This window comes from Micromonospora sp. S-DT3-3-22, assembly GCF_015354745.1.
Taxonomy (GTDB): Bacteria; Actinomycetota; Actinomycetes; order Mycobacteriales; family Micromonosporaceae; genus Micromonospora; species Micromonospora wenchangensis.
Window position 1 is genome coordinate 1 of the sequence record NZ_JACGMO010000052.1, and the last position, 46,733, is coordinate 46,733.

Annotated in this window: 36 protein-coding genes and 3 pseudogenes; 25 read left to right on the plus strand and 14 right to left on the minus strand. The window is 73.0% G+C overall.

Annotation, left to right across the window (positions count from 1 at the left end; genetic code table 11):
* The 7 genes and pseudogenes from H1A17_RS16695 to H1A17_RS16725 form a co-directional block, all read left to right on the plus strand.
* Nucleotides 1–454, plus strand: a pseudogene (locus H1A17_RS16695) (copper resistance protein CopC); the annotation flags it as partial.
* A 125-nt stretch (nt 455–579) separates the two neighbouring features.
* Nucleotides 580–1,833: a kynureninase gene (gene kynU, locus H1A17_RS16700; RefSeq protein ID WP_194822290.1), complete on the plus strand. Its 1,254-nt coding sequence runs from the start codon at nt 580–582 to the stop codon at nt 1,831–1,833.
* A 75-nt stretch (nt 1,834–1,908) separates the two neighbouring features.
* Nucleotides 1,909–3,474 carry a Na+/H+ antiporter gene (locus H1A17_RS16705; protein WP_145920085.1) on the plus strand — a complete coding sequence of 522 codons (1,566 nt, stop codon included), beginning with the start codon at nt 1,909–1,911 and terminating at the stop codon, nt 3,472–3,474.
* A gap of 138 nt (nt 3,475–3,612) precedes the next feature.
* Complete coding sequence (locus tag H1A17_RS16710) at nt 3,613–4,851, plus strand: helix-turn-helix domain-containing protein (protein WP_194822291.1); 1,239 nt, start codon at nt 3,613–3,615, stop codon at nt 4,849–4,851.
* Nucleotides 4,852–5,040: 189 nt separating this feature from the next.
* Nucleotides 5,041–5,208, plus strand: coding sequence for a hypothetical protein (locus H1A17_RS16715; RefSeq protein ID WP_168222501.1), 168 nt, complete (start codon nt 5,041–5,043; stop codon nt 5,206–5,208).
* 266 nt (nt 5,209–5,474) lie between these two features.
* Complete coding sequence (locus H1A17_RS34475; RefSeq protein ID WP_205789036.1) at nt 5,475–7,154, plus strand: pectinesterase family protein; 1,680 nt, start codon at nt 5,475–5,477, stop codon at nt 7,152–7,154.
* Between the two features lie 123 nt (nt 7,155–7,277).
* Nucleotides 7,278–8,648, plus strand: coding sequence for a carbohydrate-binding protein (locus H1A17_RS16725; RefSeq protein ID WP_194822292.1), 1,371 nt, complete (start codon nt 7,278–7,280; stop codon nt 8,646–8,648).
* Nucleotides 8,649–8,699: 51 nt separating this feature from the next.
* On the opposite strand, the gene H1A17_RS16730 is transcribed toward H1A17_RS16725, so the two are convergent.
* The 3 genes from H1A17_RS16730 to H1A17_RS16740 all read right to left on the minus strand — a co-directional run bounded on the left by H1A17_RS16730 (nt 8,700) and on the right by H1A17_RS16740 (nt 14,662).
* On the minus strand, nt 8,700–10,541 hold the full coding sequence (locus H1A17_RS16730) for a family 16 glycoside hydrolase (protein ID WP_194822293.1): 1,842 nt from the start codon (nt 10,539–10,541) through the stop codon (nt 8,700–8,702).
* A 165-nt stretch (nt 10,542–10,706) separates the two neighbouring features.
* A complete protein-coding gene (locus tag H1A17_RS16735) occupies nt 10,707–12,899 on the minus strand; it encodes a carbohydrate-binding module family 20 domain-containing protein (RefSeq protein WP_194822294.1) in 2,193 nt (730 codons plus the stop codon).
* A gap of 302 nt (nt 12,900–13,201) precedes the next feature.
* Nucleotides 13,202–14,662: a pectinesterase family protein gene (locus H1A17_RS16740; RefSeq protein ID WP_240762128.1), complete on the minus strand. Its 1,461-nt coding sequence runs from the start codon at nt 14,660–14,662 to the stop codon at nt 13,202–13,204.
* A gap of 204 nt (nt 14,663–14,866) precedes the next feature.
* Between H1A17_RS16740 and H1A17_RS16745 the strand changes: the two genes are divergently transcribed.
* From H1A17_RS16745 to H1A17_RS16770, 6 genes are read left to right on the plus strand one after another with little or no spacing between them, the layout of a single operon-like run.
* Nucleotides 14,867–15,799, plus strand: coding sequence for an STM4015 family protein (locus H1A17_RS16745; RefSeq protein WP_205789037.1), 933 nt, complete (start codon nt 14,867–14,869; stop codon nt 15,797–15,799).
* Between the two features lie 6 nt (nt 15,800–15,805).
* Nucleotides 15,806–16,756, plus strand: coding sequence for an STM4015 family protein (locus H1A17_RS16750; protein ID WP_145920090.1), 951 nt, complete (start codon nt 15,806–15,808; stop codon nt 16,754–16,756).
* Nucleotide 16,757: 1 nt separating this feature from the next.
* Complete coding sequence (locus H1A17_RS16755; RefSeq protein WP_168222503.1) at nt 16,758–17,942, plus strand: STM4014 family protein; 1,185 nt, start codon at nt 16,758–16,760, stop codon at nt 17,940–17,942.
* The gene (locus H1A17_RS16760; RefSeq protein ID WP_145920091.1) at nt 17,930–18,733 is read left to right on the plus strand and encodes an STM4013/SEN3800 family hydrolase; all 804 of its coding nucleotides are present in this window, start codon (nt 17,930–17,932) and stop codon (nt 18,731–18,733) included. Before H1A17_RS16755 ends, H1A17_RS16760 begins: the two co-directional genes overlap by 13 nt.
* Nucleotides 18,730–20,055 (plus strand): STM4012 family radical SAM protein, encoded by a 1,326-nt coding sequence (locus H1A17_RS16765; protein WP_240762130.1) that lies wholly within the window; start codon nt 18,730–18,732, stop codon nt 20,053–20,055. The genes H1A17_RS16760 and H1A17_RS16765 overlap by 4 nt, the downstream gene beginning before the upstream one ends.
* Nucleotides 20,052–21,044 carry an STM4011 family radical SAM protein gene (locus tag H1A17_RS16770; RefSeq protein ID WP_309236786.1) on the plus strand — a complete coding sequence of 331 codons (993 nt, stop codon included), beginning with the start codon at nt 20,052–20,054 and terminating at the stop codon, nt 21,042–21,044. The genes H1A17_RS16765 and H1A17_RS16770 overlap by 4 nt, the downstream gene beginning before the upstream one ends.
* Before the next feature lie 13 nt (nt 21,045–21,057).
* On the opposite strand, the gene H1A17_RS16775 is transcribed toward H1A17_RS16770, so the two are convergent.
* The 7 genes from H1A17_RS16775 to H1A17_RS16805 all read right to left on the minus strand — a co-directional run bounded on the left by H1A17_RS16775 (nt 21,058) and on the right by H1A17_RS16805 (nt 29,864).
* The gene (locus tag H1A17_RS16775; RefSeq protein WP_145920093.1) at nt 21,058–22,551 is read right to left on the minus strand and encodes an MFS transporter; all 1,494 of its coding nucleotides are present in this window, start codon (nt 22,549–22,551) and stop codon (nt 21,058–21,060) included.
* The gene (locus H1A17_RS16780) at nt 22,548–24,332 is read right to left on the minus strand and encodes an IucA/IucC family siderophore biosynthesis protein (protein WP_145920094.1); all 1,785 of its coding nucleotides are present in this window, start codon (nt 24,330–24,332) and stop codon (nt 22,548–22,550) included. Before H1A17_RS16780 ends, H1A17_RS16775 begins: the two co-directional genes overlap by 4 nt.
* Nucleotides 24,329–24,904 carry a GNAT family N-acetyltransferase gene (locus tag H1A17_RS16785; protein WP_194822295.1) on the minus strand — a complete coding sequence of 192 codons (576 nt, stop codon included), beginning with the start codon at nt 24,902–24,904 and terminating at the stop codon, nt 24,329–24,331. The genes H1A17_RS16780 and H1A17_RS16785 overlap by 4 nt, the downstream gene beginning before the upstream one ends.
* On the minus strand, nt 24,901–26,193 hold the full coding sequence (locus H1A17_RS16790; RefSeq protein ID WP_145920095.1) for a lysine N(6)-hydroxylase/L-ornithine N(5)-oxygenase family protein: 1,293 nt from the start codon (nt 26,191–26,193) through the stop codon (nt 24,901–24,903). Before H1A17_RS16790 ends, H1A17_RS16785 begins: the two co-directional genes overlap by 4 nt.
* A gap of 25 nt (nt 26,194–26,218) precedes the next feature.
* On the minus strand, nt 26,219–27,769 hold the full coding sequence (locus H1A17_RS16795; protein WP_145920096.1) for an aspartate aminotransferase family protein: 1,551 nt from the start codon (nt 27,767–27,769) through the stop codon (nt 26,219–26,221).
* Between the two features lie 143 nt (nt 27,770–27,912).
* Nucleotides 27,913–29,157 (minus strand): MFS transporter, encoded by a 1,245-nt coding sequence (locus H1A17_RS16800; RefSeq protein WP_194822296.1) that lies wholly within the window; start codon nt 29,155–29,157, stop codon nt 27,913–27,915.
* Entirely contained in the window at nt 29,154–29,864 is a 711-nt protein-coding gene (locus H1A17_RS16805) for a siderophore-interacting protein (RefSeq protein WP_145920098.1), read from the minus strand. The genes H1A17_RS16800 and H1A17_RS16805 overlap by 4 nt, the downstream gene beginning before the upstream one ends.
* Nucleotides 29,865–29,970: 106 nt before the next feature.
* On the opposite strand from H1A17_RS16805, the pseudogene H1A17_RS16810 reads away from it, so the two are divergent.
* Nucleotides 29,971–32,013 (plus strand): annotated as a pseudogene (locus H1A17_RS16810) (penicillin acylase family protein); the annotation flags it as partial.
* Between the two features lie 9 nt (nt 32,014–32,022).
* Nucleotides 32,023–32,583: a GNAT family N-acetyltransferase gene (locus H1A17_RS34480; protein ID WP_309236787.1), complete on the plus strand. Its 561-nt coding sequence runs from the start codon at nt 32,023–32,025 to the stop codon at nt 32,581–32,583.
* Between the two features lie 138 nt (nt 32,584–32,721).
* Here the strand turns inward: H1A17_RS34480 and H1A17_RS35835 are convergent.
* Nucleotides 32,722–33,484, minus strand: a pseudogene (locus H1A17_RS35835) (SDR family NAD(P)-dependent oxidoreductase).
* A 54-nt stretch (nt 33,485–33,538) separates the two neighbouring features.
* Here H1A17_RS35835 and H1A17_RS16820 point away from each other — a divergent pair.
* From H1A17_RS16820 to H1A17_RS16835, 4 genes are all read left to right on the plus strand, one after another.
* Entirely contained in the window at nt 33,539–34,141 is a 603-nt protein-coding gene (locus tag H1A17_RS16820; protein ID WP_194822298.1) for a TetR/AcrR family transcriptional regulator, read from the plus strand.
* A 126-nt stretch (nt 34,142–34,267) separates the two neighbouring features.
* Complete coding sequence (locus H1A17_RS16825; RefSeq protein WP_194822299.1) at nt 34,268–34,543, plus strand: hypothetical protein; 276 nt, start codon at nt 34,268–34,270, stop codon at nt 34,541–34,543.
* A gap of 174 nt (nt 34,544–34,717) precedes the next feature.
* Nucleotides 34,718–35,866, plus strand: a complete 1,149-nt coding sequence (locus tag H1A17_RS16830) for a hypothetical protein (protein ID WP_194822300.1) — start codon at nt 34,718–34,720, stop codon at nt 35,864–35,866.
* Between the two features lie 217 nt (nt 35,867–36,083).
* The gene (locus tag H1A17_RS16835) at nt 36,084–36,311 is read left to right on the plus strand and encodes a hypothetical protein (protein ID WP_145920100.1); all 228 of its coding nucleotides are present in this window, start codon (nt 36,084–36,086) and stop codon (nt 36,309–36,311) included.
* A gap of 46 nt (nt 36,312–36,357) precedes the next feature.
* On the opposite strand, the gene H1A17_RS16840 is transcribed toward H1A17_RS16835, so the two are convergent.
* Complete coding sequence (locus H1A17_RS16840) at nt 36,358–36,855, minus strand: DinB family protein (RefSeq protein WP_194822301.1); 498 nt, start codon at nt 36,853–36,855, stop codon at nt 36,358–36,360.
* Nucleotides 36,856–37,043: 188 nt separating this feature from the next.
* On the opposite strand from H1A17_RS16840, the gene H1A17_RS16845 reads away from it, so the two are divergent.
* Nucleotides 37,044–37,742, plus strand: coding sequence for a GyrI-like domain-containing protein (locus tag H1A17_RS16845; protein WP_145920102.1), 699 nt, complete (start codon nt 37,044–37,046; stop codon nt 37,740–37,742).
* Here the strand turns inward: H1A17_RS16845 and H1A17_RS16850 are convergent.
* The gene (locus tag H1A17_RS16850) at nt 37,727–38,074 is read right to left on the minus strand and encodes a hypothetical protein (RefSeq protein WP_145920103.1); all 348 of its coding nucleotides are present in this window, start codon (nt 38,072–38,074) and stop codon (nt 37,727–37,729) included. The genes H1A17_RS16845 and H1A17_RS16850 overlap by 16 nt on opposite strands.
* Before the next feature lie 370 nt (nt 38,075–38,444).
* On the opposite strand from H1A17_RS16850, the gene H1A17_RS16855 reads away from it, so the two are divergent.
* The 5 genes from H1A17_RS16855 to H1A17_RS16875 all read left to right on the plus strand — a co-directional run bounded on the left by H1A17_RS16855 (nt 38,445) and on the right by H1A17_RS16875 (nt 45,721).
* Nucleotides 38,445–38,912, plus strand: coding sequence for a hypothetical protein (locus H1A17_RS16855; protein ID WP_145922857.1), 468 nt, complete (start codon nt 38,445–38,447; stop codon nt 38,910–38,912).
* On the plus strand, nt 38,912–40,309 hold the full coding sequence (locus tag H1A17_RS16860) for a hypothetical protein (RefSeq protein ID WP_145920104.1): 1,398 nt from the start codon (nt 38,912–38,914) through the stop codon (nt 40,307–40,309). Before H1A17_RS16855 ends, H1A17_RS16860 begins: the two co-directional genes overlap by 1 nt.
* A complete protein-coding gene (locus tag H1A17_RS16865) occupies nt 40,306–41,703 on the plus strand; it encodes a VWA domain-containing protein (protein ID WP_228543678.1) in 1,398 nt (465 codons plus the stop codon). Before H1A17_RS16860 ends, H1A17_RS16865 begins: the two co-directional genes overlap by 4 nt.
* Before the next feature lie 14 nt (nt 41,704–41,717).
* The gene (locus H1A17_RS16870; protein ID WP_194822302.1) at nt 41,718–42,830 is read left to right on the plus strand and encodes an AAA family ATPase; all 1,113 of its coding nucleotides are present in this window, start codon (nt 41,718–41,720) and stop codon (nt 42,828–42,830) included.
* Nucleotides 42,831–42,898: 68 nt separating this feature from the next.
* The gene (locus tag H1A17_RS16875) at nt 42,899–45,721 is read left to right on the plus strand and encodes a DUF5682 family protein (protein WP_194822307.1); all 2,823 of its coding nucleotides are present in this window, start codon (nt 42,899–42,901) and stop codon (nt 45,719–45,721) included.
* A gap of 137 nt (nt 45,722–45,858) precedes the next feature.
* Here the strand turns inward: H1A17_RS16875 and H1A17_RS16880 are convergent, their stop codons facing one another.
* A complete protein-coding gene (locus H1A17_RS16880; RefSeq protein ID WP_194822303.1) occupies nt 45,859–46,590 on the minus strand; it encodes a hypothetical protein in 732 nt (243 codons plus the stop codon).
* Between the last annotated feature and the right edge of the window lie 143 nt (nt 46,591–46,733).

Here is a 46,733-nt window from a genome sequence, read left to right on the forward strand (position 1 = left end):
GCCGGGCCGGGTCGCCCGGGCCGCCGGGGTGGAACTCGCCGCCACGGCGGTGGTGCTGGCGCTGACCGCCGTGCTGGTGCAGACCCCGCCCGGCCGGACCGCCGACACCGAGGCCGCCCGCGCCACCCGCGAGGGCGTCGCGCAGACCCTCACCAGCGGCACCTACACCCTCCAGTTCGACATCTACCCGGTACGGGTGGGGGTGCCGAACTCGCTGCACGCGTACGTCTACACCCCGCAGGGGCAGCCGCTGCCGGTGGTCCAGTGGACGGTCAGCCTCGCCCTGCCGGCGGCCGGGATCGAACCGATGACCGTGCCGGTGGACACCCCGGAGCCGCACCACGGCAGTGCCGAGATCAGCCTGCCGGCGCGCGGGGACTGGACGATCCGGTTCACCGTCCGCACCAGCGACATCGACCAGGCCACCGTCACCGCCACCGTCCCGGTCCGCTGACCGGCCGGGGCTCCCGGCGCGCCGGGAGCGTCGGCGGTCGGTGCCGGGCCCCGGCCGGGGCGGGCCGACCAGGCGATCCGCTAGCCTGCATCGGCCCGGGTGTCCCCGGGCGGAGGGAGGACACCATGAGCACACACCCGTCCCGGGACGTCGCGCAGGAGCGGGACGCCGCCGATCCGCTCGCCGGCCTGCGGGACCGGTTCGTGGTGGACGACCTGCTCTACCTCGACGGCAACTCGCTGGGCCGGCTGCCGGCCGCCACCGGAGACCACCTGGCCGGTCTGGTCCGCGACGGCTGGGGCACCGAACTGGTCCGCAGCTGGCCGACCTGGATCGAGTGGCCGCGCCGCCTCGGTGACCGGATCGCCGCCCACGCGCTGGGCGCCCGCGACGGCGAGGTGATCGTCTCCGACTCGACCTCGGTCAACCTCTACAAGCTGGCCGCCGCCGCCCTCGACGCCCGACCGGGCCGGCGGACGATCCTGGCCGACGCCGAGGAGTTCCCCACCGACCGGTACCTGCTGGAGGGGCTGGCCGCCCAGCGTGGGCACACCCTGCGGCTGCTCCCCTCCGACGTCGACGAGGGGCTGGACCAGGCCACCCTGGCGGCGGCGCTGACCGAGGACGTGGCGCTGGTGGTGCTGTCGGCGGTGTCGTACCGCTGCGGGGCCCTGCTGGACGTCGCGGCGGTGACCGAGGCGGCCCGCCGGGTCGGCGCGCTGGTGCTGTGGGACCTGTCGCACGCGGTCGGCTCGGTGCCGCTGGACCTGACCGCCGCCGGTGCCGACCTCGCCGTCGGCTGCACCTACAAGTACCTCAACGGCGGCCCCGGCGCGCCGGCCTTCCTCTACGTGCGGCGGGAGTTGCAGGAGGCGCTGCGGCAGCCGATCTGGGGCTGGTTCGGCCAGCGCGACCAGTTCCGGATGGGTGCCGGTTACGATCCCGCGCCCGGCCCGGAGCGGTTCCTGGTGGGCACCCCGCCGGTGCTCGGGATGGCCGCCCTCGACCCGGCCCTGGACGTGCTGGCCGACGCCGGGATGGACCGGGTCCGGGAGAAGTCGGTACGACTCGGCGAGCTGATCATCGAACTGGCCGACGCCTGGCTCGTCCCGCACGGCTTCCGGCTCGCCTCGCCCCGCGACCCGGACCGGCGCGGCGGGCACGTGTCGCTGTACCACCCGGAGGCGCTGCGGATCTCCCGCGCCCTGGTCGACGCCGGGGTGGTCGGCGACTACCGGGTGCCGGACCGGCTGCGGCTCGGCCCGGCGGCGCTCTACACCCGGCACGTCGACGTGTGGGACGCGATGGACCGGCTGCGGGACATCGCCGAGCGGCGGGCCTGGACCGAGGTGCCGGCGGAGCCGTCCCGGGTCACCTGAGCCGATCCGGGCAGATCCCGGATTCCCCCCGCGTCGCCGCCGACTTCGTACCAGCATGTCGGGCGGGGGTGTGCCGTGGAGGTCCTGGTCCTGATCGTGGTGCTGGCCGCCACCGTGCTGGTCGGCACCACCATCGGCGGCCGGTACCGGGTGGCGCCGCCGGTGCTGCTGATCACCATGGGCGGCCTGCTGGCGCTGCTGCCGCCGCTGTCGGACGTGGTGCTCGAACCCGAGGTGGTGCTGCTGCTCTTCCTGCCCGCCGTGCTCTACCGGGAGAGCCTGGTGATCAGCCTGCGGGAGATCCGGTCGAACCTGCTGGTGATCGCCTCACTGGCGGTGGCGCTGGTGGTGGTGACCATGGTGGCGGTGGCGCTGGTCGCCAAGGCACTGGGGATGAGCCCGCAGGCGGCCTGGGTGCTGGGCGCGGTGCTCGCCCCCACCGACGCGGCGGCGGTGGCCGGCCTGGCGAAACGGATGCCCCGCCGCATCCTGACCACGTTGCGGGCGGAGAGCCTGGTCAACGACGGCACCGCGCTGGTGCTGTTCTCGGTGACGGTCGGGTTGATCGTCGGCGGCACCGCGCCGGGGGTGCTCGGGTTCCTGGGCCGGTTCGTCGGCTCGGCCGGTGGTGGGATCGCCGCCGGGCTGGCGGTCGGGCTGGTGGTGGTGCTGATCCGCCGCCGGTTGGACGACCCGCTGCGCGAGGGCGCGCTGAGCGTGCTCACCCCGTTCGCCGCGTTCCTGCTCGCCGAGGTGGTGCACGCCAGCGGGGTGCTCGCCGTCGTGGTGGCCGGGCTGCTGCTCTCGTACGCCGGGCCGAGGGTGATCCGGGCCCGGTCCCGGCTGCTCGCGTACGCCTTCTGGGACCTGTCCACCTTCCTGATCAACGGTGCCCTCTTCGTGCTGCTGGGGATGCAGATCCCCCGGGCGGTGAACCACGTGACCAGCACCTCGATCGTGCGCTCGGTGGCGATCGCCGCCTCGGTCACCCTGATGGTGGTGGTCGTCCGGCTGGTGTGGCTGCAACTGTTCTCGTACGGCCTGCCGGTGGTGGGTCGGGGTGGCGGGGTGAGCCGGCGGGTCCGGGTGGCGGCCGGCTGGGCGGGTTTCCGGGGCGCGGTGTCGCTGGCCGCCGCCCTCGCCGTGCCGGTGACCACGGCCACCACGCACGCGCCGGTACCGGAACGGGATCTGATCATCTTCTGCACCGCCGTGGCGATCGTGTCGATCATGCTGGTGCAGGGCACCACCCTGCCGGCGGTGGCCCGCTGGGCCGGCCTGCGGGGCGACGAGTCGCGTGGGGACGAGGTGCGGCACGCCCGCCGCCGGGCCACTGAGGTGGCGTTGACGGCGCTGCCGGGCGTCGCCGCCGACCTCGACGTCGACCAGGAGGCGGTGGACCGGCTGCGCGCGGACTACCAGCGGCATCTGGACCTGGTGACGGCGACCGGCGGCGGCGACGAGGCCGACCGGGCACAGGAGTCGGACACCCGGCTGCGGCTGGGGGTGCTGGAACACAAGCGCCGCGAGGTGACCCGGCTGCGCGACAACAACGAGATCGACGACAGCGTGCTGCGCGAGGTACAGGCGGCGCTGGACATCGAGGAGGTCCGCCTCCTCGGCCCCCAGACCGAGGACTGACGCCACGCCTCCAGAGCCGCTGACGGATGCGGAGGGTAGGCAACCGGACACTTCCTGTGCTCAACGCTGGGTGTACCGTCCGAAGTGGCAGCCACCGGGCGCGGCTGGCGGCTGCCCGTTGCGTTGGCGGGAGAGGGCATGACCGTACCGACGGTGGGTGAGCGGCTCGCGGAGATCCGTCGTGAGTCGAGGCTGACCCAGGAGCAGCTCGCCGAGCGGTCGGGTGTCAGCGTCGAGGTGATCCGGAAGCTGGAGCAGGGCAGCCGGGGCGCGACCCGCCTCGACACGCTGCATGCGCTGGCCCGCGCGTCGGGGGTGCCGACATCCGCGCTGTTGGGCGACGCGTCGCAGGCCGCCGCGCGGGGGGAGCCGAATCATCGCCAGTTGTCGTTGGCGGAGATCCGGCGGGTGGTGGCCCCGGTCCGGGGGATCGACGGTGCTCCACTCGTCGTGCCGGCGGAGGAGCCGCCCGACCTCGCCACGTTGCGACGGAACCTGCACGCCGCCGATCGGGTCTACCACGCCGGTGACTACGCGCTCGCGTTGCGGGTGGTGCCGCCGTTGTTGGTGAACGTGCGCGCCGCCGTCGGCCTTGCCGGGGACCAGCGACAGGACGAGGCGCACGACCTGCTGGCCCGCGCCCAGCATCTGGCGGGTGGCCTGCCGATCCAACTGCGGGCCGACGATCTGGCGCAGACCGCGCTGTCGGGGGCGCTCGACGCCGCGCAGCGTGCCGGCGATCGGGTGGTGGCGGCGACCGTCATCCGGACGATGTGCTGGCTGTTGATGCGCCAGGGCCGCATCGGAGAGTCGGCCGACCTGGCGGTGGCCACCGCCGACGAGGTGGAGCCGCGATTGTCGCGGGCGACTCCGGCCGAGCTGGCCGCCTGGGGATGGCTGCTGCTGAGCGCCGCTGCCGCGCAGGCCCGGGACAACCGGCCGGACGAGGTGGCCGACCTGATCGGCGTCGCCGCTGCCGCCGCAGCTCGGATCGGTGAGCGGGTGCCGTCGTCGGATCATCTGATGCTGGTGGGCGGATTCGACGACGCCAAGGTGCAGATGCAACGGGCGGAGGCGGCGGCCGTGGCGGGGGACGCGGGCCGGGTACTGGAGTTGTCAGCGCTGGTGCCACCCGTCCCCACCATCAGCGCGTCGGCGTGGCGACGGCACCGGCTCGACCTGGCCTGGGCGCTTGCGCAGCTACGACGCTACGGGAAGGCGACCACGGTGTTGACGCAGTTGCGCGACACCTCACCCACCTGGTTACGGCAGCAGCGGTACGCGCGGGACATCGTGGACACCATCGCCACAGGTCGCCGTCGGGCCATGACGAACGAATTGGCGGCCCTGGCTGAGCTGATGGGCGGCGCCCGCTGACTGGTACGGCGCGTCCGAGTCGGTGCGAGGCGATCTTCGGATCGCACCTTTCGCACCTGTCTGATCACCCTCGGTAGCGCCAGCCTGTGTTTCGGTGGCCGACTCGTTGAAGTCGGTAGCCGGGGCCGGGCACAGCGGCGACGTTTCTTCGAGAACGTCCCGCCATGCCCCCTATCGATGGAGGTGGGCATGCGGGACCAGGATGACAAGCCGGGGGCGAGCCGGAGCGAGCAGTTGGAGGAGGCTGAGCGGGAGGCGGCGCGGCGACGAATTCTCGCGCAGGCGGAGGCCGAGCGGATACCGGTGGAGGAGACCACGCGGGCCGTACCCGACCGGCAGTGGCGTCGTGGACAGTAGCGGGCTGTTGCCGGTGGGGCGGCGGATGTCACGCGTATCCGGACGACCCTCTCCCGGTACGACATCCCGCTGGCCCGCCCGGCGGGCGGCCGACCGGTGTTGCCGGTCGGGGTGGGTTGAGGGGTCCGCCGCAGGTGGGACGGCACCCACCCCCCGGCGGGCACCAGCGCATTGACAGTCGCATATGTGCGGAGTTACGGTGCGCCAGGAAAGCGCTTTCACGCCTGTTCCCACCTCCATCCCCCGTCCCCGGAGGTTCATCCGCCATGCGCACGAAGCGCCTCCGCCCGCTCGCCGTCACCGTCGCGGCGCTCACCGCCGTGCTGCTCGCCCTCACCCAGTTCGGCGGCGCGCGGGTGGCCCACGCCGCCCCGTTGTTCAGCGACGACTTCTCCGACGGCGACCTGGCCGGCTGGTCGAGATCCGGCGGCACCTGGTCGGTGGTCTCCGACGGCAGCCCGGCGTTGCAGCAGGCCAAGGCCGACACCGACAACGCCCGCCTCTTCGCCGGAAGCTCGTCCTGGGCCGACCAGGTCGTCCAGGCCCGGGTCAAGCCGCTCACCCTGCCCGGCAACGGCCTGGTCGCACTGCTGGCCCGCGCCGGCGGCGCGACCAGTTACTACCGGCTCGCCCTGCTCCCCGGCGACCAGGTCCGGTTGGAAGCGGTCCGCAGCGGCACGGTCAGCCCGCTGGGCGTGGTGACCCACCCGGTGACGACGGGCACCTGGTACACCCTGCGCATCGAGGTCGCCGGGACGGCGGTACGCGGCTGGGTGGACGGCATCCCCGTCGGCTCCGGCACCGGCACCCTCACCGCGACCGGCCGGATCGGTGTGCAGACCGGCCACGCCACGGCCCGCTTCGACGATGTGGTGGTCACCAGCGGCGGCAGCACGCCGACCAGTGCACCGCCGTCCCCCACCCCGACGGTCACGCCGACCACCGCGCCGCCGACGTCCACCCCGACCGGCACGCCGCCGGCCGACCGGTCCTCGGTGGTCGCCCCGGACGGCAGCGGGGACTTCACCAGCGTGCAGGCGGCGGTGGACGCGGTGCCGACGGGCAACTCCAGTCGGTACACCATCACCATCAGGCCGGGCACCTACCGGGAGACGGTGTCGGTCCCGGCCGGCAAGCCGTACGTGTCGTTCGTCGGGTCGACCGGGAACGCCCGGGACGTGGTGATCGTCTACGACAACGCCTCCGGCACCCCGAAGCCCGGCGGTGGCACGTACGGCACGTCGGGCAGCGCCTCGGTGACCATCGACGGCAACGACTTCACCGCCCGGCACCTGACCTTCGCCAACGACTTCGACGAGGCGGCGCACGACTACAGCGCCGAGCAGGCGGTGGCCGTGCTGACCCGGGCCGACCGGCTGGTCTTCGACGACGTGCGGTTCCTCGGCAACCAGGACACGCTCTACCACAACAGCGCCTCCGTCGACGCGGTCGGCCGGGCGTACTTCCGGGACTGCTACGTCGAGGGCGACGTGGACTTCGTCTTCGGCCGGGGCACCGGGGTCTTCGACGGCTGCGAGATCCGCTCGCTCGACCGGGGCTCGACCGGCAACAACGGGTACGTCACCGCCGCCTCCACGATGATCGGCAACCCGTACGGCCTGCTCTTCACCGGCTGTGCCCTGACCACGGACACGGCGGCGGCGCAGAGTGTGCACCTCGGCCGGCCGTGGCACCCGGGCGGGGACGTCAACGCGATCGGTCAGGTGGTGTTCCGCGACAGCGTGCTCGGCGCGCACGTGAAGGACTCCCCCTGGACCGACATGTCCGGCTTCTCGTGGCGCGACGCCCGGTTCGCCGAGTACCGCAACGGCGGACCCGGGTCGACGGTCACCGCCGACCGGCCGCAGCTGACCGACGAGCAGGCCCCGACCTACACCCCGCAGCGCTACCTGGCCGGCGTCGACGGCTGGAATCCGATCCCCTGACGGTCCGCGCCGCCGCCGGCCACGACCCGCCGGTGGCCGGCGGCGCGACCCCGTCGACGGCCGGGCATTTACATTTAACAAACTTAACTGATAACCTCCCCGCCATCGACGAGGAGGTATGTCATGCGACTTCGACCTGGGACGACGGCCATCCTGGCCGGTGCGGTGCTGCTCGCCGCCGCGCTGCCCGCCGCGAACGGGCTCGCCGCGCCGACCACCGCCACCGCCGGCACCACCCTGGCGGCCTGCTCCGCACCGGCCTGGGCCGAGGGCGTCAGCTACCCGGCGGGCACCCGGGTCAGCTACCTCGGCCGCCTCTACGAATCGCTGGTGACCCACACCCCGCCGGCCGGCGCCGGCTGGAACCCGGCCGCCGTCCCGGCGCTCTGGCGTGACCTCGGCGTCTGCACCGGGACGCCGTCGCCGACCCCCACCGCCACACCCACCCGTCCCCCGTCCCCGACACCCACCCCCACCCGTCCCCCGTCCCCGACTCCCACCGCCACCCCCGGCACGACCACGCCGCCGCCCGACGGCACGGGCTGCGCGCTGAAGCCCCGGCCGGCCGGCAAGGTGCTCCAGGGCTACTGGGAGAACTGGGACGGCGCGACCAACGGCGTCCACCCGCCGCTGGGCTGGATTCCGATCACCGACGCCCGGATCACCGGACACGGCTACAACGTGGTCACCGCCGCCTTCCCGGTGATCCGCGCCGACGGCACGGTGCTCTGGGAGGACGGCATGGACGCCACCGTCAAGGTGCCCACCCCGACCGAGATGTGCCAGGCCAAGGCTGCGGGGCTGACCCTGCTGCTGTCGATCGGCGGCGCCACCGCCGGCATCGACCTCGGCTCGGCGGCCGTCGCGGACCGGTTCGTCGCCACCGTCGTGCCGATCCTCAAGCGGTACCACTTCGACGGCATCGACATCGACATCGAGACCGGGCTGACCGGCAGCGGCGACATCACCCGGCTGTCCACCTCGCAGGCCAACCTGATCCGCATCATCGACGGCGTGCTGGCCCAGATGCCGGCGGGCTTCGGCCTCACCATGGCCCCGGAGACCGCGTACGTCACCGGCGGCAGCGTCACCTACGGCTCGATCTGGGGCGCGTACCTGCCGATCATCAAGCGGTACGTCGACAACGGACGGCTCTGGTGGCTGAACATGCAGTACTACAACGGCAGCATGTACGGCTGCGCCGGTGACTCGTACGCCGCCGGGACGGTGCAGGGGTTCACCGCCCAGACCGACTGCCTCGACGCCGGCCTGGTCGTCCAGGGCACCACCATCCGGGTCCCGTACGACAGGCAGGTGCCCGGCCTGCCCGCGCAACCCGGCGCCGGCGGTGGCTACCTCGCGCCGACCTCGGTGGCGCAGGCGTGGAACACCTACCGGGGCGGCCTGAAGGGGCTGATGACCTGGTCGGTGAACTGGGACGGGTCCAAGGGCTGGACGTTCGGCGACAACGTCCGCACCCTCCAGGGCCGCTGAACCCGGCCGTGCCCCCGCCGGTGCGGGCGGGGGCACGGCCGGTCAGCTGGCTCAGAGCCGGGCACCCACGTCGACGCCGCTGGCGGGGCGCAGGAAGGCCGAGGTCGGGATGGACCCGTCGGCGGCCCGGGGGCCGGTGATGGTCGACGGGTCGGTGCTGGCCAACGGCCAGGTGCCGCCGAGGTTCCAGGAGTTGTCGGTCCCGGTCGAGGAGCCGGGCGACACGTCCGGGGAGTTGCCGACCGCGAGGTTGCGGCTGAGCCGGGAGGTGGAGCGGGAGACGTCGAAGCCGGCCTTGCCGTTGCGCCACGCGGTGTTGCGCTCGAAGAGCAGCGTCCCGGGGTTGCCGTTGTCGATGAAGCCGCCGGCCGAGTTGCCCCAGGCCATGCTGTTGCGGGTGACGTGGTCGACGGCGGGGCGGGGATCGTTGCCGCCGCCGTGCTTGAAGCCGTTGCCGTCCCCGGCGTAGTCGGGCAGGTTCCAGTAGTTGTAGCCGTTGTCGTAGGCGACGCTGTCCTCGATCAGGATCGGCGACAGGAAGAGCCAGGCGTCGAACCCGTCGTCGGAGTTACGCCACAGCCGCGCGCCGCGCACCACGTTGCCGCTGCCCGAGCCCTCCTTGATGGCCAGCCCGTCGGCGCTCTCGCCGTTCTTGCGGGGGTCCCGGTTGCCGTAGCTGTCCAGGTCGACGATCCGGTTGCCGCCGGACGCGCCCTGCAGGTGCAGCCCGGACTCGTAGTTGTCCCGGGTGACCAGGCGCTCGTAGCTGCCGTTGTCGGTGTCCACCCCGAAGATCCCGTACGGGCCGCGGATGATCTCCAGGCCGACGAACCGCCACCAGTCGCCCTCGACGTGCAGCGCGCCCCGGTCGGCGCGGGGGATGCTGGAGCCCACCGCGCCCGGCGTGTACGGCATGTTCTCGCCGTCGATGACCACCTTCTCCCCCGGGTAGTTCATGAGGGTGATCGGGTGGTCCGCCGTGCCGTCCTTGAGGATCCTGATGGTGCTGGTCGGCGCGTAGGTGCCGCCGCGTACCGCGATGGTGGTGCCGGGTTCGGCCAGGTCGTGCGCGCGTTGGATGGTGCGCAGCGGCCGGGCCGTCGTGCCCGGGTTGGTGTCGTCGCCGTCGGTGGCGACCACCAGCACGACGGCCCCGGGCGGTTCGGTCGTCGGTGGCGGGGTCACGGGTGGCGTGGTGGGCGGCGGCGTGACCGACGGGGTGGGGCTCGGCGGCGGGGTGTGTGTGGGGGCCGGCGGCGTGGTGGGCGCGATGCCGCCGTCGCGGACCAGGACGTCGTCGAACGTGGCCGACGAGGACACGGTCTGCAACCCGATCCGGCCGGCGGCGACCAGCGGGCTGGTGGCCTGCCCGACGGGGACGCCGTCGACGCTGCCCCGCACGGTGCCGCCGGTGACCTCGACGGCGAGGGTGTACCAGACGCCGGTGGTCACGGTGCGGGTGGCGCTGGCGAGCACGGTGACGGCGCTGCCGTTGACCGCCTGCAACTGCACCCGGTCACCGGGCAGCAGCGCCAGCCGGTAGTAGCGCGTCGCCCCGGACGCGCGGGCCAGCAGCCCGACGTGGCCGCCGGGGCCGAGGCCGAGCGGCTTCACCCGGGCCTGGACGGTGTAGTCGGTCCAGCCGGTGCTGCCGGCGAAGAGCCGGGCGTTTGCGCTGCCCGCGTCGGACTGTCGCAGGGCCGGGGAGCCGTCGGTGACGACGCCCCAGTTCCCACCCGACCGGGACCAGCCGGCGGTGTCGCCGTCGGTGAAGTCGTCGCTGAACATGGTGGCGGCCGAGGCGGTGGTGGCCGGTCCGGCCAGGAGTGCGACGGTGGCGGTGAGCACGGCGGCGAGCAGTGGGGCCAGCCGGCGATGCGGGGACGGGCGCATGGGCGTACCTCCGGCGGGGCGGGTGGCGACGGAGCGAGAAAGCGCTTTCCGGACGATACGAGAGCACATCGATATCCGTCAACCTCAGGTGTCGCCGTGACCGGGGTCGAACGGCGCGGCGGCCGACCCCCGGAAAGGGGATCGGCCGCCGTGGTCCGCCCAGCGTCACCGCCAGGTGTCGTTGGCGCTCCACGAGCCGGTGGACCCGACGGTGGCGCTGCGGTTGCCACCGGACTCCCAGGTCACCGTGCCGTCCGGGTTCTTCTTGAGGTACTTGTACTCGAACGTCGTGTTCGCCGGCAGGGCGACCGTGGCCCGCCACAGCGGGTAGGCGGCCGAGGAGAGCGCCACCGCGTTGGCCGGGTTCCACGAGCCCAGCGCCGCGACGCTGCCCACCACGAAGACGTTCTGCCCGTACGAGGTGGTGGCGTTGACGGTGAACGACGCCCCCTGGGTGCCGGCCGGGTCACCCCGGAAGGTGTCGGTGACCGACGCGGTGCCGCCGCTCGGCGTGGTCAGCGTCCGGTTGCTTCCCGATTCCCAGGTCACGACGCCGGCCGTGGTCTTCTTGATGAACTTGAACTCCACGGTCGAGGACGCCGGCAGGTTGACCACCGCCCGGTACGTCCCGTTGCCCTGCGCGGTCAGCGGGACGGCGGCGGCCGGGGCCCACGAGCCCAGCGCCGGGACGCTGCCGACGACGTAGGCGCTCTGGTCACCGGCCAGCGCGGCGGTCACGGTGAAGGTGGTGGTGACGGTGCCGGCCGGAGCGGTCGGCGTCGGCGAGGCGCTCGCCGTGGGCGTCGGGGTGGCGGTGGGCGTGGTCGCCGGGCCGCCCTTCGCGTTGACGTGCAGCGCCACCGCGCCGTTGGCGGGGAGCTGGACGGTGGCCCGGCCGCCGCTGACCGTCACCGTGGTGCCGGTGCAGCCGGACGTGCCGCGCGCCCCGGAGATCACGTCGCAGTACGACCCGTCGGCCAGGCCGGTGGTGAAGGTGGCGGTGGTGGCGGAACCGGAGTCGTTGATCCCGATCCAGGCCCGGTCGCCCCGGTGGAAGCCGATGACGTTGCTGTTCACCACGGTGAAGTCGGAGACGCTCCTGACCGACTTCGCGGCGTTCGCCCAGCCGACCATGCCCTTGATCCCGGTGGACCGGGTCAGGCAGTTCCAGCTGCCGCCGCAGACGGTGTCGGTGACGTAGCCGTTGCCGTCGGCGGGCGGCGACTGGTTGCGGTTGGACCAGGTGAAGCTGTCGTAGACCGACGGCTTGCCGTGCGGGTAGGCCAGCGCGAAGTAGTTGGCCAGGACGTAGTCGCTGCCGTCGCGGTAGGACAGCACCACCCCGTCGCGTTCCAGGTCGTGGTTGGTGACCATGGCGAACACGTTGGCGCTCGGCGCGTCGAGGTTCCAGCTGCCGACGTTGGCCAGGTTGGCGATCGAGCCCTGGAACGCCGACTTCAGGCCCTTGGCGTACCCGAAGTCGAGCACGTCGCCGTTGCCGATGAAGGCGCGCGCCTTGAGCGCGTCGTTGCTGGCCCCGTCGAAGATCTCCTGGGCGACGTACGGGCGCTTGTTCTCGGCGGTGGTGTTGCGCACCTTGCCGAGGATCGCGGCGAAGTCGTCCTTCTTGACATGCTTGACCGCGTCCACCCGGAACCCGTCGACACCGAGGCCGACCAGGTCGTTGAGGAACCCGGCGATCTTGGTGCGGACGCTGTCCTTCTCGGTGTAGAGGTCGGTCAGGGACAGCAGCTCGCAGCTGGTCACCTGGGCCTCGTTGTTCCAGTCGTTGATCGCACCGGAGGTCGGGCAGTTGTCACCCGGGCGGTGGAAGTCGCCGGTGCCGTAGGGCACGGCGGGGAAGCTGTAGCCGGGGCCGGAGAAGTCGGTGCCGGCGTACCCGACGACCGACTCGGGGTTGTTGGCGCCGGCCATGTGGTTGACCACCGCGTCGACGTACACCCGAACCCCGGCGTTGTGGCAGGTGGTGACCATGTCGGCGAACTGCTGCCGGGTGCCGAACCGGCTCTCCAGCCGGTAGGAGACCGGCTGGTACACCTCGTACCAGGGGTGGACGCCGTCGGCGCTGGTCGGCAGGCTGACCGACTCCTGCGGCGGGGCGACCTGGACCGCGCCGTAGCCGGCCGGGCCGAGGTGGTCGGTGCAGGCGGCGGCGACGGACCGCCAGTTCCATTCCCAGAGGTTCGCGGTGACCTCGCTGTCGTTGAGGGCGACGGCGGCGGTGGCGGGGACGGTGGCCGGCAGCGCGCTCAGGCCGGCGAGGGAGGTGGCGGTGACGGCGAGGGCGAGGAGGCCCCGTCGCAGACGGGTTCCCCGGGGGACGCGGGGTGTGGACATCGGGAGTGGACCTACTTCCGGGGGTCGAAGCGGCGCTGGTCGGTGTGGACGGCCGTCCGGTGGAGAAGACGATGCGGCATCGATGAAAGGTTTTGCAAGACCTTGCGGCAAAGTTTTCGACATCTGCCGGCAATGATCTGCAAAGCGTTGCAGGGTGCGTCCCGTCCGCCACCCGGCGTCGCCGCCTCCGCCGTCCACGCGGGGGCACCCCGCACGCAGGCCCGGTTCCCCCGCCCCGACCTCCGGGGCGGGGGAACCGGGCCTGCGGGTGACCCTCGTTCAGGGTCGTGGCGTCCGGGTGCTCACATCGGGTTCCAGCCGTCGCTGCCGGCGAGGTAGCGCTGCGGCGTGTAGGTGGCCGCCTGCGCGTCGCTGAGCTGAGGACGGTTGCCGTTCGTGCCGGCGCCGGGGCCGGTGTTGCGGTACTCGCGGAACCGCGCGTTCTGCCACACGTTGCCGGACATGTCGATCCAGGGCTGGGCGGTCTTCATGGTCGCGCTCAACGTCGACTCCCGGTAGAGGACCTGGGCGTCCGGCCCCCACGGGCGACCGAGCTGGGTGGTGTTGTTCGTCGCCCCGGTGATCGTCGACCGGTAGATCAGCATCCCGTACGTCTTGCTGGCCGGCGTCCGGGCGGCGGTGATCGGCCCACCGGTCGAGCGCTTCTCGTAGATCGAGCTGCCGTCGATGACGATCGTGCCGCCGCCGAAGATGAAGTCGACGGTGCCCTCCACGTAGGAGCCGACCACGTACGCCCGGGTCTTGTCGTTGACCAGGAAGGTGTCCTGGTCGCCGAGGAGCCGGACGTTGCGCAGCACCGCCCGGTCGGCGTTCAGGTGCAGCGCCACCGCCTGCTGGTCGACCCCCGAGGTGTTCTCCACGAAGTCGTTGGCGATCGTCAGGTTCTCGGCGACGAAGTTCGCCCCGTCGACGAACATGCTCGCGCTGTTGAAGGTGCCGTAGGTGGTGCCGTCCGGCTTACGGGTGCCGGCGGAGTTGTTGTAGACGAGCACGACGTTCGACGGTGCCGAGCCGAGGCCCCGCAGGGTGACGTTGGTCTTGTTCGACGCCACCCGGACGACCTCGCGGTAGGTGCCGGGCTTGATGGTGATGGTGGTCCGGCTCGAACTGTTCGCCGGCACGGCGTCGATGGCGGCCTGGACCGTGCGGTACCGGCCGCTGCCGTCCGCGGCCACCGTCGGCGTCCCGCTGGTCGGCGGCGGCGTGGTCGGCGGCGCGGTGGTCACCGGCGGTGGGGTGGTGGGCGGCGCGGTCGTCGGGGGCGGGGTGGTGGGCGGTGGCGTGGTCGGCGGTGGCGTCGTCGGCGGCGCGGCGGTGGTGGGGGTGGTCGATCCGGTGCAGGCGGTGCCGTTGAGGGTGAAGCCGGCGGGGTCCGGGTTGCTGCCGGTCCAGGTGCCGTTGAAGCCCACGTCCACGACGCCGCCGGTGGCGATGGCCGCGTTGTAGTCGAGGTTGGTGGCGACCACGCTGCCGCTGGCCGGGCTGGCGGTGAAGCCCCAGGCGCTGGTGATGGTCTGCCCGGCCGGGAAGGTCCAGCCGAGCCGCCAGCCGGTGACGGGGTCGCCCAGGTTCCTGATCGAGATGGCGGCGGTGAAGCCACCGGCCCACTGGGCGCCTACCTGGTAGGTGACCTGACAGCCGGCGGCGGCCTGCGCCGAGACGGCGGTGACGACACCGGCGACGAGGGTGGTGGTGACGGCGGTGGCGACGATCGACGCCGCCCGCCGGGTGCGGTTTCTCACGAGCGAACTCCCCGGGGGTATCCGAACACGGACCGCCGTGGGAGCGCTGACACGAGACTCGCACACCCGCCTGTCGCTGTAAAGCGTCACCGGCCGGACACCCCCGGTAGCCCCGGACCGGTCCGGTCACCCGGCACTGATCATCGTGTCGGTCGGGCCTGTTACGGTCGCGCCGCTGTCACACCAGTCGAGCCGGAGGTAGGCGTGATCCGTTCGCACATGTCGTCGTTCGCCGGAATGCCGGTGGTCCCCTTCACACCGGGGATGACCCTGCCCGACGACCCGTCGGCCGTCGCCTGGCGGCTGGAGGTCGAGGACTTCGAGGCCGAACCGGAGGAGTTCGCCGGCCTGGTCACGGCGCTGCGGACGGAGGTGCCCGGCGCGGCGGTCCGCGCCCTGGTGATCGGCGAGTGGGGCTCGGCGTACGAGCGGGCACTCCCGGTCGACCTGCTGGCCGACGCGGCCGAGGACTGGCCGGCCCTGCGCGCGGTGTTCCTGGCCGACCTGGTCAGCGAGCAGTGCGAGATCTCCTGGCTCACCCACGGTGACCTCACCCCGCTGCTGACCGCCTACCCGGAGCTGGAGACGCTGTGGGTACGCGGGGCCAACGAGCTGACCCTGCAACCGGTGCGCCACACCGGCCTGCGGGAGCTGGGCTTCCAGACCGGCGGCCTGCCCGGTGCGGTGACCCGTGCGGTGGGCGACAGCGACCTGCCCGCCCTGCGCCGGCTCGACCTGTGGCTCGGCCGGCAGGACTACGGCGGCGACACCGGCGTCGACGACCTGGCCGCGATCCTGGCCGGCGACCGGCTGCCCGCGCTGCGGCACCTGGCGGTCTGCAACGCCGAGTTCGCCGACCACGTCGCGAAGGCGGTGGCCGCCGCGCCGGTGGTGGCCCGGCTGGAGGTGCTCGACCTGTCGATGGGGGTACTCACCGACCCCGGCGCCGAGGCGCTGCTGGCGGGGCAGCCGCTGACCCACCTGCGCCGCCTCGACCTGCACCACCATTTCCTCTCCCCCGAGGTGGCCCAGCGGCTGGTGGACGCGCTGCCCGGCGTCCAGGTCGACCTGGACGACCCGCAGACCCCCGACGAGTACAACGGCACCGTCTACCGCTTCACCGCGGTCGGGGAGTGAGCGCCGATGACGTTCGGTTCCCACGCGCAGACGTTCGCCGGACTGCCGGTGGTCGAGTTCCCCGCCGACGGGCCGCCGCCCGTCGTGGACGGTCCGGTCTGCTGGCGGATCGCCAACTGGCACTTCGACGGCGACACCCGGCAGGACACCCAGTCGGAGCAGTTCCGCGACCTGTTCGACCGGTTCGTCGAGCAGGTCGGTGACCGCGTCGAGGCGCTGGTCGTCGGGGCGTGGGGATACGCGGCGTTCCACCACGCCCCGATCGCCCAGCTCTGCGCGGCGGCGGACCGGCTGCCCCGGCTGCGGGCCCTGTTCCTCGGCGACATGGTCACCGAGGAGTGCGAGGTCTCCTGGATGCGGGTCGGCGACGTCAGTCCGTTGCTGACGGCCTACCCGCAGCTGGAGGTGCTACGGGTACGCGGCGGTGAGGACTTCGACTTCTCCCCGGTGCGGCACGAGCGGCTGCGGACGCTGTCCGTGCAGAGCGGCGGGCTGTCCCGGGAGTTCGTCGGCGCGGTGCTCGGCTCGGAACTGCCCGCGCTGCACCACCTGGACCTGTGGCTGGGCACCGACGACTACGGCGGGGACACCACCGTGGCCGACCTGGACGCGTTGCTGGCCGGCAAGCTCTTCCCGGCGCTGCGCCGGCTCGGGCTGCGCAACGCCGAGATCACCGACGAGCTGGCCGCCGCGCTCGCCACCGCCGCCGTGGTGCCCCGGTTGGAGCGGCTCGACCTGTCACTGGGCACCCTGTCCGACGACGGGCTGGCCGCGCTGCTCGCCGGGCAGTCCCTGACCCACCTGACCGCCCTCGACCTGCACCACCACTACCTGTCGGAGGACGCCGCCACCCGGGTGGTCGCCGCGTTGCCCGGCGTCGAGGTCGACGTCTCCGAGCCGCAGGAACCGGACGAGGACGACGGGGAGATCTACCGCTACACGGCGGTGTCGGAGTGACATGCGACTGACCGTGGTGGGCAACCCCGACAACCGGCGGGTCGCGCTGTTCCGGCGGGCCGTGCGCGCGGCGGGGTTGCCCGACCCGGCGGTGCTGCCCTGGGCGCGGGTGCTCACCGGGGCTGCCCCGCCGGACGCCGACGCCCTGGTCCGGGTCGACTCCCCCGGCGAGGACGCGGAGGTGGACCGGCTGCTGCGCGGCGCGGCCACCCCCGCCCGGCACGGGGAGCTGGTCGGCCTCGCCGACACGTACGCCGGGCTGGTGGCCGGGACGGGACGGATCGCCGCCGGGGGCGCGACGCTGCTCAACCACCCCGACGACGTGGCGGCGCTGTGCGACAAGCGCCGCTGCCACGCGCTGCTGTCGGCCGCCGGGGTGCCGGTGCCGGCGGCGCTGCCACCGGTCGACGGCTACCCGCAGTTGCGGGCGGCGATGGCGGCGGCCGGCTGGCAGCGGGTGTTCGTCAAGCCGGCGCACGGATCGTCGGCGGCCGGGGTGATCGCGCTCGCCGTCGGGCCGCGCCGGGTGCAGGCGGTCACCCCGATCGAGATCGCCCCGGACGGGCTGTTCAACTCGCTGCGGCTGCGCCGCTACGACGACGAGGCGACCGTCGCGGCCCTGGTCGACCGGCTCGCCCCGGAGGGCCTGCACGTGGAGCGGTGGCTGCCCAAGGCCGGGCTGGCCGACCGGGTGGTCGACCTGCGGGTGGTGGTGGTCGCCGGCCGGGCCACCCACGCCGTGGTCCGGGCGGCCCGGGGGCCGCTGACCAACCTGCACCTGGGCAACGCCCGTGGCGACCTGGACGCGCTGCGGGCGGCGGCCGGCCCGGCGGCGTGGGCGGCGGCGATGCGGACCTGCGAGCGGGCGGCGGCGTGCTTTCCCCGGTCGCTGCACGTCGGCGTCGACCTGATGTTCCTGGTGGGGTGGCGGCGGCACGCGGTGGCCGAGGTCAACGCGTTCGGCGACCTGCTGCCCGGGGTGCTGGCCGACGGCCGGGACACCTACGCCGAGCAGGTGCACGCACTGACCAGCGGCCGGTGGGAGCGGTGGCGGGCGACGGTGGCCGGCGACGGCCCGGCAGCGGCCGGGCCCGACCCGGCGGCCGGCACGACGACGGGGCGGGGTCGCCCGGCGGCCGACGGGCCGGTGACCACGCGACGGGAGGAGGTCGGATGCGCGCCCTGATCGGCAGTCACGACATCTGCCTGGTCACCCTCGACACGCTGCGCTTCGACGTGGCCGCCGAGCTGGCCGGGGCCGGGCGGACGCCCCGGCTGGCCCGGGTGCTGCCCGGCGGGCGGTGGGAGCGGCGGCACTCCCCCGCCAGCTTCACCTACGCCGCGCACCACGCCTTCTTCGCCGGTTTCCTGCCCACCCCGGTGGGGCCGGGCCGGCACGAGCGGCTGTACGCGGCGGCGTTCCCGGGCAGCGAGACCGCCGGGGCCGACACCTGGGTCTTCGACGCCCCCGACCTGCCGACCGCGCTGGCCGGGGCCGGCTACCACACGCTCTGCCTGGGTGGGGTGGGCTTCTTCAACCGGCGCAGCCCGCTCGGGTCGGTGCTGCCGGGCCTGTTCGCCGAGGCGCACTGGGAGCCGGAGTTCGGGGTCACCTCCCCCACCTGCCTGGACGCGCAGCTCGACCGGCTGGCCGAGGTGCTGCCCGGCCGGCCCGCCGACCGGCCGGTGTTCACCTTCCTCAACGTCGCCGCCCTGCACCAACCCAACCGGCACCACCTGCCCGGCGCGGCGCACGACAGCCGGGACAGTCACGCCGCCGCCCTGGAGTACGTCGACTCCCGGGTCGACCGGCTGTTCGCCCTGCTCACCGGGCGGGGACGGCCGGTGTTCACGATCATCTGTTCCGACCACGGCACCGCGTACGGCGAGGACGGGCACACCGGCCACCGGATCGGCCACGACGTGGTGTGGACCGTCCCGTACGCCCACTTCGTTCTGCGACCGGGGGAATGGTGACCAGCACCGACACGGGCCTCGACGGCTCGCCGTACCAGCAGTACCTCTACGCGTACCCGCACAAGACCTCCTACCGGGCGCTGCGGCCCCGGCCGCTACTGGCCGACGTGTGGCGGGCCGAGGCCCGCGACGCGCTCTTCCTCTACGTGCACCTGCCGTTCTGCGAGATGCGCTGCGGCTTCTGCAACCTGTTCACCCGGGCCAACGCCCCGCAGGAACAGGTCACCGACTACCTGCGGCAACTGCGCCGGCAGGCGGAACGGGTCGCCGACGCGCTCGGCGACGACGCCGGGTACGCCCGGGTGGCGCTGGGCGGGGGCACCCCCACCTACCTGACCGCCGACGAGCTGACCGAGCTGTTCGACATCGTCACCGGCACCTCGGGGGCGCGGCTGCCGGGCGTACCGCTGGCGGTGGAGACCTCGCCGGCCACCGCGACGCCGGACCGGCTGGCGGTGCTGACGGCGCACGGGGTGCACCGGGTGAGCATCGGCGTGCAGAGCTTCCTCGACGTCGAGGCGCGGGCCGCCGGCCGGCCGCAGCGCCGCACGGAGGTGGAGACGGCGCTCGGCGCGATCCGGGCTGCGGCGGTCCCGGTGCTGAACATCGACCTGATCTACGGCATCGACGGGCAGACGGCGGCGACCTGGCGGGAGAGCCTGGACGCGGCGCTGGCCTGGCGGCCGGAGGAGCTGTACCTGTACCCGCTCTACGTGCGGCCGTTGACCGGGCTGGGTCGGCGGGCGCACGGCCGGGCCGACTGGGACGCCCACCGGCTGGCCCTCTACCGGCAGGCGGTGGAGGTCCTCGGCGCGGCCGGCTACCGGCAGGAGTCGATGCGGCAGTTCCGTCGCGCCGACGTGCCCGCCCCGGACGGGCCGGACTACTGCTGCCAGGACGACGGCATGGTCGGGCTCGGCTGCGGGGCGCGCTCCTACACCACCGCGCTGCACTACTCGTTCGACTACGCGGTCTCGGTGTCGCAGGTCCGGGCGGTGCTGGACGACTACCTGGCCCGCCCGGCCGACGACTTCCGCCACGCCGAATTCGGCTTCGCCCTCGACGGCACCGAGCAGCGCCGCCGGTGGCTGCTCAAGTCGCTGCTGCGCGCCGAGGGCGTCGACGCGGCGGCCTACGCCGCCCGGTTCGGCCGGCCGCCCGGCGAGGACTTTCCCGAGCTGGGACGGCTGGCCGCCCGGGGCTGGGCGGACGCCGACGGGCTGCGGCTCACCCCGGCGGGGTTGGCCCGCTCCGACGCGATCGGCCCGTGGCTGACCTCCGCCCGGGTCCGGCAGGCGATGACCGGGTACGTGCCCCGGTGACCACTCGACCACCGCTGCCGTTGCACGCCGTCACGCCCCGGGGGGCGCTGCCGTTGCACGCCGTCACGCCCCGGGTGGCGCAGCCGGGCTGTTCCGCTGCCGGGCGTGCCGACGTCGGGGCGGAGCTGGCGGTGCTCTACCGGGGGCCGCTGGCGAGCTGCAACTACGACTGCCCGTACTGCCCGTTCGCCAAGCGGGTCGACCCGCCGGAGCTGCTGCGCGCCGACCGGGCCGCGCTGGAGCGGTTCGCCGGCTGGGTGGCGGCCACCACCGACCGGCGGCTGTCGGTGCTGTTCACCCCGTGGGGGGAGGGGCTGACCCGCAGCTGGTACCGCGACGCCATGGTGGCGCTGTCGCACCTGCCGCACGTCGACCGGGTGGTCATCCAGACCAACCTGGCCGCCCGGGTGGACTGGCTGGCCGACGCCGACCGGACGACGGCGGCACTGTGGACGACGTACCACCCCGGGCAGGTCACCCGGGAGCGGTTCCTCGCCCGCTGCGCCCGCCTGTCCGAGCTGGGCGTGCGCTACTCGGTGGGAGTGGTCGGCCTGCCCGAGCACCTGGCCGAGGCGCGGGCGTTGCGGGCCGCCCTGCCCGCGCAGGTGTACCTGTGGGTCAACGCCGCCGACGGGCACCGCTACACCGCCGGGCAGGAGGCGGCCTGGACGGCGCTGGACCCGCTGTTCGGCTGGAGCGTCCGCCCGCACCCGTCGCTCGGCCGGCCCTGCCACGCCGGGGAGACGGCGATCTCCGTCGCGGGTGACGGCACCGTGCGCCGCTGCCACTTCCGCCCCACGCCGATCGGCAACCTCTACGACGGGTCGTGGCGGGCCGCCCTGAAGCCCCGGGCGTGCGACGCCGCGCTCTGCGACTGCCACATCGGGTACGTCCACCTCAAGCCGCTCGGGTTGCGTGACGTGTTCGCCGGTGGGCTGCTGGAACGCATTCCGGCGGCCTGGCCGGCCCCGGGCCTGCCGGAACTCTGAACGGCCCGGCCGGTCAGCGGGTGCGCTCGGCGCGGCGCAGCAGCCCGGCGGCGAGCAGGCCACCGGCCAGCACCGCCACCGCCCCGGCGGTCTGCCCGGTGACCAGCGCCGACGAGAATGCGTCGGTGACCCGGCCGCGTTCGGCGTCGCCTGCGGCGGCGGCCAGCGCCGCCGGGTACGACCCGGCACCGGCCACCGCGACCGGCGCGAGCGCGGCGAACCGGGCGTTGAGCACCGCGCCGAGGACGGCGATGCCGAGGCTGCCGCCCACCTCGGCCATGGTGCCGTCGATCCCCGCGCCGACGCCGGCCTTGGCCGGTGGGATGGAGCTCATCACCGCCTCGACGATGGCCGGGTTGGCCAGGGCGCAGCCGAAACCCATCACCAGCAGCCCGGTGAGCAGCACCGCGTAGCTGTCGGAGCGGACGTGGGTGATCAGGGTGAGGCCGGCGGAGAGCAGCACCATGCCCAGCGCGATGGCCCCGGGCACCCCGAGCCGGCGGATCAGCCGGGTGGCGACCCCGCCGAGGTTGAGCAGCACGATGGACAGCGCGAACGGCACCATCCGCAGTCCCGCCTCCCAGGCGGGGTAGCCGCGGACGAACTGGAGGTGCTGGGTGAGTAGGAACAGCGCGCCGGTGGAGCCGAAGGTGATCAGGACGACGCCGGTGACCGCGCCGACGAACCGCCGGTCGGTGAAGAAGTGCATGTCCAGCATGGGGGCGGCGGTCCGCCGTTCCCACACCACGAAGGCGGCCAGCAGGAGCACGCCGATACCGGCCGCGCCGAGCACCGCCGGTGCGGTCCAGCCCCGTTCGGGGCCGTCGATGATGGCCCAGACCACGCCGGTGAGGCCGGCGGTGGACAGCAGCACCCCGCCGAGGTCGGGCCGCCCGCCGACCGGGTCCCGGGACTCCGGCACCAGCACCCGGGCGGCCGCCAGGCAGACCAGCACGATGGGCACGTTGACCAGGAAGATCGCGCCCCAGGGCAGATGGGCGAGGATGATCCCGCCGATCGGCGGGCCGGCGGCGTAGCCGAGGGCGCTGGTGGCCGCCCAGATGCCGATCGCCCGGGAGCGTTCGGCGCCGTCGAAGACCTGCATGGCGACGGCGAGGGTGGCGGTGACCAGCAGCGCCCCGCCGACACCCATGCCGGCGCGGGCGGCGATCAACTGGTCTCCGGAGCGGGCCAGCCCGGCGGCCAGCGAGCCGACGCCGAACAGCACCAGGCCGGCGACGAGCATCCGGCGGCGGCCGTACCGGTCGGCGGCGCTGCCGGCGGTGAGCAGCAACCCGCACTGCACCAGCGCGTACGCGTTGATCATCCACTGGATGTCGGTGGTGCTCGCGTCCAGTTCGGTGGTGAGCACCGGCACCGCCACGGTGAGCACGGTGTTGTCCAGCACCACGGTCAACTGGGCGAGGCAGAGCACCGCCAGGATCAGCCAGCGGGACCGCAGCGGGGTCGCCGGGCCGGGGCGCGCGGCGGACAGCGCGGTGGTCATCGGGGCGGCGCGTAACGGGCGAGCGGGTTGGCCAGGGTGCCGGCGAACTGGAGCGCCGCCGACGGGTCGGCCAGGTCGACCATCTGCTGGTTGTTGCGCAGTTGCAGCCGGTTGAGGCAGGACAGGGTGAACTCCGAGGCGAACAGGTCGTGCCGGCGCAGCCGGTCGGCCAGGTGCGGCACCCGGGCGGCGTAACCGGTCGCGCAGTCGGCGACGGTACGCCAGAAGTCGTCCTCGTCGAGCACCCCGGCACCGGCCAGCACGGCGTTGAGGTGGCGGAAGAAGCAGTCGAAGACGTCGGTGAAGATGGTCAGCAGCTGCTCGTCGTCGGGGATCGCGGCCCGGACCCGCCGCACCAGCGGTGGCAGGTCGGCGTCGGGGTCCATCACCACGATCTCCTCGGCGATGTCCTTGAAGATGACCCGCTCCACCGCACCGTCGTGCAGCACCAGGATGACGTTCTCGCCGTGCGGCATGAAGGCCAGCCGGTGGGCGTAGAAGCTGTGCAGCAGTGGCACCAGGTAGGCGTCGAGGTAGCGGCGCAGCCACTGCCGCGCGGGCAGGCCGGACTCGGCGATCAGGGCGGCGGCCAGCGACCGTCCGTCCCGGTCGGTGTGCAGCAGGGCGGCCATGGTGGACAGCCGCCGGCCGGGGGCCAGGCCGGGCACCGGGCTCTCCCGCCACAGCGCCGCCAGCATCTTGCGGTACGGCGAGTAGCGGTCGGTGGCCGCCTCGTACTGCGGGTGGCGGTAGCCGACGGCGGCCCGCTCGCGCAGGATCGTCAGCCCGGTGCCGGCGAGCACCGGGTCGCCGGTGACCAGGGCGACGAGCCAGTCGTTGATCGCCGGGGTGGCCTCCATGTAGGCCGCCGACAGACCACGCAGGAAGCCCATGTTCAGCACGGACAGCGCGGTCTTGACGTAGTGCCGGCGCGGCTCGGTGACGTTGAAGAAGGTCCGGATGGACTGCTGCGGCAGGTATTCGTCGGGGGCCTCGCCGAGGCAGACCAGGCGTCGGCGGGCGACCTCACCGGCGAAGGTGACGGCGAGGCGGTTCCACCACTGCCAGGGGTGCACCGGGATGAGCAGGTAGTCGTCGGGGTCGACCCCGGCGTCGGTCAGGGTGGCGGTGAACCGGGCCAGGGTGTCCGGCCCGAGTTCGGTGTGCAGCAGGGTGGCGTAGTCGAGGTCGGTGGCGCTGCTGAAGGTGGCGTGGTCGCGGTGCGCGGCGACCCAGACCAGCCGCACCGGCCGGCCGGCCTCCGGGGCGTACGCGTGGTATTCGTGGACGCCGAAGCCGATCCGGCCGTTGTTGGCCACGAAGCACGGGTGCCCCTCGGTCATCCCGGTCTCGATGGCCTGGAAGTCGGCGCGGGCCAGCTCGTCGGCGCCCACGGCCGGCCGGGTCAGCTTGAACGCCGTGCCGGCCAGGGTGGAGGTGATCTCCTCCAGGTAGACGGGCAGCACCTGGTCGCTGAGGCCGAGCGCGCCGCGCAGTTCGAGGCAGAGGTCCACGGCGTCGAGCGGCAGGTCCTCGTCGCCGCGCCGCCGGGTGATGCTCTCCGGGTCGGGCTGCCAATGGTCGAGGGTGAACCGGCGGGCGGTGAAGCGGTACTCGACCGTGCCGTCGTCGGACCGGACGGCCCACCGGTCGTCGCCGGTGGGGGCTGGCTCGATCAGGCGTTCGTGGGCGAACTCGGCCAGCGCCTTGGCGACCAGCAGCCGGTTGGCCTGGGCCCAGGTGGCGGGGGTCAGGTGGGCCACGGATGCGGCGGGGTTCACGCGGGCACGTCTCCTCGGGTGGCGGCCAGGAACTGGTCGCGGGTGCAGACGCTGAGCAGGGCGTCCTTCTCCGGTTTGCGGATCGGTCCGACGACGGTGAAGCCGACGGCGGCGTTGAGGGCGTGCACGGCGGTGTTGCGCACGTCGGGTTCGACGACCACCCGTCGGGTGGCCGGGTCGGCGAAGAGCCAGTCCAGGACGGTGGTGATGACGGCCAGGGTGAAGCCGTGCACCGGCTGGCCGGTGGGGGCGCAGAGGAAGTGCATGCCGACGTCGCCGGGCTGGGCGGGGTAGCGGCCGACCAGCTCGACCCGGGCCGGGTCGTAGCGTTCGGCGAGGAACGTCGGCTCGCCGCGCCAGAAGCCGAGGTACGCGTCGTGGTGCGGATGGTCGGCGATCCCCCGGTACTCCCGGGCGACCCGGTCGACGTCGGCGTCCTGCATCAGCCAGAACGCCGACTTGGGGTGGGTCACCCAGCGGTGCAGCAGCGCGGCGTCGCCCTCCGGGTCGAGCGTCCGCAGGGTGAACTCGCCGAGGGCCGGGTCGTGGCGGCGGTGCACGACGGGGGTCACCGGGTGCCTCCGGCCGGCACGCCGAACTCCTGGAAGGCGATCCGCTGCTCGATCGGGTAGTGCTCGCGTCCGGTCAGCTCCCGGATGATCCAGGAGTTGCGGTACGGGCCCATACCCAGGTCGGGTGAGGTGATGCTGTGGGTGTGGGTGCCGGCGTTCTGCAGGAACACCCCCCGGCCGGTGTGGTCGATGCTGTAGTTGCGGGCCACGTCGAAGCGGCCGTGGGCGTCGAAGCGCAGCCGGTCGCGGATCGGGTCGAGGAACTCCGGCACCCGGTAGTGGTAGCCGGTGGCCAGCACCAGCGCCTCGGTGTCGAGGGTGAGGTCCCGTTCCTGCTCGATCTGGCGCAGCCCGAGGGTGTAGCGGCCGGCGGCCTCGTCGTAGCGGGCGCTGGTGAGTTCGGTGTTGGTCAGCAGCCGGGTCGGCACCGGCCCGTGCACCCGGTGGGCGTAGAGCAGGTCGAAGATGTCGTTGATCAGGTCGGCGTTGATCCCCTTGAACAGGCTCTTCTGGGCGCCCTCCAGCCGGTAGCGGGTCGCCTCGGGCAGCGCGTGGAAGTAGTCCACGTAGTCCGGTGAGGTCATCTCCAGGGTGAGCTTGGTGTATTCGAGGGGGAAGAAGCGCGGCGACCGGGTGACCCAGTTGAGCTGGTAGCCGTGGGTGCCGAGGTCGGTGAGCAGGTCGTGGTAGATCTCGGCGGCGCTCTGGCCGCTGCCGACGACGGTGATGCTGCGCTTGGCGCGTAGCGCCGCCCGGTGCTCCCGGTAGCGGGAGTTGTGGATGACGTCGCCGCCGAGGTCCCGGCAGGCGTCCGGGACGTACGGCGGGGTGCCGGTGCCCAGCACCAGGTGCCGGGCCCGGTGGGTGACCTGTTCGCCGGCCACCTCGGCGTGCACCACGTACCGCTCGTCGGCGGGGTCGTAGGAGATGCCGGTGACCTGGTGGCCGAAGCGGACCGAGGGCAGTTTCGCCGCCGCCCAGCGGCAGTAGTCGTTGTACTCGTGGCGCAGCGGGAAGAAGCTCTCCCGGATGTAGAACGGGTAGAGCCGGCCGACCTCCTTGAGGTAGTTGAGGAACGAGTACGGCGAGGTCGGGTCGGCCAGGGTGACCAGGTCGGCGATGAACGGCGTCTGCAACCGGGTGGACTCCAGCAGCATGCCGGGGTGCCAGTCGAACTCGTCGCGGGCTTCGAGGAACAGGCCGTCGAGGTCGTCGAGCGGCGCGGTCAGACAGGCCAGCCCGAGGTTGTACGGGCCCAGCCCGACGGCGATGAAGTCGTGGGTCGACACAGGGGTTTTCTCCAGGGCGGGGTGGTCAGCCGACGGGGCTGGACAGCTCGGCGGTGGCCCGGGTGCGGGCGTACCAGCCGGCGTGTTCGGCGATCAGGTCGAGCACGTGGGCGATGTCGTCCAGGGTGGTCTCGGGGTTGAGCAGGGTGAGCTTGAGGTGGTGCGCGCCGTCGACCTTGGTGCCGGCGACCAGCGCCGCGCCGGAGGCGGCCAGCGCCTCGCGGGCGTGCAGGTTGGCGTCGTCGACGACGTCGCGGCCGGCGCCCGGCGGCAGGTAGCGGAACACCACCGTGCTCAACTGCGAGCGGGTGACCACCTCGAAGCGGGGGTCGTCGGCGAGCAGCCGCCAGGCGGCGGCGGCGAGGTCGACCACCTCGTCGAAGAGGCTGCCGATGGCGTCGGGGCCCATGATGCGCAGGGTGAGCCAGAGCTTGAGGGCGTCGAACCGGCGGGTGGTCTGCAGGCTCTTGTCGACCTGGTTGGGGATGCGTCGTTCGGCCATCCGGGCCGGGTTGAGGTAGTCGGCGTGCCAGGTGGCGTGGCGCAGCACCCGCCGGTCGCGGACGACCAGCGCGCTGGAGCTGACCGGCTGGAAGAACGACTTGTGGTAGTCGACGGTGACCGAGTCGGCCCGTTCGATGCCGGCGAGCAGGTGCCGCCGGGTGGGCGAGACCAGCAGCCCGCAGCCGTACGCGGCGTCGACGTGCAGCCAGACCCCGGCGGCGGTGCAGATCTCGGCGATCCGGTCCAGCGGGTCGATGGTGCCGAAGTCGGTGGTGCCGGCGGTGGCGACCACGGCCAGCACGGTCTGGCCGTCGCGGCGGCACCGGTCGAGGGTCTCGGCCAGTTCGTCGGTGCGCATCCGCCGGCCGGCGTCGGTGGCGACGGTGAGCACCGCGTCGGCGCCGAGGCCGAGCAGCTTGGCGGCCTTCTGGACGCTGAAGTGCCCGGCGGTGGAGGTGATGATCCGCAGCCGGGACAGCACCTCGGGCCGGCTGGGCCGGTCGGTGCCGCCGCCGACGATCCGGGCGTACGCCTCCTCCCGGGCCAGCAGCAGCGCCTGGAGGTTGGACTGGGTGCCGCCGCTGGTGAAGATGCCGTCGGCGGCCGGCCCGAAGCCGATCCGTTCGGCGGTCCAGTCGACCAGCCGGCGTTCGATGAGGGTGCCGCCGGCGCTCTGGTCCCAGGTGTCCAGGGAGGAGTTGACCGCGCTGAGCACCGCCTCGCCGAGCAGGGCGGGGATGACCACCGGGCAGTTGAGGTGGGCCAGGTAGCGGGGGTGGTGGAAGTAGACGGCGTCGCGCAGGTAGACGTCGTGCAGTTCGTCGAGGGCGGCGGCGGTGTCGCCGAGTGGACGGTCCAGGTCGATGCCGGCGACCCGGGGGGCCAGTTCGTCGGGGGTGATGCCGGTGCCGGGCCGGTCGACGCCGGCCACCCGGGCCGCGACCCGGTCGATGCCCTCGGTGACGGCCCGGCGGTAGTCCTCGACGGTGCCGGCGGTGAACAGGTGGGCGCGGGGTGGGGTGGGACGCGTCCCGGTCACGGGGGCCTCGACGGTGGATCCGGGCAGGCTCATGAGTAGTCCTCGACGGTCGGTGACGGGGGCGCGGGCGGGACGGTGGCGGGTCAGGTCGTCCCGGTGGCCCAGTTGATCTCGCTGAGTTAGGTTACCCTAACCTAAGTGCTTGTCAATGCCGACACCCCGCCCCGCCCACCGGCTCAGCCGACCGGGGTGACGTCCGGGACCGCCGGCTCGGACGGCCGGATCGCGCCGCCCCGGAACCGGCGCTGGTGCCCCAACCCGACCAGGACACCGACGACGACCAGCACCACCGAGGCGAGCGCCACGGCGGGATACCCGACCCGGTCGGCGGCGGCCAGCCCCACCGAGGCCGCCAGGAACGAACAGATCAGCCCGAACGACGACAGCACGGTGAAGTCGGTGCCCCCGGTGCCCGGCCGCGAATAGTCCATGTTGACCACGTAGAGCACGACGTTGGCCACCGTGTACGCGGCCATGAAGCAGCACAGCGCGGCCACCGTCGCCGCAAGCGGCGCCCGCCCGTTCAGCAACGGCAGCAACAGCACCGTGGAAACCGCGAGCGCCGCTCCCCCGACGACGAGCAGCCGCCCCCGGCCGAACCGGTCCACCCCGACCCCGGCGAGCAGCCCCGCGACGATCGCCGGGGCGCTGATCACCACACCGGTGACCACGCCGATGCGGGCCAGCGACCAGCCCGCGTCGACCAGCGCCGGGGTGACCAGGGCGTAGGCCGCCCCGGCTCCGGTGTAGACCAGCGGCACCACGCCGAAGGTCCACCAGCGGCAACCGGGCTGCCCGAACACCGACAGCAGCGCCCGGTACGCCTGCCCGGCGCCGGCCACCCGGGCGACCCGGTCCGGCTCCCGCAGCCGCCACACCACGAGCAGGCCGACGGCGGTCAACGCGGCCAGCAGGCCGATCGCCGGCACCCAGCCGTACCGGTCGTAGACCAGCACGCACGCGCCGCCGCCGAGCAGGTTGCCCAGGTAGCTGGCGGCGACCTGGATGCCGTTGCCGGCGCCCCTTGTCCCCTCCGACAGCACCCGGACGGCGACCGCGTCGACGGCGATGTCCTGGGTGGCGGAGAGGAAGACGTAGGCGGCGCAGATCGCCACCACCGGGCCGAGCCGCCGGGCCGGGTCGGCGAACGGCAGCAGCGCCAGCAGGGCCAGCACCAGACCGGCCTGCAGCGGCAGCAGCCAGGACCGGTAGTGGCCGTGCCGGCGGGAGCCGTACCTGTCGATCAGCGGAGCCCAGAGGAACTTGACCGGCCAGACCAGACCGACGAACTGGAGCAGCGCCAGGGTGTCCAGCGAGGTGCCGCCGTCACGCAGGATGGCGGTCAACCCGACGGTGATGAACCCGATGCCGAGATACTGCGTGACGTAGAGCGTGGTGAGCGTGCCGAGGCGTCCGGTCACCGGGCGCTCCAGTAACCCAACGCGGTGAGCTGCTGCTTGCCCACGCCGAGGGTGCGCCGCACGTGCCGGGTGAGCGCCCGGGTGCTGCCCGCCTCGCAGGCCAGCCAGTAGTGGGCGTCCGGAGCGGCCGGCAGCTCCGCCCGGACGGTGTCGACGAGCTGCTGCCCGTCCTGCCCGCGCGGCACCCAGGTGACCCGGTGCTGGTCCCCGGCACGCGGGGCGAGCGCCTGCTCCCCGGCGTGGGCGTACTCCAGCCAGACCGTGGCGGGGATGCCGGCGGCGGCGTCGAGCAGGCTGTTCACCGCCGGCAGCGAGGCGGCGTCACCGACCAGGTAGAGGTGCGCGGGGGCCGGGTCGGGCAGGGCGAAGGCGCTGCCCTGGAGGGTGGCCACGATGGTGTCGCCGACCTGCGCGCCGGCCGCCCAGCGGGCCGCGCAGCCGTCGTGCAGGGCGAATTCGAGGCTGAACCGGCCGGCCGCCGGTTCCGGGTCGACCAGGGTGTACGCCCGCTGGTGCGGGCGGCCGGCGTCGTCGAACCAGAGCCGGATCCACATGGTGGGGTGCACCTTGGCCGCCGCCAACAGGCCGCCGTCGTCCATCAGCAGACGCCGGTAGTGGTCGCCGACCGGCTCGGTGCCGCGCACGGTCAGCCGGAAGTCCCGGCCGCCCATGGCCTTGAGCACCAGGGCCTCCCAGTTCCGTTTCACACGCCCTCCAGGTAAGGTCCGCCTAAGTTAGGCGAGGGTAACTTACCTGGGGAGTCCTGTGGAGAGTGGGACCGGCACGGAACCGGGCGGTCGTCCGGCCACCGGCGTGCACCGCGACCGGTGGGGCGTACCGCACCTGTGGGCCGACACCGTCGACGAGCTGGCCCGATGGCAGGGCAGGGTGGCCGCCACCGACCGGGCCTGGCAGCTGGAGGTCGAACGGTGGCGGGCCGAGGGCCGGCTCGCCGCCCACGTCGGACCGACCGAACTCGGCTGGGACCGGTTCGCCCGCCGGGCCCGCCTCGACGACACCGCCCGGCGCTGCTTCGACCGGCTCACCCCGGGCACCCGGCGTTGGGTCACCGCGTACGCCGACGGGGTCAACGACGCGTTGCCGGACGGCGCGGCGGCGGCCCCGGAGTTCGCCGCCACCGGCAGCACGCCCGGCCGGTGGCGACCCTGGTCGCCGCTGGGCGTGTTCCTGGTCCAGCACATCCTGTTCGGCACCTTCCCGCAGAAGCTGTGGCACGCCCACGTCGCCGCCACCCTCGGCCCGCACGCCCGTGACCTGTTCGCCGTCGAAGGGCCCGGCGGCTCCGGCAGCAACGCCTGGGCGCTGCCCGCCGACCCGCTGACCGGCCGCGCGCCGGTCATCGCCGGTGACCCGCACCGGCTACTCGAACTACCCGGCATCTACCAGCAGATCCGGCTCGCCTGCCCCGAGTTCGACGTGGTCGGGCTGGCCTTCCCCGGGGTGCCGGGGCTGCCGCACTTCGGGCACGCCGGTGACGTCGCCTGGGCGGTCACCAACGCCATGGCCGACTACCAGGACCTCTACCGCGAACAGCTCCGCCGCGACGGCGACCGGGTGCTGGTCCGCGACGCCGACGGCTGGGTGCCGGCCCACCGGCACGTCGAGCGGATCGAGGTACGCGGCGGTGCGACCGAGACCGTCGAGGTGATCGAAACCCCGCGCGGGCCGGTGATCGACCACGACCGGCACACCGGCGAGGCGCTCAGCCTGCGCACCCCGACCCGGGTCACCGGGAACCTCGGCTTCGAGGCGCTGCTGCCGCTGCTGCGGGCCCGCACCGCCGACGACGTCGCCGACGCGCTGCGCGGCTGGGTCGAACCGGTCAACAGCGTGCTCGTCGCCGACCGGCACGGCACGGTGCTCCGACTCGTCGCCGGCCTGGTGCCCGAGCGCGACGACCGGTGCCGACGGGAACCGGTGCCCGGCTGGGACCCCCGCTACCGGTGGCGCGGCGACTACGCAACGGCCAAGCCCGTCGAGGTCGGCGAGCCGGTGGTCTGCGCCAACGACCGGCGCGACGACACCGCCGCGCTCGGCGTCGACTTCGCCCCGCCGCACCGGGCCCGCCGCATCCGTGACCTGCTCGCCGACGGCGTCGCCGCCCCCGACGTCCACCTGGACACCCGGCGCGGGTCGACGGTCCTGCGGGACCTGCTCGCCCGGCTCGACCCGACGCCGCTGAGCGCGCCGGCCCGACGGCTGCGGGAGCGGCTGACCGGATGGGACGGTCGGATGGCCGCCGACAGCGAGGACGCCGGGGCGTTCGCCGCCTGGCGGGCCGCGCTGGTCCACCGGTTGGCCGCGCACCCCGCGCTGGGGCCGTTGCACTCCCCCGGCGGCTTCGACCCGCTGTTCGCGCCGTGGACCGACCCGCTGGCCCGCATCGGGCACGCCGTGGAGGGGGTGGTCGCCGGGCTGCCCCGCCTCGGCGGCGAGGTCGAACCGCTCGCCGTCGCCGCCCTGGAGGACGTCGCCGCCGCCGACCCGGCCGGGGCCTGGGGGCGGCGACACCTGCTGCACCCGCTGCACCTCGGGGTGTCCGACGCGGTCACCGAACGGGTCGCCGCGATGCGGGCGGCCACCACGCTCGGCGGTGACACCGACTGCGTGCTGGCCACCTCCAGCGTCCCCGGGGTCTCCGACGCATGCTGGCGCGGGCCGGTCGCCCGGTACGTGTGGGACCTCACCGACCGGGCGGCGAGCCGCTGGATCGTCCCCTTCGGCGTGTCCGGCCGCCCCGACGACCCGCACTTCGCCGACCAGTTGCCGCTGTGGGCCACCGGTGGGCTGATCCCCGTCGGCACCGACTGGCACACCCTGACCGCACCCCGAGACGAGGACCCCGTGACCTACCAGGAGCAGATCCCCGGCTTCGGTGAGCTGACCCTCACCGTGGTCGACCCGGCCGCCCACGCCACGCTGCTGCACGGCTGGGTGACCGAGCCCCGCGCGACGTTCTGGGGCATGGGGTCGTACACCGTCGAGGAGGTACGCGAGGTCTACACGTTCGTCGACGGCCTGAGCACCCACCACGCGTACCTGATCGGGTTGGACGGCACACCGGTGGGCCTGTTCCAGACCTACCAGCCGGAGGCCGACCCGGTCGGGGAACGCTACCGGGTACGCCCCGGCGACATCGGCATGCACCTGCTGCTCGCCCCGGGCCGCCGGCCCCCGCGCGGGCTCACCGACGCGATCGGCCCGGCGCTGGCCCGGTTCCTGTTCCGCGACCCCACCCGGCTGCGGATCGTGGTCGAGCCCGACGTGCGCAACCGGTTCGCGCTGCGCCGGCTGGAACGCGAGGGGTTCACCTTCGCCGACGAGATCGACATGCCCGACAAGCGCGCGCAGTTGGCGTTCCTCACCCGGGAGCGGTTCGCGGCGAACCACCCCGTCCCGGCGTGAACCAACCAGCGGCCGTACGGCGGGGCGGACCCGGCCGGCGCGGCGCCGCGGCATCCGGGCGGTGCCCGGCGGGTGTCGACCACACGGGCGGGCCCGGCCTCGACGTGGTGCGACGGACCGGCTGCGCTGGCGCGGTGCTCAGCTGCGGGGGCCCAGGAAGAGGCCGCCGCTGGTGTCGAGGACCTGCCCGGTGACCCAGCGTGCGGCGTCGGAGGCGAGGAACGCGACCACGTCGGCGACGTCACCGGGAGCACCCAGCCGGTCGAGGGCCGTCATCGAGGTGATCAGGTCGGCCAGGCCCGGCGCGGCGAAGGCCGGTCCGTTGGTCGCGGTCCGGGTGGCGCCCGGCGCGACCGCGTTCACCGTGACGCCCCGGGGCCCGAGCTGGTTGGCCAGGGCCAGGGTCATCGTCTCCACCGCACCCTTGGTCATGGCGAACGACGTCTGGCCGGGGTTGGCCATCCGGGTCGCCACCGACGAGATCGTGATGATCCGGCCGCCGTCACTTAGCAGCGGCAACGCCCGTTCGATGATGAAGTACGGCGCGCACGTTGACCGCGAACAGCCGGTCGAAGGCGGCCCGGGGGGTGCCGCCGAGCGGGCCGGCGGGCGGCGCTGCCGCGTTGTTGACGAGGATGTCCAGCGGCCGCCCGGCCAGGCTCGCCGCCACCCCGGCGAACAGCGTCTCGACATCTCTGTCCACGCCGAGTTCCGCGCGGACGGCGTACGCCGTCCCGCCTTCGCGCCCGATCCGGTCGACCGTCTCCCGTGCGCCGTGCTCGTCGGCACCGTAGTGCGCGATGACAGCCGCTCCCCGACCGGCCAGCCGGATCGCGATCGCCTGTCCGATGCCCCGGGACGCCCCGGTCACCAGGGCGGTCCTGCCACTCAGGTCCCCCATGAAGTGAGTTGCTCCCAACTTGGTAGTTACTATCACTGCGGTAGTGTCTATCAGGTGAACGAGCGGCACTCAACCCTGCGGGACCAGCGACGGGCCGAGACGCAACGCCTGATCCAGGCGCACGCGGTGCGGTTGTTCACCGGGCGCGGCTACGACGGCACGACGGTGAACGACGTCGCGGCGGCGGCGGGGGTGTCCCCGATGACGGTCTACCGGCACTTCCCGACCAAGGAGGACCTCGTACTGGCCGACCAGAACGGGCCACTGGTCGCCGAACGCATCGCCGCGACGCCGGCCGGCCAGCCCCTCGTCCGCCGGATCGGCACCGCGCTCGTTGAGTCAGCACGTACTCTGACCGCTGGCGACGACCGGTTCCTGCTGGCCCGCCTGCGGCTGATGATCTCGACGCCCGCCCTGCGTGCCCGCCACCTGGACAACCACCACCTGCTGCAAGAGGCCATCGTGGCGGGACTCGGCGACGAGGCCGGCGACCTGGAGGCGGCCTTCCACGCCACGGCGGCGGCCAGCGCCTGCCTGGCCGTCATGCACACCGCGCTGGTGCGGTGGGCCCAGGACGACGGACGCACCGACCTGGCCGACCTGATCGCGGAGGCGCTCGCGGCGGCCTTCGGCGATGACCCGTCGCGCCCGGAGTGAGCAACGGCCCGCCCGGCCGGGGCTGCCGTCGACACTGCGACGCCCCACCGGTGCGCGCTGAAGACCGCCAGCGGGCTCCGTTCTCCGCAGCACCTCACATGGTCCGCTGTTCGTACGATCGGCATGGTGAGAGACACATCGTGGATCACAATGTGTGCCGCAGCACTGCTCCTTGTCGCCCTCGCACTGTCCGCCCTGTTTCTGCGGCGGCGGATCACGATGGGACGCAAGGGCCATCCGGACGACACCGACGTGATGCGTACGGCTCGCCACGCCATTCACGAAAGCGCAGGCGACCGGCGTCGTCGGGAGCGCGGCAGCCTGCGCGGCAAGGGGTACGGCGGGAACAACGCTCGGGCCTACGATGCCGGCTTCACGAGCGACAGCGGCGGCATGCCATAGCCTGCCGTGGTGACCGGTCCGGTACTGCGGTGCGCGGCGGGCTGCGCCTCGGTAGCAGATCCGGACAGACTGCCCTCGCATCGTTTCCGGTGAGGTGGCGGGCCCTCGCGGGCTCGCATCGGACCCGGAACATGCACGTGACCAGGTCACTCCGTTGACAGAAAGGCAGCCCCCATGACGGTCCTCACCCAGAACCTGGATGAGGTAAGACTCTGCAGTCACTGCGACAACGCACAACGGGGGGAGGCGGTCCCCACAGCTGCGCTCGCAATCTCCACCCGCCTGACGCCCTACACCGCGCTGCCGCGAAGGCTGCCGTGGTTCGCGGGAGAACGCTGGCGCGAGCGTCTCGCCAACGTGCTGATCTTCGCGGTGGTACCAACGGCACTGTTCTGGGCCTGGTACCTCGCTGACGGCAACAACCACATTCCACCGCAGTACGACCTCCTATTCTTCACAGTTCCGCTGTCCGCGCTCTTCACGCTCATCGGACCAATTGCCTTCCAGCAGGGGGAGTTCGTCTACGAACGCCTTCTTCGCACAATTTCGCAGGAGGGCACCGAGGGCGGATGGAGCATCGCGGAAATCCAGCAGAGAGTCGACCAACTGGATCGGCTCTATTATCGGATCACGATCCCGCTGTCCGGCGCGGCGACCGTGGCCACTGGATACGTCTTCTACCAGATCCGGGACATCGCACCGATCAAAGGCACCGCTGCCACACTTGGCGCACTCGTCGTCCTCGCCTTCACGGGCCTCACGACCGGAACGGGCCTGTGGGGCGCCGCTAAAGTCGCCCTCATCGTCAACACGATCACCAAGACCGCAGATCCGAAGTGGTCACCGTTCCGCGAGTCACAAGGCATCCATGAGCTGTTCAGATTCGCCTGGTCCACCGGGGTGCTTTTCAGCCTCAGCAACATCACCGTCCCCGCACTCCTGGTGGTCATGCCCCGCCTCCCTCAATCCGCGAAGGTCATCTCCATTAGTTTCATCACTCTCACCTTTGTGGGCGGGATACTGCTGTTCACCCTCACCTCACGATGGCTGTTCGCCTTGACCAGCAGGGAGCATGACCAGGAACTGGAGCGACTCGCTCCCACGCTCGAGCGGTTCGCCGATCAGATACCGGCGGTTTTCAACATGTCGACCAGCGAAGTCATCAGGCTGCGCCATGGGCTCGAGGCAACGCTGCTGCTCCGCCAGCAGATCGAACAGACCACTCCTGCCCCGATCTCCCACCGGACCGTGCTCGCAGCCACCACGACGCTGGTGATACCGGTCATGCTCACCCTGCTCCAGACCATCGCCTCGAAACTCTGATCATTTCCGACTGCCAGTGACCCCACAGGAACGTCCACCGTGACAGGTTGGCAATGCCGTGATCGAGCACACAGGACAGTTCGGTACCGACGTATCTGTCGACCACCTCGACGCGACAGCCGCTGCAGTCAGCAGTCGCCGTGGCCACACCGACGAGGTCCGCCACGGTCACGTAATCCGGTCGCCTGCGGGCCGGCGGGCGGGGGACGATGTAACTATGTCCGGCACACCCGAAGGGTTCACCTACCGCCTGCGCAAGAACGGCGACGTGGAGCTGCTGCACCACGGCCGCCTCGCCACCGTGCTGCGTGGCGTCGCGGCGACCCGGTTCCTGACCGACGTGGACGGCGACGACCCGCAGGAGCTGATGGCCCGCCTCACCGGCAACTACCGGCACGGCAACGAACGGACCGCCAAGCGGCACCCCCGCAACCGGGGCCGCTGACCCCCCGGCCCGCACCCGCCCTGGCCGGGGCGTGCACCGGGGACGGTCAGCCGTCGACGATCTGCTCGCGGAGGATGTCGGCGTGCCCGCAGTGCTGGGCGAGTTCGCGGAGCACGTGCAGATACACCCACCGCAGCGGGACCGGGCCCATCCGGTGCCCGGACAGGACGTCGTCGAGGTCCAGCGTCGCCGTCGCCCGGCGGGACGCCGCGCAGGCATCCCGGTACGCGTGCCGGACACTGGCGATCGTGTCGCCGTCGTCGAGCACGAACGACTCCTCCGACGCGGCGGGGATGCCCAGCTCGGCGCGCGACCGGCCGGTGACGGCCTCGTCGAACCAGACCCGCTCCACGAAGGTCGCGTGTTTCACCAGGCCCAGCAGCGTGGTCCGGGAAGCCACCAGCGACCGGCGCGCCTGTTCCTCGGTCAGCCCCTCCAGGCGGCCGTCGAGCGCGGCGCGATGCTCGTCGAGGAACGCCTCGAACTGCGCACGCAGCGGCTGGGCGACGACGGCTTCGGCGAAGGTCGGCGGAAAGGCGGGCATGCGGCACAGCATCCCAGACACGCCGGTCGGTCGGCTGCCCGGGAATCCCTCTGACATAGTGTCGGTCGGTCGCGGCACGGACGTCCAGCGGCCGACGGACCGCCGGGAGGGAGGGTAGGAAGCATGACGAGGTGTCCGGTCCCGTCCAGTGCCGGGCCGACAGGTCACTCCCCGGGCGGCGTCGACCGATGGCGGTGACGGACCCCGCCGACGGAAAGGTCGACTTCCGGCGGACCCTGGACGCCTACCGGGCGCAACGGGGCCGGTTCCGGCTGGTCGACGTGCCCGACATGCGGTACCTGATGGTCGACGGCCGGGGCGATCCCAACAGCTCACCGGCCTTCTCCGGGGCGGTCGAGGCGCTCTATCCCGTGGCGTACCGGGTGAAGTTCGCCAGCAGGCGGGAACTCGGGCGGGACTACGTCGTCCCACCGCTGGAGGGCCTGTGGTGGGCCGAGGACATGGCGTCCTTCACCACCGTGCGGGACAAGTCGCGGTGGCGCTGGACGCTGATGCTCATGGTCCCCGACTGGATCGCGCCGGGCATGGTCACCGCCGCCGTCGCGCAGGTCGGGGCGAAGCGGCCACCCGGACGGCTGGACGACGTCCGCCTGGAGCGACTGGCCGAGGGGCGGTGCGTGCAGACCCTGCACGTCGGCTCCTTCGACGACGAGGCCGCCGTGCTCGCCCGTCTGCACGACGAGTTCGTCCCCGCCCACCGGCTGCGCCTGACCGGCACCCACCACGAGATCTACCTGAGCGACTTCCGCAGGGTCGCCCCCGACCGGAGGCGCACCATCCTGCGTCAGCCGGTCGTCGACGACACCCGGCCCGTCGGGGATCGTCGCGGGGCTGCCGCCGACGGCAGCGGTCAGCCGGCGCGGTAGCTCAGGTGGTAGCCCGTCGGCCAACTGTGCAGGTTGTTGAGTTCGGCGGCCGGGCCGGTGCAGTCGGTCGTCCGGTAGCCGGACACGGAGTGGAAGCCCCCGCTCCAGGCGAGCAGCCAGGTCGCGTCGGCCGGGACGGGACGGCAGACGCCGTCGGGCGTGGCCTGCCGACCGACCACCTCGGTCGGATAGCTGGAGTAGAAGACCAGTCCCGTGTCGGGGCTCTGGACGGGCTCGCCGGCGGTCGCGGACGACGCCGGCAGCATCGCGGTGAGCACGACACCCAGGGCGACGGCGAGACCTGCGGCTGATCGGTGGGCGGTGGCGCGCATGGCGGTCTCCTTCGGTACGGCTGCGGTCCGTGACCCGGCGCGAACCACATAAAGTGACGATAATCGATATAACGATCCGTCGTGACAGGTGCGGTGTCAAGGAGCCGGGACGGGGCGGCGGCCTGCCGATGGTGGCGTCGGGACCCCGGAGAGTGACGGAACGGCCGGCCGGTGCCGCCGGTCGGACCGGACCGCGGGACGGGGCGACGGGAGGCCGTGGAAGTGTCGTACCCGTGGGCCATGATCTTGTGGTCACGGCGACGCCGGCCCGGCCGGCGCGCGCCATCAACCATGGTCGACGCCGGTGTTCCGGCGGGTGGGAGGACGTGCGGTGACGGACGCTGACGAGGCCGCGTGGCGGCGGCGGAGCGTGGTGGCGGTGGTGCCACCGGCCCGGCCCCGCAAGCTGGCCAAGGTGCCCTTCGTCGAGCTGGCCGACGGACGGTTACAGGGTGTGGTGTCCAGCGGTTCCGACATCGAGCGGGTGTACGTCTCGTCGGTGACCGCCGGTAGCCACGCCTACCACTGCAGCACCAACAACAACCGGCCCTGCGGCGGGCTGCGCGGCGCGCCCTGCAAGCACCTGGAGGCCCTGGCCGACGAGGCCGTCCTCCAGTACGGCGTCGACCGGGTCGCCCGCTACCTGCGGGTCGACGCCGGTGACGGCACGCAGACCGGGGTCGACCTGCTGTCCCGGCTGGACGCCCGGCACGAGCCGACCTCCGCCGCCGTGGTGTTCAGCCGGTTCCTGCGCCACCTGGCCTACCTCGAACTCCCGACCAGCACCACGGCACTGCCCGAGCTGCACTGGTTCCCGTCTACCGGGGCAGGTCGCTGATGCTCGGCACGCAGCTGGCGCAGCTGCACGGCAGCGCCCCCACCGGGCTGGCCGACGCCGACGACGTGGTCGCCGGATTCGACGGGGCCCTGCTGCGGGGCTTCGCCCGGGTCGGCGAGGCGGACGCCACCGCGCTGACCGCTCTGGCCGGCGCGGTCGCGGGCACGCCGCTGGGTGAGCGGGTCGCCGAGGCGGTGGGCAAGGTGACCGCCGGTTCCGTCGGGCAGGAGCACCTGGCCGCCCTGGCCGGGGCCCGCACGGCGCTGCTGGGCGCGACCCACGACGCCCTGACCGCCCGGTTCGACGCCGCCCTCGGGCGGGACCGCACGGCGTGGACGGCACCCGCCGGTGAGCCCGCCGACGGCTCCCCCGCCCGCGCCGCCGCCCGGTCCTGGCTGCACGAGACGGCGCTGGCCGGGTGGCGGGGCGTCGACCACGAGCTGCTCTCCGCCGTCGGCACACCGGTCGAGGCGGCGCTGGCCGAGCCGGGGGCGCGACGGCTGGCGGTGCTGCTCGACGGGCTCGCCGCCGAGCTACGGGCCGGGTTGCCGGTGGCCACCATGGCGCAGCCGCCGGTACGCCGCTGGGCGGACCTGTGGGCCCGTGGCGTGCTGCTGGCCCAGGACGGACCGGCCCCCGACGCGGCGGCCGACGCCGGCCGGGTCACCGGTCGGCTGCTGCCGCTCGGGGTCGACGTCCACGAGCATGAGACCGCCGTCCAGGTGCAGCTGCACGCGATCCTCGAACCGACCGACGCCGGCACGCCCCGGCTGGTCCGGGTGACGGTGGGCGCGGCGAAGGTCGCCACGATCGGCGGCCCGGCGGTGTGGCGGCTGCTGTCGGCGTACCCCGTGCTGCTCACCGCGATCGCGCAGCGGCGGGCGCTGACCGTGACCGACCTGCCGGCGTACGGCGGCGACCTGCACTGGGTCGACGAGCGGGCGCAGGCCGGCGAGCCCGCCGACCCGTTCGCCACCGCGCGGGTGCTGCTGGGCACGGCGACGGCGGCGGCCACCGCACCGCTGGACCGGCACCCGGCGGCGATCGCCGAGCCGGTGCTGCTGGAGGGTTACACCGTCCACGACGGCGGGGCGACCGTCGACCTCGACGGGCAGCGCCTGGCGGTCGCCCTGGACCGGCTGCCGGCCGGCGGGCCGCTCACCCCGGCGCTGGTCGCCGCCTCGTCGTCGTGCCTGGGCCTGGTCCGTTTCGACGGCGGCCGGTGGCTGGTGCAGCCGCTGGCGGTGCAGGCCGCCGTCAAGCGCCGGCCGGTCGAGGCGCACAACGGCGACTGGGCCGACGGAGTGACCGACCCGAAGGTGGCCAAGGCCGAGGCCAGGGCGGGCGACGCCGTGGCCGTGCTGCGCGAACGCGCGGGACGGTTGCTGCGCCGATGAGCGACCCGACCCCGACGACCGACGCCGTGCCCCCCACCGACGCCGTGAACCCTGGTGACGCGGTGACCCCGGGTGACCTCGCTGCCGCCAACCGCCGGCAGGTGCTCTACTGGCGGCTGCTGGGGCGGCTCTTCGACCCCGACGAGCAGCCCACACTGGAGGCGGCGAGCGTGGCCGTCGTCGACGACCTCGACCTGCCCGCCGTGCTGCTGGACCCGACCGTGTCGGTGGACACCGTCGTGCAGCGTTTCCCCGCGCTCGCCGACGAACTGCGGGGGCTGCTCGCCCCCGACCCGGCCGACGCCCCCGACGTCGGGACGCACCGGCCCGGCGAGGCCGAGGTGCGCCGGGCCGCGCTGGTGTCGAAGCTGCTGCTCAACGTCTTCGGCACCGGGTCCGGGCCGGTCAGCGCCGGCCAGTTGGCCGGCTGGCAGGCCGACGCCGGCTGGTTCGCCCAGGCGCTCGGCACCACCGGAGAGGAGCTGCGTCGGCAGGGCGGCGGCGGGTTGGGCGCCACCCTCACCGCCCTGGAGGGCGACCTGGTCCGCCGGATGCACCTGCGGGAGGTGCTGGCCGACCCGAAGCTGGCCGCCCAGCTCACCCCCAGCATGTCGCTGATCGAGCAACTGCTGCGGGACAAGTCCAACCTGTCCGGGGTGGCGCTGGCCAACGCGAAGTCGCTGATCCGGCGGTACGTCGACGAGGTCGCCGAGGTGCTGCGGACCCAGGTCGAGCAGACCAGCGTCGGCACGATCGACCGCTCGGTGCCGCCGAAGCGGGTGTTCCGCAACCTCGACCTCGACCGCACCATCTGGCAGAACCTCACCAACTGGAGCCCGGAGGACGAGCGCCTCTACGTCGACCGGCTCTACTTCCGGCAGACCGCCCGCAAGACCACCCCGTCCCGGCTGATCGTGGTGGTGGACCAGTCCGGGTCGATGGTCGACTCGATGGTCAACTGCACCATCCTCGCCTCGATCTTCGCCGGGCTGCCCAAGGTGGACGTGCACCTGATCGCGTACGACACCCGGGCGTTGGACCTGACCCCGTGGGTGCACGACCCGTTCGAGGTGCTGCTGCGCACCAAGCTCGGCGGCGGCAACGACGGGCCGGTGGCGATGGCGATGGCCCGCCCCAAGATCGTCGAGCCGCGTAACACGGTAATGGTGTGGATCTCGGACTTCTACGAGTTCGACCGCTCCCAGCCGCTGTTCGACGGCATCGAGGCGGTGCACCGCTCCGGGGTGCGGTTCATTCCGGTCGGCTCGGTCAGCAGCTCCGGCCAGCAGAGCGTCAACCCCTGGTTCCGGCAGCGCCTCAAGGACCTGGGCACCCCGGTGCTCTCCGGTCACATCCGCAAACTCGTCTTCGAGCTCAAGAGCTTCCTCACCTAGGAGAATCACCCCTCATGTCCGAGATGTTGCGTGCCCCCGCCGAGGTCAAGTACGCCGACGAACTCGACTACCTGGAGTCGGTCGACACCGGCCCGAAGCCGTTCTCGTGGCGGCTGAGCCCGCGCATGGTGCGGCTGTTCGTCCTCGGCTCGGAACGGGCCGACGGTCTGGAGCGGGAGATCCCGCAGAAGTGGTTCGGTGACCGCAGTTTCGTCGAACGCAGCATCGTGACCCTGGCGTCGGACCGGGGCCTGCTGCTCATCGGCGACCCCGGCACCGGCAAGAGCTGGCTGGCCGAACTGCTGGCCGCCGCGATCTGCCGCAACTCCACGCTGGTGGTGCAGGGCACCGCCGGCACCACCGAGGACCACATCAAGTATTCGTGGAACGTCTCGATGGTCATCGCCAAGGGGCAGTCCCGCGAGTCGATGATCCCGTCGCCGATCATGACGGCGATGGAGCAGGGCGTGGTGGGCCGCTTCGAGGAGCTGACCCGCTCCACCAGCGACGTGCAGGACGCGTTGATCTCCATCCTGTCGGAGAAGTACGTCTCCATCCCCGAGCTGAACGACGACAACATCGTCTTCGCCCAGCCCGGTTTCTCGATCATCGCCACCGCGAACAGCCGGGACCGGGGCGTCAACGACCTGTCGTCGGCGTTGAAGCGCCGGTTCAACTTCGTCCGCATCCCGGTGGTCACCAACAAGCGCAGCGAGGCGGAGATCGTCCGGTTCCGCACGGAGGAACTGCTGCGCCGGCACCGCATCGAGCTGGACGTGCCGCCCACCCTGCTGGACATCCTGCTACAGAGCTTCGCCGACCTGCGGGCCGCCGCCGCGTCGGCGACCAGCGACGACGAGAAGCTGGAGTCGGCGCTGTCCACCGCCGAGCAGATCGGGGTGCTGGAGGACGCCATCCTGCACAGCCAGTTCTTCGGCGACCGGGCCCTGCGGGTGGAGACGCTGGCCGCCTCGCTGATGGGGTCGCTGGCCCGGCGCAGCCCGGAGGACCTGGCGATCCTCAACAAGTACCTGCACGGGGTGGTGGAGCCCCGGGCCAAGCAGCACGGCGAGGGCTGGGCCGGCTTCCTCGACGGTGGTCGCCAGGCGATCGCCTCGCTGTCGTGACCACCGCCCACACCGGCACCGCCGCGCCGCCCGGTGTCACCCGGCCCGCGACCGCCGGTGCCGACGGGATGGCCGCCGGGCCGTTCGGGGCGCTGCGTGAACAGCTCACCGACGCGGCGGCCACGTTCGCCGGTTCCGCCGACGCGCTGGCCGGCATCCTCGCCGGCATCGTCGACGACGTCGACCGGGCGTTGGGCGAGCGGTTGGAGATCTTCCCGGTCTGTCACCACTCGCCGGCCTCGGCGCTGGCGATGGTGCGCCGGCTGCGGCACAAGCAGCCCAAGGTGATCTACCTGGAGCTGTGCGAGGATCTCCAGCCGCTCCTGGGCGAGCTGCGCAACTGCCGGCTGCCGGTGGCGTTGCAGGCGTTCGCCTCCGAGCTGGACGGTTTCCCCGCCGAGTGGGGGCCGCTGAGCGTGGTCGCCCCGGTCACCGAGGCGTCCGCCGAGTACCAGGCGATCGCGTACGCGCTGGAGACGCCCGGGGTGGAGCTGGTGCTGGTGGACCGTTCCACCGACCACGTCTTCCAGTGGTCGCCGCGCGGCGACGCCGGGGCGGCCACCGACACGCCGGCCGACACCGCGCCGGAGGCGCCGGCCGGCGACGCCGGTGAGCAGGCGGCGTTGCACGGCGACGCGGTCGGCGTGGAGCTCGGCGACCTGCGGCCCCGGTTCGCCGAGCTGGAGGCGTACCTGCTGCACCACGGCAAGGTGCGGCACTGGTCGGAGTGGTGGGACCAGTACGTCGAGCGTCCCCTCGCCGACGCCGACCACGACACCTACCGGCAGGTCATGGTGCTGATCGGCAGCCTGTTCCGCCGGCTACGGCCGGCCGGGTCGGACCGTACCGACCGCGACGAGGACCGGGAACGCTACATGTGGACCCGGATGCGCGAGCACCTGGCCGCGTCCGGGGCCGAACCGGCGGACTGCCTCTACGTGTGCGGCGCGTTCCACGCCGCCAGCCGGGTCGAGCAGTTCGGCCTGGACTCCCCCGCCCCGGACTTCGCGATCACCCCCCGCACCGGCACCCGCTGGCGGTACGGGCTGATCCCGTCGAGCCACTCGGCCATCGAGGCGCAGTTCGGGCTGGCGCCGGGGTCGGTGTCGATCGCCGCCGCCAACTGGACCAGGGCGGTGGGCGGGTCGGGCCTGACGCCGTACCGGCTCGACGGTCAACGGGGCGGCAAGGGCGGCCGGGGCCGACGGAAGGCCGCCCCGCCGGTCGCCGCGCCGGCCGGTCCGGTCGCCGACCGGCTCACCGGGTTCCTCGCCGCGCCACCGGCGCTCGACGGGCTGGACGAGGCGGAGCTGCGCGGTTGGTGCGTGGACATCGTCCGGTTGGCCCGCCGCAACGGGTACCTGGCCAGCACGGCCGACGCGATCGCGGTGTTCGAGACCTCGATCCTGCTGGCCGGGTTGCGCAACCGGGCCCGGCCCACCCCGTACGACTTCGCCGACGCGGCGGTGACCTGCATCGAGAAGGACGTCGTGCCGGGGCGGCGGGACGTGCGGCGGCTCTGCGAGATCCTGCTCGGCGGGGACCGGATCGGGCAGGTCGGCTACGACGCCCTGCCGCCGCTGGCCCGCGACGTGCTCGACCGGCTCCAACCCCTCGGCCTGGACCTGGAGAAACGCACCATCCAACGGGCCCTGCTCGACCTGCACGCCACCCCGGCGCTGGCCGGCTGCTCGGATCTGCTGTGGATGCTGCGGCACCTGCTGCCCGACGACGCGGTCCGCCCGATCATGGGTGAACGCCGGTTGGGGCACCGGTCGATCCAGGAGAGCTGGGACCTGGCGTTGGGCCGGCACCAGCGGGCGCTGATCGAGCTGGGCTACGAGGGGGTGACCATCGAGCAGGTGCTGGAACAGCGGCTGCGGCGGTCGGTCCGCGGTCCCGACGCGACGGCCGCCGGCGCCCTCGCCGCCGTGGAGGACGCCATCCGGTTGCTGGACAGCCCCCGGCTGGTCGACGAGTTGGGTGCGCGGGCCGTGGAGCTGCTGGCGGCCGAGCGGACCGTCGACGACGCGCCGGAGGTGCTGCGGCGCATCCGCCGGTTGCTGGCCCACCACCGGGCCACCGCGCCGGACCTGCCGGCCTGGTGCGCGGCGTTCGTGACCGTCGGGTACGCGCACTACTGCACCCTGCTGCCGACCGCGTTCGTCGAGGAGGAGACCGGGGTCCGGCAGGTCGGAGCGATGCTGGGCTTCCTGTTCAGCATGGAGAGCCTGGCGCTGTCGCTGGGGTGCGACCGGTCCCAGCTCGAACTCGCGGTGGCCCAGTCGCATCCGGAGAGCCCGGCGAAGGTGGCCCTGCTCTGGGCGGCCCGGCACCAGCTCGGTCTGCTGCCGCTGGCCGAGCTGCGGCAGCGCTGCGCCGACCTGCTGGGTAACCCGCTGGTGGTGCCGGCCTTCCCGAGGTACCTCTCCGGTTTCGTGCACGCGTTGGAACCGGTGCCGGGCCTCGCGCCGTTCGTGGTGGAGACGATGTCCACCGCCTTCGCCCGGTTGCCCGACCCGGTACTGCTGCCCTGGCTACCCACGCTGATCACCACGCTGCGGGAGCACGGCCCGGAGCTGGTGCCGCTGCTGGTGCGGGAGGCCGCGCGCACCTTCCCGGGGACGCTGCCCGAGCTGGACGCCTGGGTGCCGCCCTGGCTGGGGCCGCCGCCCGGTCCCGCCCCGACGGCCCGTGCGGCCGCGCCGACGGGGCAGGTGCACGGCCTGCTCGCCGCGCATCCGCAGACGGTGGACGCGGTCGCCGGGTTGCTGGGTTGCGACGGCGGTTGGTCGGAGCCGGTCGACGCGCCGCCGGGCTCGGCGGCGACGACGCTGCTGCTCGCCCATCCGGACACCGTGGGGGCGGTGTCGGTGCTGCTCGGCGGCTGAGGACCGGCCGGCGCGCCGGGTGGTGGCCCGGCGCGCCGGCCGGTCGCCCGTTCGGTGCCGCCACCGCGGGTGCGGTGGCGGCACCTCCACGGCCCGGTCACCGGGTGGGGTCGCCGGGGTTGCGGGTCAGGTCCGGGTCACGGGGTGTACGTCACGCCCGGGTAGTCGGCCTGCGCCTGGACGAACTGCGCCTGCCAGTCGGTGGGCCAGCCGCCGAACGCGGTGGTGGCCAGCGGCTTGAGGCTGACGCCGGCCGCGCCGCTCCAGAAGTGCACGAACTCCCCCCAGTTGAGGTCCCGGGCGTAGACGCCGTCGAACTGGTGGAAGTGCTGGGACAGCAACTGGAAGAACTTGTTGAGCACGACCTTGCCGCCGTAGTTCTGGTAGATCGGGTAGAACCAGTCCCGGAACCAGTAGGTGTTGGCGACGGGGAAGTTGTCCGAGGTGAGCAGCTTCGCGTTCTTCCAGCGGGTGGCGTCGGTGGTGCGGCCGGTGCCGACGTAGCAGTCGTACTGGAAGATCTCGGCCCACTTGCTGTCGCCCCAGAGGGCGTACGCGGGTGAGCCGTTCACCCCGAACGCGGTGAACTCGACGGTGTGGTTCATCTCGTGGGAGATCACGTCCTCGTTGAGGTCGGTGTTCCCCCAGCCGCCGCCGCTCATGTCGTTGACGTCGCGGAATGCCGTGTTGGGGTCGAACTGGCTCAACGCGAACCCGCCCGATCCCGCGTCGTCGTGCAGCACCTCATACAGCCGTTGACCGCTGAGGTTGCCGTAGTTGGCCTGGACGTACTCCCAGATCTGTTTGGCGTAGTCCTTCACCCAGGTGAGGTCGGTCGAGGCCAGTCCCGGATCGCGGTAGACGGCCACGTTGGCGTCGTAGTAGTACAGATCTTGAATGGTCAGGTTGTGTCGGGTTCGAGGGTCAGGCCGGTGTGGGCGAGGAAGCTGTCGAGTAGGTCGGTGCGGTACTGGATGCTCTTGAGTCGGTGTTTGATGATCGCCTGGAGGTG

What these genes read in the sequence shown, in the direction of transcription:
- kynU (WP_194822290.1), top strand. Translation starts at nt 580, where the DNA reads ATGAGCACACACCCGTCCCGGGACGTCGCGCAGGAGCGGGACGCCGCC.
- H1A17_RS16710 (WP_194822291.1), top strand. Translation starts at nt 3,613, where the DNA reads ATGACCGTACCGACGGTGGGTGAGCGGCTCGCGGAGATCCGTCGTGAG.
- H1A17_RS16715 (WP_168222501.1), top strand. Translation starts at nt 5,041, where the DNA reads ATGCGGGACCAGGATGACAAGCCGGGGGCGAGCCGGAGCGAGCAGTTG.
- H1A17_RS34475 (WP_205789036.1), top strand. Translation starts at nt 5,475, where the DNA reads ATGCGCACGAAGCGCCTCCGCCCGCTCGCCGTCACCGTCGCGGCGCTC.
- H1A17_RS16725 (WP_194822292.1), top strand. Translation starts at nt 7,278, where the DNA reads ATGCGACTTCGACCTGGGACGACGGCCATCCTGGCCGGTGCGGTGCTG.
- H1A17_RS16730 (WP_194822293.1), bottom strand. Translation starts at nt 10,541, where the DNA reads ATGCGCCCGTCCCCGCATCGCCGGCTGGCCCCACTGCTCGCCGCCGTG.
- H1A17_RS16735 (WP_194822294.1), bottom strand. Translation starts at nt 12,899, where the DNA reads ATGTCCACACCCCGCGTCCCCCGGGGAACCCGTCTGCGACGGGGCCTC.
- H1A17_RS16750 (WP_145920090.1), top strand. Translation starts at nt 15,806, where the DNA reads ATGACGTTCGGTTCCCACGCGCAGACGTTCGCCGGACTGCCGGTGGTC.
- H1A17_RS16755 (WP_168222503.1), top strand. Translation starts at nt 16,758, where the DNA reads ATGCGACTGACCGTGGTGGGCAACCCCGACAACCGGCGGGTCGCGCTG.
- H1A17_RS16760 (WP_145920091.1), top strand. Translation starts at nt 17,930, where the DNA reads ATGCGCGCCCTGATCGGCAGTCACGACATCTGCCTGGTCACCCTCGAC.
- H1A17_RS16775 (WP_145920093.1), bottom strand. Translation starts at nt 22,551, where the DNA reads ATGACCACCGCGCTGTCCGCCGCGCGCCCCGGCCCGGCGACCCCGCTG.
- H1A17_RS16795 (WP_145920096.1), bottom strand. Translation starts at nt 27,769, where the DNA reads ATGAGCCTGCCCGGATCCACCGTCGAGGCCCCCGTGACCGGGACGCGT.
- H1A17_RS16830 (WP_194822300.1), top strand. Translation starts at nt 34,718, where the DNA reads ATGACGGTCCTCACCCAGAACCTGGATGAGGTAAGACTCTGCAGTCAC.
- H1A17_RS16835 (WP_145920100.1), top strand. Translation starts at nt 36,084, where the DNA reads ATGTCCGGCACACCCGAAGGGTTCACCTACCGCCTGCGCAAGAACGGC.
- H1A17_RS16840 (WP_194822301.1), bottom strand. Translation starts at nt 36,855, where the DNA reads ATGCCCGCCTTTCCGCCGACCTTCGCCGAAGCCGTCGTCGCCCAGCCG.
- H1A17_RS16845 (WP_145920102.1), top strand. Translation starts at nt 37,044, where the DNA reads ATGGCGGTGACGGACCCCGCCGACGGAAAGGTCGACTTCCGGCGGACC.
- H1A17_RS16850 (WP_145920103.1), bottom strand. Translation starts at nt 38,074, where the DNA reads ATGCGCGCCACCGCCCACCGATCAGCCGCAGGTCTCGCCGTCGCCCTG.
- H1A17_RS16860 (WP_145920104.1), top strand. Translation starts at nt 38,912, where the DNA reads ATGCTCGGCACGCAGCTGGCGCAGCTGCACGGCAGCGCCCCCACCGGG.
- H1A17_RS16865 (WP_228543678.1), top strand. Translation starts at nt 40,306, where the DNA reads ATGAGCGACCCGACCCCGACGACCGACGCCGTGCCCCCCACCGACGCC.
- H1A17_RS16870 (WP_194822302.1), top strand. Translation starts at nt 41,718, where the DNA reads ATGTCCGAGATGTTGCGTGCCCCCGCCGAGGTCAAGTACGCCGACGAA.
- H1A17_RS16875 (WP_194822307.1), top strand. Translation starts at nt 42,899, where the DNA reads ATGGCCGCCGGGCCGTTCGGGGCGCTGCGTGAACAGCTCACCGACGCG.